At 59.4% G+C, this 57671-nt stretch carries 51 protein-coding genes (2 of these 51 cut by a window edge); 31 read left to right on the top strand and 20 right to left on the bottom strand.

The genetic code is table 11. The features are described 5' to 3' along the window. From acnA to ACI2KB_RS07755, 5 genes are all read left to right on the top strand, one after another. Positions 1 to 1342: the end of an aconitate hydratase AcnA gene (acnA, locus tag ACI2KB_RS07775; RefSeq protein WP_404633091.1), read on the top strand. Its footprint begins 1400 nt before the window's first position; only the last 1342 of its 2742 coding nucleotides appear in the window; its start codon lies beyond the left edge, outside the window; the stop codon is at positions 1340 to 1342. A gap of 437 nt (positions 1343 to 1779) precedes the next feature. Further along, positions 1780 to 2571: a CPBP family intramembrane glutamic endopeptidase gene (locus tag ACI2KB_RS07770; protein ID WP_404633089.1), complete on the top strand. Its 792-nt coding sequence runs from the start codon at positions 1780 to 1782 to the stop codon at positions 2569 to 2571. Positions 2572 to 2675: 104 nt separating this feature from the next. Next, positions 2676 to 4241: a methyl-accepting chemotaxis protein gene (locus tag ACI2KB_RS07765; RefSeq protein WP_404633087.1), complete on the top strand. Its 1566-nt coding sequence runs from the start codon at positions 2676 to 2678 to the stop codon at positions 4239 to 4241. A 275-nt stretch (positions 4242 to 4516) separates the two neighbouring features. After that, positions 4517 to 5185, top strand: coding sequence for a hypothetical protein (locus tag ACI2KB_RS07760; RefSeq protein WP_404633085.1), 669 nt, complete (start codon positions 4517 to 4519; stop codon positions 5183 to 5185). A gap of 415 nt (positions 5186 to 5600) precedes the next feature. After that, positions 5601 to 6254 (top strand): hypothetical protein, encoded by a 654-nt coding sequence (locus tag ACI2KB_RS07755; RefSeq protein ID WP_404633083.1) that lies wholly within the window; start codon positions 5601 to 5603, stop codon positions 6252 to 6254. A 122-nt stretch (positions 6255 to 6376) separates the two neighbouring features. On the opposite strand, the gene ACI2KB_RS07750 is transcribed toward ACI2KB_RS07755, so the two are convergent. Further along, complete coding sequence (locus ACI2KB_RS07750; protein ID WP_404633081.1) at positions 6377 to 8362, bottom strand: autotransporter outer membrane beta-barrel domain-containing protein; 1986 nt, start codon at positions 8360 to 8362, stop codon at positions 6377 to 6379. Positions 8363 to 8998: 636 nt separating this feature from the next. Here ACI2KB_RS07750 and ACI2KB_RS07745 point away from each other — a divergent pair. The 4 genes from ACI2KB_RS07745 (at position 8999) to ACI2KB_RS07730 (ending at position 16218) form a co-directional block, all read left to right on the top strand. Next, positions 8999 to 10849 carry a hypothetical protein gene (locus ACI2KB_RS07745; RefSeq protein WP_404633079.1) on the top strand — a complete coding sequence of 617 codons (1851 nt, stop codon included), beginning with the start codon at positions 8999 to 9001 and terminating at the stop codon, positions 10847 to 10849. 208 nt (positions 10850 to 11057) lie between these two features. Next, positions 11058 to 12911 carry a hypothetical protein gene (locus ACI2KB_RS07740; protein WP_404633077.1) on the top strand — a complete coding sequence of 618 codons (1854 nt, stop codon included), beginning with the start codon at positions 11058 to 11060 and terminating at the stop codon, positions 12909 to 12911. A 64-nt stretch (positions 12912 to 12975) separates the two neighbouring features. After that, positions 12976 to 15588, top strand: a complete 2613-nt coding sequence (locus tag ACI2KB_RS07735) for an Ig-like domain-containing protein (protein WP_404633075.1) — start codon at positions 12976 to 12978, stop codon at positions 15586 to 15588. 114 nt (positions 15589 to 15702) lie between these two features. Continuing rightward, entirely contained in the window at positions 15703 to 16218 is a 516-nt protein-coding gene (locus tag ACI2KB_RS07730) for a hypothetical protein (RefSeq protein ID WP_404633073.1), read from the top strand. Here the strand turns inward: ACI2KB_RS07730 and ACI2KB_RS07725 are convergent. Beyond that, a complete protein-coding gene (locus ACI2KB_RS07725; protein WP_404633071.1) occupies positions 16174 to 16863 on the bottom strand; it encodes an alpha/beta family hydrolase in 690 nt (229 codons plus the stop codon). The two genes, ACI2KB_RS07730 and ACI2KB_RS07725, sit on opposite strands and share 45 nt — an antisense overlap. A gap of 1036 nt (positions 16864 to 17899) precedes the next feature. On the opposite strand from ACI2KB_RS07725, the gene ccoN reads away from it, so the two are divergent. The 11 genes from ccoN (at position 17900) to ACI2KB_RS07670 (ending at position 28898) form a co-directional block, all read left to right on the top strand. Next, the gene (ccoN, locus tag ACI2KB_RS07720; protein WP_404633069.1) at positions 17900 to 19342 is read left to right on the top strand and encodes a cytochrome-c oxidase, cbb3-type subunit I; all 1443 of its coding nucleotides are present in this window, start codon (positions 17900 to 17902) and stop codon (positions 19340 to 19342) included. Further along, positions 19342 to 19953 (top strand): cytochrome-c oxidase, cbb3-type subunit II, encoded by a 612-nt coding sequence (gene ccoO, locus ACI2KB_RS07715; protein WP_404633067.1) that lies wholly within the window; start codon positions 19342 to 19344, stop codon positions 19951 to 19953. Before ccoN ends, ccoO begins: the two co-directional genes overlap by 1 nt. Before the next feature lie 5 nt (positions 19954 to 19958). Next, a complete protein-coding gene (locus tag ACI2KB_RS07710; protein WP_404633065.1) occupies positions 19959 to 20150 on the top strand; it encodes a cbb3-type cytochrome oxidase subunit 3 in 192 nt (63 codons plus the stop codon). Next, complete coding sequence (gene ccoP / locus ACI2KB_RS07705; RefSeq protein WP_404633063.1) at positions 20147 to 21127, top strand: cytochrome-c oxidase, cbb3-type subunit III; 981 nt, start codon at positions 20147 to 20149, stop codon at positions 21125 to 21127. Before ACI2KB_RS07710 ends, ccoP begins: the two co-directional genes overlap by 4 nt. Before the next feature lie 308 nt (positions 21128 to 21435). Further along, positions 21436 to 22848, top strand: a complete 1413-nt coding sequence (ccoG, locus tag ACI2KB_RS07700; RefSeq protein ID WP_404633061.1) for a cytochrome c oxidase accessory protein CcoG — start codon at positions 21436 to 21438, stop codon at positions 22846 to 22848. 12 nt (positions 22849 to 22860) lie between these two features. Then, the gene (locus ACI2KB_RS07695) at positions 22861 to 23400 is read left to right on the top strand and encodes a FixH family protein (protein ID WP_404633059.1); all 540 of its coding nucleotides are present in this window, start codon (positions 22861 to 22863) and stop codon (positions 23398 to 23400) included. Between the two features lie 138 nt (positions 23401 to 23538). Continuing rightward, positions 23539 to 26001, top strand: a complete 2463-nt coding sequence (locus ACI2KB_RS07690) for a heavy metal translocating P-type ATPase (protein ID WP_404633057.1) — start codon at positions 23539 to 23541, stop codon at positions 25999 to 26001. Next, positions 25980 to 26189 carry a cbb3-type cytochrome oxidase assembly protein CcoS gene (gene ccoS / locus ACI2KB_RS07685; RefSeq protein WP_404633055.1) on the top strand — a complete coding sequence of 70 codons (210 nt, stop codon included), beginning with the start codon at positions 25980 to 25982 and terminating at the stop codon, positions 26187 to 26189. The genes ACI2KB_RS07690 and ccoS overlap by 22 nt, the downstream gene beginning before the upstream one ends. 84 nt (positions 26190 to 26273) lie before the next feature. After that, a complete protein-coding gene (locus tag ACI2KB_RS07680; protein WP_404633053.1) occupies positions 26274 to 26957 on the top strand; it encodes a sulfite exporter TauE/SafE family protein in 684 nt (227 codons plus the stop codon). A 118-nt stretch (positions 26958 to 27075) separates the two neighbouring features. Further along, the gene (locus ACI2KB_RS07675) at positions 27076 to 27834 is read left to right on the top strand and encodes a lysophospholipid acyltransferase family protein (protein WP_404633051.1); all 759 of its coding nucleotides are present in this window, start codon (positions 27076 to 27078) and stop codon (positions 27832 to 27834) included. 92 nt (positions 27835 to 27926) lie between these two features. After that, a complete protein-coding gene (locus ACI2KB_RS07670) occupies positions 27927 to 28898 on the top strand; it encodes a magnesium and cobalt transport protein CorA (protein WP_404633049.1) in 972 nt (323 codons plus the stop codon). Positions 28899 to 29079: 181 nt separating this feature from the next. On the opposite strand, the gene ACI2KB_RS07665 is transcribed toward ACI2KB_RS07670, so the two are convergent. From ACI2KB_RS07665 to ACI2KB_RS07655, 3 genes are all read right to left on the bottom strand, one after another. Beyond that, positions 29080 to 29802, bottom strand: coding sequence for an amidotransferase (locus ACI2KB_RS07665; RefSeq protein WP_404633047.1), 723 nt, complete (start codon positions 29800 to 29802; stop codon positions 29080 to 29082). Between the two features lie 162 nt (positions 29803 to 29964). Beyond that, positions 29965 to 32106 (bottom strand): 3-hydroxyacyl-CoA dehydrogenase NAD-binding domain-containing protein, encoded by a 2142-nt coding sequence (locus ACI2KB_RS07660; protein ID WP_404633045.1) that lies wholly within the window; start codon positions 32104 to 32106, stop codon positions 29965 to 29967. Positions 32107 to 32200: 94 nt separating this feature from the next. Next, positions 32201 to 33412 (bottom strand): acetyl-CoA C-acetyltransferase, encoded by a 1212-nt coding sequence (locus ACI2KB_RS07655; protein ID WP_404633043.1) that lies wholly within the window; start codon positions 33410 to 33412, stop codon positions 32201 to 32203. Between the two features lie 633 nt (positions 33413 to 34045). Here ACI2KB_RS07655 and ACI2KB_RS07650 point away from each other — a divergent pair. Then, positions 34046 to 34417, top strand: a complete 372-nt coding sequence (locus ACI2KB_RS07650) for a rhodanese-like domain-containing protein (protein WP_404633041.1) — start codon at positions 34046 to 34048, stop codon at positions 34415 to 34417. Between the two features lie 23 nt (positions 34418 to 34440). Further along, positions 34441 to 35238 (top strand): c-type cytochrome, encoded by a 798-nt coding sequence (locus ACI2KB_RS07645; protein ID WP_404633552.1) that lies wholly within the window; start codon positions 34441 to 34443, stop codon positions 35236 to 35238. Between the two features lie 155 nt (positions 35239 to 35393). Here the strand turns inward: ACI2KB_RS07645 and ACI2KB_RS07640 are convergent, their stop codons facing one another. From ACI2KB_RS07640 to ACI2KB_RS07620, 5 genes are all read right to left on the bottom strand, one after another. Next, positions 35394 to 36221 (bottom strand): transglutaminase N-terminal domain-containing protein, encoded by an 828-nt coding sequence (locus ACI2KB_RS07640; RefSeq protein WP_404633039.1) that lies wholly within the window; start codon positions 36219 to 36221, stop codon positions 35394 to 35396. After that, the gene (locus tag ACI2KB_RS07635; protein ID WP_404633037.1) at positions 36218 to 37177 is read right to left on the bottom strand and encodes an alpha-E domain-containing protein; all 960 of its coding nucleotides are present in this window, start codon (positions 37175 to 37177) and stop codon (positions 36218 to 36220) included. The genes ACI2KB_RS07640 and ACI2KB_RS07635 overlap by 4 nt, the downstream gene beginning before the upstream one ends. Positions 37178 to 37189: 12 nt before the next feature. Beyond that, positions 37190 to 38599 (bottom strand): circularly permuted type 2 ATP-grasp protein, encoded by a 1410-nt coding sequence (locus ACI2KB_RS07630; protein WP_404633035.1) that lies wholly within the window; start codon positions 38597 to 38599, stop codon positions 37190 to 37192. A gap of 499 nt (positions 38600 to 39098) precedes the next feature. Continuing rightward, positions 39099 to 39437: a ribonuclease E inhibitor RraB gene (locus ACI2KB_RS07625; RefSeq protein ID WP_404633033.1), complete on the bottom strand. Its 339-nt coding sequence runs from the start codon at positions 39435 to 39437 to the stop codon at positions 39099 to 39101. A gap of 249 nt (positions 39438 to 39686) precedes the next feature. Continuing rightward, positions 39687 to 39923, bottom strand: coding sequence for a hypothetical protein (locus ACI2KB_RS07620; protein WP_404633031.1), 237 nt, complete (start codon positions 39921 to 39923; stop codon positions 39687 to 39689). 248 nt (positions 39924 to 40171) lie between these two features. On the opposite strand from ACI2KB_RS07620, the gene ACI2KB_RS07615 reads away from it, so the two are divergent. Then, on the top strand, positions 40172 to 41467 hold the full coding sequence (locus tag ACI2KB_RS07615; RefSeq protein WP_404633029.1) for an OprD family porin: 1296 nt from the start codon (positions 40172 to 40174) through the stop codon (positions 41465 to 41467). A gap of 217 nt (positions 41468 to 41684) precedes the next feature. Here the strand turns inward: ACI2KB_RS07615 and ACI2KB_RS07610 are convergent, their stop codons facing one another. The 4 genes from ACI2KB_RS07610 to ACI2KB_RS07595 all read right to left on the bottom strand — a co-directional run bounded on the left by ACI2KB_RS07610 (position 41685) and on the right by ACI2KB_RS07595 (position 45626). Then, the gene (locus tag ACI2KB_RS07610; RefSeq protein ID WP_404633027.1) at positions 41685 to 43757 is read right to left on the bottom strand and encodes an LTA synthase family protein; all 2073 of its coding nucleotides are present in this window, start codon (positions 43755 to 43757) and stop codon (positions 41685 to 41687) included. Positions 43758 to 44078: 321 nt separating this feature from the next. Further along, the gene (locus ACI2KB_RS07605) at positions 44079 to 44270 is read right to left on the bottom strand and encodes a PLD nuclease N-terminal domain-containing protein (protein WP_404633025.1); all 192 of its coding nucleotides are present in this window, start codon (positions 44268 to 44270) and stop codon (positions 44079 to 44081) included. Between the two features lie 210 nt (positions 44271 to 44480). After that, positions 44481 to 45008: a hypothetical protein gene (locus ACI2KB_RS07600; protein ID WP_404633023.1), complete on the bottom strand. Its 528-nt coding sequence runs from the start codon at positions 45006 to 45008 to the stop codon at positions 44481 to 44483. An 81-nt stretch (positions 45009 to 45089) separates the two neighbouring features. Beyond that, positions 45090 to 45626, bottom strand: a complete 537-nt coding sequence (locus ACI2KB_RS07595; RefSeq protein WP_404633021.1) for an ankyrin repeat domain-containing protein — start codon at positions 45624 to 45626, stop codon at positions 45090 to 45092. Positions 45627 to 46079: 453 nt separating this feature from the next. On the opposite strand from ACI2KB_RS07595, the gene ACI2KB_RS07590 reads away from it, so the two are divergent. Beyond that, positions 46080 to 46358 (top strand): DUF3509 domain-containing protein, encoded by a 279-nt coding sequence (locus ACI2KB_RS07590; RefSeq protein WP_404633019.1) that lies wholly within the window; start codon positions 46080 to 46082, stop codon positions 46356 to 46358. 124 nt (positions 46359 to 46482) lie between these two features. Here the strand turns inward: ACI2KB_RS07590 and ACI2KB_RS07585 are convergent, their stop codons facing one another. The 4 genes from ACI2KB_RS07585 to aroC form a co-directional block, all read right to left on the bottom strand. Beyond that, a complete protein-coding gene (locus tag ACI2KB_RS07585) occupies positions 46483 to 47199 on the bottom strand; it encodes a LuxR C-terminal-related transcriptional regulator (RefSeq protein ID WP_404633017.1) in 717 nt (238 codons plus the stop codon). A 353-nt stretch (positions 47200 to 47552) separates the two neighbouring features. After that, positions 47553 to 48083, bottom strand: a complete 531-nt coding sequence (locus ACI2KB_RS07580) for an acireductone dioxygenase (RefSeq protein WP_404633015.1) — start codon at positions 48081 to 48083, stop codon at positions 47553 to 47555. 103 nt (positions 48084 to 48186) lie between these two features. Then, positions 48187 to 49332: an MFS transporter gene (locus tag ACI2KB_RS07575; RefSeq protein WP_404633013.1), complete on the bottom strand. Its 1146-nt coding sequence runs from the start codon at positions 49330 to 49332 to the stop codon at positions 48187 to 48189. 37 nt (positions 49333 to 49369) lie between these two features. Next, complete coding sequence (gene aroC, locus ACI2KB_RS07570) at positions 49370 to 50461, bottom strand: chorismate synthase (RefSeq protein WP_404633011.1); 1092 nt, start codon at positions 50459 to 50461, stop codon at positions 49370 to 49372. Between the two features lie 129 nt (positions 50462 to 50590). On the opposite strand from aroC, the gene ACI2KB_RS07565 reads away from it, so the two are divergent. Together ACI2KB_RS07565 and ACI2KB_RS07560 are read left to right on the top strand one after the other, a co-directional pair. Continuing rightward, positions 50591 to 51586, top strand: coding sequence for an alpha/beta hydrolase (locus ACI2KB_RS07565; protein WP_404633009.1), 996 nt, complete (start codon positions 50591 to 50593; stop codon positions 51584 to 51586). A gap of 277 nt (positions 51587 to 51863) precedes the next feature. Beyond that, a complete protein-coding gene (locus ACI2KB_RS07560) occupies positions 51864 to 52664 on the top strand; it encodes a hypothetical protein (RefSeq protein WP_404633007.1) in 801 nt (266 codons plus the stop codon). 169 nt (positions 52665 to 52833) lie between these two features. On the opposite strand, the gene prmB is transcribed toward ACI2KB_RS07560, so the two are convergent. Next, positions 52834 to 53742: a 50S ribosomal protein L3 N(5)-glutamine methyltransferase gene (gene prmB / locus ACI2KB_RS07555; protein ID WP_404633005.1), complete on the bottom strand. Its 909-nt coding sequence runs from the start codon at positions 53740 to 53742 to the stop codon at positions 52834 to 52836. Between the two features lie 257 nt (positions 53743 to 53999). Between prmB and ACI2KB_RS07550 the strand changes: the two genes are divergently transcribed. The 3 genes from ACI2KB_RS07550 to ACI2KB_RS07540 all read left to right on the top strand — a co-directional run bounded on the left by ACI2KB_RS07550 (position 54000) and on the right by ACI2KB_RS07540 (position 55834). Further along, complete coding sequence (locus ACI2KB_RS07550; RefSeq protein ID WP_404633003.1) at positions 54000 to 54623, top strand: cysteine hydrolase family protein; 624 nt, start codon at positions 54000 to 54002, stop codon at positions 54621 to 54623. A 235-nt stretch (positions 54624 to 54858) separates the two neighbouring features. Beyond that, positions 54859 to 55179, top strand: coding sequence for a hypothetical protein (locus tag ACI2KB_RS07545; protein WP_404633001.1), 321 nt, complete (start codon positions 54859 to 54861; stop codon positions 55177 to 55179). 94 nt (positions 55180 to 55273) lie between these two features. After that, the gene (locus ACI2KB_RS07540; RefSeq protein ID WP_404632999.1) at positions 55274 to 55834 is read left to right on the top strand and encodes a Smr/MutS family protein; all 561 of its coding nucleotides are present in this window, start codon (positions 55274 to 55276) and stop codon (positions 55832 to 55834) included. Between the two features lie 296 nt (positions 55835 to 56130). Here ACI2KB_RS07540 and ACI2KB_RS07535 read toward each other — a convergent pair whose 3' ends face one another. Then, positions 56131 to 56319: a hypothetical protein gene (locus tag ACI2KB_RS07535; protein WP_404632997.1), complete on the bottom strand. Its 189-nt coding sequence runs from the start codon at positions 56317 to 56319 to the stop codon at positions 56131 to 56133. A gap of 627 nt (positions 56320 to 56946) precedes the next feature. Here ACI2KB_RS07535 and folE point away from each other — a divergent pair. Beyond that, positions 56947 to 57492 (top strand): GTP cyclohydrolase I FolE, encoded by a 546-nt coding sequence (folE, locus tag ACI2KB_RS07530; RefSeq protein ID WP_166594933.1) that lies wholly within the window; start codon positions 56947 to 56949, stop codon positions 57490 to 57492. A 53-nt stretch (positions 57493 to 57545) separates the two neighbouring features. Next, positions 57546 to 57671, top strand: partial view of a glutathione S-transferase N-terminal domain-containing protein gene (locus ACI2KB_RS07525; protein ID WP_404632995.1) — the beginning only. 246 nt of this gene lie beyond the right edge of the window; 126 of the gene's 372 nt are visible here — the first part of the coding sequence; its start codon is at positions 57546 to 57548; its stop codon lies beyond the right edge, outside the window.

The following is a 57671-nucleotide window of genomic DNA, read 5'->3' as shown; positions in this document are numbered from 1 at the left end:
CCTGCTGGCGAAGAAAGCCGTGGAAAAAGGCCTGCAACGCAAACCGTGGGTGAAGAGCTCGCTGGCCCCCGGCTCCAAAGTCGTCACCGACTACTATAAGGCGGCGGGACTGACCGAATACCTCGACACGCTCGGCTTCGATCTGGTGGGTTACGGCTGCACGACATGCATCGGTAACTCAGGCCCGCTGCGCGACCCCATCGAAAAGGCCATTCAGCAATCGGACCTGACCGTCGCCTCGGTGCTCTCAGGCAACCGCAACTTCGAAGGCCGGGTGCACCCGCTGGTGAAAACCAACTGGCTGGCCTCCCCTCCTCTGGTCGTGGCTTACGCACTGGCGGGAAGCGTGCGCGTCGATCTGAGCCGCGAGCCGCTGGGTGAAGGCAAGGATGGCCAGCCGGTTTACCTGCGTGACATCTGGCCAACGCAGCAGGAAATCGCCGAGGCCGTATTGAAAGTCAGCACCGGCATGTTCCATAAGGAGTACGCCGAAGTCTTTGCCGGAGACGAGCAATGGCAGGCAATTGAAGTGCCGCAGGCTGCCACCTACGTCTGGCAGGAAGATTCGACCTACATTCAGCACCCGCCGTTCTTCGACGATGTGGCAGGCCCGCTGCCGGTGATCGCCGATGTACAGAAGGCGCGTGTACTGGCGATTCTGGGGGATTCGGTGACCACTGACCACATTTCCCCGGCGGGCAACATCAAAGCAGACAGCCCCGCAGGCCGTTACCTGCGAAGCAAAGGCGTGGAGCCGAAGGATTTCAACTCCTATGGCTCACGGCGCGGCAACCACGAAGTCATGATGCGCGGCACCTTCGCCAATATTCGTATTCGTAACGAAATGCTGGGCAATGAAGAAGGCGGCTACACACTGCACGTCCCAAGTGACGAAAAATTGCCGATCTACGATGCGGCCATGCGCTATCAACAGGAAGGCACGCCGCTGGTGATCATCGCCGGGCAGGAATATGGCACAGGTTCCAGCCGTGACTGGGCGGCAAAAGGCACCAACCTACTGGGCGTCAAAGCCGTCATCGCCGAGAGCTTCGAGCGGATTCACCGCTCCAATCTGGTGGGCATGGGTGTGTTGCCGTTGCAGTTCAAGAATGGCCAGAGCCGCAAGACACTGGCGCTGACGGGCAAGGAAGTGCTGAACATCACCGGCCTGACCGGCGCAACCTTGCAACCGGGCATGAACCTGACCTTGCAGATCACCCGGGAAAACGGCCAGCAGGAAAACGTCGAGGTGTTGTGCCGAATCGATACCCTCAATGAAGTGGAATACTTCAAGGCCGGGGGGATTCTGCATTACGTGCTGCGGCAGTTGATTGCTTCGTGAGGTGACGCCAACGCCCCCCCGTGGGAAATACCGTTCCATCACCTGTGCCACCGCATCGCGAATGAATTCGCCCCAACAAGGGACCTGCCCGGCCCAAATGCCGGGGCCTGCACGGTTTCCTGTAGGAGTGCAGCTTGCTCGCGATCGGCTGCGCAGCAGTCGTAAAACCGGTGTGCACAGTCTGTCTGGCATACCGGTTGGTTGAGTTTACTGTCGCCTCGCGGCAGATCGTCAACAGGCTGGACTCCTACGCACTTCGGGCAGAATCTTGGCTCCAGCGCATCGAGAACTTCGCGCCGCCATGCTTCAGAAATTCCCTACACCAGTCTGCGAAATCCCAACGCCATCTTCGGAACACTTTCATCCCGATCCGACATGCGCATCCGTTTAATCGACGTTAAAATCGCCGACTTCTTCCGACATACAGGGACGACATCATGTCGGCGTTACGCTGGGCCACCTTGGCACTGCTCGCATTCGGTTACTGCATCGCACTGTCATACGGGCAATTGAGCCTTCCGGTGGTGATCACCTTCGGCCTGTTGATCATGGCCGGCATCTGCGTCAGCCACTTCCGACACCGAGCGATACACGTTCTGGGTCATGCACTGTTTATCGCCTTGGGGGTCGGGCTCGCCAGCCACTGGTTGCCGGGTTTTTTTAGTGCCCGAGCCATCAGTGCCGTGCGCTTCACCCCTGAAGCAGCACCGTTTTCAATGTACCTGAACCTCGACAAGCCGCTGATCGGCGTCTGGATCGTGCTGGCGTGTCCCTGGGTATTCACCGCCGTGGCGCTGCGCCGATCACTGCTCACCGCCAGCCTGACCCTTCCCTCGACCACGGCGGTGTGCCTTGCTACAGCGGTCACCCTCGGCCTGGTGGGCTGGGCGCCGAAATGGCCTGAGCAAACCGGAATCTGGGCGCTCAACAATCTGCTACTGGTCGCGCTGACCGAAGAACTGCTGTTTCGCGGCTACCTGCAAGGCGGGCTCACACGCCTGCTCCAGCGCGTGCCCCATCACCAGACGCTCGCCCTGTTCATCGCTTCGTTTCTGTTCGGTCTGGCCCATCTCGGCGGGGGGTGGCAGTGGATGGCGTTGGCAGGCCTGGCGGGTATCGGCTATGGCATCGCCTGGCGCTTCGGTGGACTCCCGGCCGCCGTAGCGACCCACTTCGGACTCAATTTCGTGCATTTCAGCCTGTTCACTTACCCGATGTTCGACCGCTGAGCATTGATCTGCGGCAAAGCGTCCCATGATCCAGTTCACAAAATGCTTAATTTTGCGGCCAGCGCGCCGATACCCCCTCAAAGCCTTCCCGGATTGAACAGCTTATGCGTAATAACCAGCCCATCACCCAACGCGAACGGACCTTCCCGGCGCAGCAACGGTTGATCTCGACCACCGATGCGCGCGGCGTGATCACCTACTGCAACGACGCCTTTGTCGAAATCAGTGGTTTCTCCCACGATGAACTCCTCAAGGCGCCCCATAACACCGTGCGCCACCCGGATGTTCCGTCCGCCGTGTTCGAACACATGTGGAGCACGCTCAAGCAGGGCTTGCCGTGGATGGGCATCGTCAAGAACCGTTGCAAGAACGGCGATCATTACTGGGTCAACGCCTACGTCACGCCGATCTTCGACAAACAGCAGGTCGTCGGTTTCGAATCGGTGCGGATCAAACCCACCGCTGAACAGGTCCGTCGCGCCGAAGCGCTGTATCAGCGCCTGAACAGCGGCAAGTCCGCCGTGCCGAACCGCGACAAATGGCTGCCGGTGCTGCAGGACTGGCTACCGTTCATCCTCGTCAGCCAGTTGAGTTTCCTGATCGGCGTGTGGCTGAACTCCTACTGGGGCTTTGCGCTGGCGGCGGCCTTGTCCGTGCCGCTGGGCTTGCTCGGCCTGAGCTGGCAGCAGCGGGGCATCAAACGCCTGCTGCGCCTGGCCGAACAGACCACGTCCGATCCGCTGATCGCCCAAATGTACACCGACAGCCGTGGCGCCCAGGCGCGTCTGGAAATGTCGATTCTCAGCCAGGAAGCGCGCCTGAAAACCTGCCTCACCCGTCTGCAGGACACCGCCGAACATCTGAATGCACAAGCGCAGCAGTCCGACAGCCTGGCACAAGCCAGCTCCAGCGGCCTGGAACGCCAGCGGGTGGAAACCGAGCAGGTCGCCACCGCCATCAACCAGATGGCCTCGACCACACAGGAAGTCGCCAGCCACGTGCAACGCACTGCCGATGCCACGCAACAGGCCAACGAACTGACCCGCCGTGGCCGTGACATCGCCAGCGAAACCCGTGAAGCCATTCAGCGCCTGTCCGCCTCGGTGGGTGAAACCGGCCTGACCGTCACCCAACTGGCCAAGGACAGCGATGAGATTGGCGGCGTGGTGGACGTGATCAAAGGCATCGCCGACCAGACCAACCTGCTGGCCCTCAACGCCGCCATCGAGGCCGCTCGCGCAGGCGAGATGGGCCGTGGTTTTGCCGTCGTGGCCGACGAAGTGCGCCAACTGGCACAGCGCACCACCGAATCCACCGGGCAGATTCACTCGCTCATCGCCAAACTGCAAAGCACCGCCAACAACGCCGTGCAGACCATGGAAACCGGCCGCCGTCAGGCCGAGGAAGGCGTTGAACAAGTCATGGAAGCCGACAAGGCATTGGTGGGCATCAGCGATGCGGTGGCCAACATTACCGACATGACCACACAAATCGCCGCCGCCACCGAAGAGCAAAGCTCGGTCGCCGAGGAGGTCAGCCGCAACATCAGCACCATCGCCCAACTGGCCGACCAGACATCCGACGAAGCCCGCCGCTCTGCCAGCCTCAGCGCCGAACTCACCAACACGGCCCACAGCCAGTACTCGCTGGTGGAACGGTTTAATCGCTGACGCACACTATTCACCCAAAAGCCCCGACCGGAAACTGTCGGGGTTTTTTATTACCGAAAAAAGTAGGACGTTTCTGAAGTTTATTATATTCGGTATTTTTTAGCCGTTTTATGCGGAGTGTCGGATTGACAGGAGAGCGCAATCACTATTAGTTGAGTCTCAGACAGCGATAAATAAATAACACCACGCAGGTGTTTTCGTTGATCTAATCAACTGATCACTCGGACACAGATGCTTTCACCCGATGTGAAGGACTGTGTCTCATGGAGAAATGTATGAATGATATGAATATCAAGCTCCCCGTTCCGTTGGCGCGTCCGGTGGTTCCAGTGGCCTATTCAGACGGACTGTTGAGGGTAACTGATCTGCAATCGCCTATTTCAGTGGAGGTGGAAGTCTGGCCTGCCGCAGAGACCGGATACACTGTCCGTCTGGACCTGGACGGTGTTTCCGTTACTGACGAACGCGTTATTACTGATAATGACAAGCCGGGGGACATCCTGACACTGAACCTGATGAGTGAACATTTGCGCGATGAGGGTACGTACCGCCTGGAATACCGAACCTACAGCCCTAATACCCTCGTAGAAGACTTCTCTCCTCCGATTTCACTCAAGGTCGACCGCACCCCACCCGGCGCCAGCCTCCTCGCTCCGATGATCTTCCCGGACGCCACTTTTGGCAATTACCTCCTGGGCGTGCTTCCAGGCTACGCAGGCATGGAGGCTGGCGACACGATCCAGACCCGCTGCAACGGCGTCCCCGGCCCGCGTCATGTCGTCCAGCCGAACGAACTGACCGTGCAGCCCATCGAGATCATCTTTGATCGCGCGGCGCTGCAAGACCTCGGCACCGACAACGTCTCCATGTCCTACACCGTGACCGACCGTGCCGGCAATGAGTCGATGCAATCTGTGTCACTGGTAATGTCATTGGCATTGTGATCGTCCGACACGCCATTCAATTGAATGTCTGAACCACAGTCTCCCATGCACATGCATGGGAGACTGATCCAAACTTTGTAAATATCGAATTATTTGCTGTTGATTTTCAGCGCTTATTTCCTTTTTTCCTACATTCATTTGGTATCGCTCTTTATTGAAATATTTTTTTCATCGCCAACACGGAACAATCCTCAAGGAAAAACACCCCAAAACACTCGAACGCCATAAATTCTCGAAAACATCAAGTGCAATAGTTCCCTCCTAATCGTCACACATACCTTTGCAAGCGTCATGATTGACAGCCAGGATTTTCAAATCAACCATATGCAACTTGAACGGCCATTCCTACAACTTGGTCTGCCACCGCTCAACTCGCTTTAAACATTACCGCCCCCATTATGACCCAGGAGCTTCCATGGAAGACGAAAAGGACATCCCGCCATCCGCTCATCCGCAGAAAAACAAGTCGGAAAGCCCTCCGGAATCAACGGAAAATAAAGTAATGGATAATAGTCATGAACAGGACGATTCAGACCAGAAGGAATGGTCTGTTCCGCATTATGAGGAATTCCAAGCCGGTCGCACCACGTGCTCGACGCGCGAGCAGATTCCCGCCGAATACTCGCCCGGTCTGAGCAACATTCTGGACATCGCCGCGCATCTGGACGAAGAGCTCAAGGCCGCGAACCCGACGCTGGCTGCGCCCTATCTCGACGGGCATGAATCCGGCGTTCTGACCCAGGAGGAACTCATCGCCGGGGTTTACGTCAACGTGCCCCGCTCTGCCAGGATCTGGACGGGGGATTATTTGAAAATGCGCTGGGGGTCCAATTGTTTCTGCACGGTCCTCACTGTGCCTGAAGAGCGTGACGGGCCGCGCCTGACCCAGTATGTCTGCCTGGACCGTCTGGCCAAGTACGAGACGGGCAAAATCGCGGTGCGCTATGAAGTGGTACGCCGCGCTCGTCTGGTGGGCGTCTCCGAGACCCTGATCATCATGGTGCGCGGCAGTAAAACCCGGCCCAAATGGTCCAACCGCGGGCGAGCCATTCGTCGACGTCGGCTGTAACCGTAAAACGGACACTGTCCGATCGTGATACCGGTTTTCTGATCGGGTGGAATGACAGGCAGTGAAAAGCCCCGGCCAACTTACTTGGCCAGGGCTTTTCAACACAGCGTCAGATCACACGATCAGAACGCCAGACGAACACCCAGGTTCGCACCCCACGGCTGCTCGACGTGCTCGCCTTTCATGTAATCGAAGTCGGCATGCACCTGCAGGCGCTCGGACAGCGACACTGACAGACCCGCCCCGAGTTCTGCCCGGGAGCCGAACACATCACTGTCAAAACGCTGGCCGTTGACACTGACATCGTTGCCACGGGAAAACTCATGGGCCGCCGCCACACGCACATAGGGCTGAACCACGCCACCGTCCTTGAGCGCGAACTGCCGCCCCAGGGTCGCGCCGACCTTGCCCAGCACCGACTGCGTCTGGTTGCTCTTCGCCTTCAGGCCGTTGTCCAGCGTGTAGCTGTTGCCATCGACCCACACACTCGACACCTGCGCGAACGGCTCCACGAAATAGTCATCCGGCAGCTTGATATGCTTGCCGAATTCCACCGACCCGCCGACGGCCTTGTTGCTGTAGTCGCCCTTGGCCTTGGCGCCATCACTCATCGCCACCTTCGACTGATTGTGAAACTGGTTCACTTTCAACACGCCATCCAGGTAATACCCGTCGTCCGACAGCCAGGTGCCATAGGCGCCCAGATAGTAGCTGTCCACCTCACCCGAGGAGCCGCGCCCCATGTCCAGATCAGACGTGCTGTAACCGCCCATCACCCCCACCAGCAGATGCCCGTCACTGACCGGCACCGGCGCATCGGCACCGAACGACAACCCGCGCTGCTTCTGCTGATAACTCACCCCCGAGTCCAGCGAGGCGTTGAAGCGGCTGCCATAACTGCGCATCCAGCCACCGCCCTCCTCACGCCCCCGGACCTCGCCCATGCGACTGCGCAAGGTGGTCAACTCACTGTTCCAGATCGTCGGCCCCACATTGAACAGCGCAAGCGCACTCTGGGTGGAGGGGCTGATGGTCTTACCAGCGCCGACGATGAACCAGTCGGTGCCTTGTTGTTCCAGCGCGTAGGAATAGGCGCCGAGGTCGACGCGGTTGTTGTACCCCGCGAGTTCGAACACTGCGTTGCCGCCTTCGGTGTGAATCAGACGAAGCGCATCGAACTCTGCCGGAACCACCTCGACACCGGTATTAGCCACGTTCACATGGTGAAAGCCCGAAGCCTGGCCCGTGACGTTCAGCAGGTCACCGGTAGCGTTGTCCAGATTGATGCGCATGTCGAACACACCCCGCCCGGACAGCTCGCCCACGGTCAGGGTGTTGAACCCTTCCCCTCGGAAACTCACCCGACCGGCCCCGAGTTGCAAGGTCGGCAGGCTGTTGTCACCCAACATGCGCCAGCGCGCATCGGAATTGATGACCAGGCTCTTGAGGTTCTGCACGTTGCCGGTCAGCCGCGCGTCGTTTTGCAGCACCACGTCGAGGCTGGCGCCCGCATCGGCGAGCAGATTGCCCTTGAGGCGGCTGTCGTCGACGATCAGCTTGAGTTCGCCGGTGTCATGGACCTCGACCAGATTGCCGTTGCCCGCGAGCAACTCGGCGTTGTTTTGCAGGGTGATGGTGGCTTTGGGAGTAAGCTTTTCGCCGTACCTCACCACAATGGCGGGACCGGAGTGGCCTTCAACGAGAGAGTCGTCGATCACGATGTCGCTGGGGCCGGCCAGAGGACCGCCACCCGCCTGGAGTCCTCCGGATATCACCTCCATTCCGATCTGCTCACCTTCAACGACAGAGTTTTTCTCAACACGCACGGTTGCGGAAGCGGCCTGCAAACCAATGCCAGAGCCAGTCGCTCCGACCGAACCAATAACATGGCTTCCACTGAGCACCGCATCGCTAACACGCACCCTCATCCCATAATCCAGCCCTATGACCAGGCTGTCCCGCACTTTGGCGACGCTTTGCACACCACCAGAGTTGGACACATTGATTCCCGGCTTTATAGCGCTCGCGACCGTCGCACCCTGCACCTCCAGTCGCCCTCCTTGGATATCGACCGCTGCCTCCCCTGCCAAACGATCAGCCTCTTGCATGACGGTTCCGCCCAAGACATGAAGACTTCCCCCCTGCATGGTCATTCTCACACTGTTAACCACCGCTTCAGACAGCAGGTTCAAATTCGCGCTAGCGCCCCGCAGCACATAGTCAAATCCGGTCGACTCATCCACAGTCGCTTCACCCTCCACGATGACTGGATTCGGGCCGAGTCGCGCCGATGCCAAGTGCTCCTCTGCGACCCCGTGACCTGCCACCGACAGCCCGCACACTACGCCAACGATTGGCCAATGGATGCCTGTTCCACATTGTTTTCTACCGCGCTTTCTCACACTCAACACCCTCCCGAAAATGAGCGGGCAGGATGGCGATCCGCGATCGATCTATCGGAGGCAAATGGATGCGGGGCAGGCTATCGGGCACTCAAATCCGCGCCATCCATGTCCTACAGACCTTTCTTCGGCCTACAAAACTCATCAGGTGATCCGAAACAAATGTAGGACGTTTCTTAACATTAAAAACCCTATAGAAAACTGCCTACGAACCCTATAAATATGCGTTACCGGTTGCTGACTTCCGTACCTAACGGCATCCGGCACAGGTCACCTCAAGCAGCATCTGAGGACACATGTGCACTGCAAAAACTGAAATTCTCAAACAATAAAGAAACGACCATGACAAAGATCACAACCAACGAAGAAGTACCTTCAAGACAAAAACGCGGTCTGCCCGAAGCGTCCATTCCGCAAGCGGACCCCATAGATGGATTGTTGACTCGTGAAAAACTGGACCATCCTGTTACTTTGCACTTTTCCGCATGGGGAGAAATAGCGCCTGGACACTCGTATCAGTTAACTTGGCATGGCGTACGGGTCGGAGAGGAAACATATATAACCATTGAAAAGCCAGGCACCTCTCTATCCCTGGACATTCCAGCCAAACTCTTAAATGAAGATGGAAACTACCGAATAGGTTATGCCGCCATCAATGGTCTGGGAGGCCAAGTCGCTTTTTCCCACGAAGTACCACTTATCGTAGATCGCACGCCACCCGGTGGAGACCTGCTCGCCCCACTCATTATCAATCCCTCCCAATTACCCCTGACGGAAGACTCGCTATCTTCCGCAAACAATGTCCTGACCGCTCTGCTCCCGGCCTACTTCGACGCCAAATGGGGCGATGTCGTGCGCACCTATTGGGGCGACCAGCCAGGGCCGGAACGCACCCTTTCCGCCGAAGAAGTGGGCAGCAGCGGCATCACGTTTACCTTCGAACGCAGCTTTCTTGAGCAGTTGAAAGACGGCGACATTCCAGTGACGTACACCGTCACCGACCGCGCCGGTAACGTGTCGAAAGTCTCCGAACCGGCGCTGCTGCGGCTGCAACTGCGTAACTATCCGCAAGATCTGCTGGCCCCCATCATCCCGAAGGCGTCGGACGGGATGATCGACCACGACGATGCGCGCCATGGGGTGGAGGTGCAGATTCCCCATTACGGCAATGCGCAAGCCGGTGATGTCATCGTGCTGAGTTGGGGCGGACTGGCCTTGCCCGGTCAGGTGCTGAGCGAAGCGGCCACGCAACAGGACATTTTGCTGACCATTCACGTCTCGTTCGCCACCCTGCTCGCTGCCGGTGACGGTGCCGCGACCATCGTGTACGAGGTGCATCGTGAAGGCGAATCCCGGGCCGTGTCCCCGGCCCGGGTCGTCAATGTGTTCGTCGCCCTGCCCGGCCCACAGGATCCGGCGCCTGCGACCTGGGTCAACGAGCAATTGGCGGCGCCGCAGGTTCGCGGCAAGAGCGAGTTCAGCCAGACGCTGAATCAGCTCAACGAAAACGACTACCTGCTCAACGCCGACGTGATCATTCCATGGCAAAGCGGTTTCAAGGCCTGCGATCACATCCATCTGTATTGGGGGTCATGGCCGACAGCGGTGCTGCGCACCCTCGATCAGAACGATATCGATGCAGCGGCCGATCTGGTGATCTGTGTGCCCAACACGATCATCGCCGCCGAAGGTGTCGGCCGCAGCATTCCCGTGCATTACACGGTGACACGCCATGACAACCCCAATACCTCACACTCCCCAACTCAACGGGTTCAAGTGGTGAGCAAGGCATTATTGCCCGGCGGTGAATGCGGATTACAGGGTGCACTCTTCGTGGATGCCGATACCACCCAGACATTGCGCTCGGCTGTTATTAACGAAGGGACGTCACTCAAGATAAGGCCCTACCGAAACATGCGAGCAGGTGACCGTATTCAGTTGGTATTAAACGGATTCGATGCGCGTGTCGATGGGCACCCCATCGAAACGGCCACATTAAACACTTGGTTAACACTGGATGAGCCACAATTGATCGGCGACATTGTATTTACCATTCCCAAGACACTGTTTATGGATATGTCAGTCGGGCGTGCGGAAGCCAAATACTGTGTCAAGAATGATTATGGCGTTGCCTGGTCATTAGAGTCTGATGTTTATATTGACCTGCGCACCACCCCTTCACCTTGCCGTTAAAAAACGCAAAACGCTATAAATAAATATTGACACCCACACCAAACCACGATTACTTGAATTTTATCTCTTACAGACATGTTCCGTTTTGCACAGAGATTAACGTAATGCAGTAACCCGCTCGGCAACTTCTGTCGTCGGATTTTATTGAAACGAATCGGCAGTCATTTTCAGACAAGGATCCCGGCTGCCTTTTAAATGGAGAATAACCATGTGTAACTCACAACAACCCCCTTTGATTACCCGCCACGCCATTCGGGCATTGCCTCAGCCAAATGTGGCCCTGGCAGACCCTGTCGATGGCTTGCTGACCCTTGAAGATCTGCAACAACCCGTGATCATGGACTTCGTGGTCTGGGCGGAGGCCGTGACCGGCCACTCCTATCAATTGACCTGGAATGGGGAGCGCGTCGGTGAGGAAAAAACCATCACCACTGAACAACCCGGTGATGCCCTGACCCTCGATATTCCCGCCACGCTGCTGGCCAATGACGGTCTGTACAACGCAGGTTACGCGGCAATCAACAAAGTCGGCGGCCAAGTCGCCTTTTCGCCGGAAATCCCGTTGATCGTCGACCGTACCGCCCCCGGTGGCAGCCTGTTGGCGGCCATGGTATTTCCCCGTGAAACCCAGGACGGTGTGCTCAACTCGGATGAGCTGACCGCGCTGGGCGATGTACTCACCACGGAAGTGCCGGGCTACACCGGCATGGCCTGGGGCGACCGCATTCGTACTTACTGGGGTAACGTGGCCGGTCCGGAGCACACGGTCACCGCCTCGGAAGTCAACGATGACAAAGTGATGATCGACTTCACCCGCGCGTTTCTGGAGAGCCTGGGCGATGTCGAGGAACCGACGTTCTATGTGGTCACCGACCGCGCAGGTAACGTGTCGATCAATTCACTGGCCAAAACCTTCAAGCTTTTCCTGCAAGAAATCCCGCACGACTACCCGGCACCGTTGTGCCACCAGGCCGATGACGGCGTCGTGGACGATACTGATGCCCGCGCCACGGTCGCCGTCGACATTCCAAAGTACCCGAATGCTCAGGAAGGCGACCGAATCACCCTGTTTTGGGGCGCCAACCCGCTGCCGGAAACCACTGTGCAACCCGGGGACGATAATCAGGACCCGATGTTCGCGTTCAACGTCCCTTATGCGCACATTGCGCTCTCGGGGGATGGGGACGCCGATCTTCGTTACGAAGTTCGCCGCAACGGGATTTTGGTCGGCACGTCGCAGTCACTGACGGTCAACGTCAACCTGACCTTGCCAGGCCCTCAAGACCCGGATCCGGAGACGCCTGAAAACGAGGCGCTGGATTTGCCGATCATCCGTGGCACCAGCGACAACCCGAACAACGAAGACAACGTCATCGACGAAGACGACTTCCTGCTTGAAGCCAACGCGATCATCGGCTGGAAAGACGAATTCGCGATCAGCGACAAGATCAGCCTGTACTGGGGTTCTCAAGCGACACCTGTGACTTACACCTTGCGCTCTTCCGATGTGGGTCGCGATCTGCCGCTGACCATCCCGAATGCGCTGATGGCAGCAGAAGGTACGGGTGATGCAATCCGCGTGTATTACACCGTCACCCATGCCGGGAACCCGAACACGTCGCGCTCTGCCGCTCAGGCAGTCGTCGTACGCTCTCAAGGCGACTTGCCAGGCGGCCCTGACGGGCTGAAAGGGCCGGTGTTCACCAACGCCAACGAAAACAATGCGATCAGCCCGGTGAACAGCCCTGACGGGACGCCAATTTTCATCGCACCGTATATCAACGCCGACAAATACCCCCGCGTGAGCGTGGTGTTCCATGGCTACAACCGCGCCAACGGAGACACCCCCGTGCCCGGCGCCAGCGTTGAACTCACGCACGTGCTGGATGAGTTCGAGCAGGTACAAGGCTACAACTTCCGGGTTTCCGCCCATCAACTGAGCCTGATTTGCGAAGGGCGCGGCGAGGCCTTTTACCGGGTGCAGGGGCCGGACGGCCTGATGGTCAATTCCCCTGTCACCCAAGTGATCATCACCATGGCCATTCCCGGTCAAGGCTGCTGATCAGCACCACCTGGCGAGCCTGCGGGCTCGCCTTCCAACAAACAGAGAATGGACAACTCACCTTATGAACATTGCAACCCACGCCCTGCTGCCCGCACCTGCCATGCAGAATCTGCACGACCCCAGCGGTATCGGTTACGCCGATACGCTGGATCCCCATGTTGCCTTGTCCGTCAGGGTCGGACCGTACCTTGAAATCGCTGAGGGCGATCTGATCGACCTTCATTGCGACGACGAATTAGCGTTCACCTATACGGTGAAGCGGGAAGACTTGACCCCAGGTACATTCAACTTTGTCGTGCTGCCACTGGACCAAAAGTTCATCAAGACACCGCAAATCACGCTCTGGTATGAAATCACCAAACCGATCGGCGGGCAGAAAAACCAGTCAGCCCCGACCACGGTGCCCGTGAAACTGACCCTGCCTGGTGGCACCGACACCAACCCAGCGACCCCATGGGAAAACGAACGCCTGGCCCTCCCGATCGTCATGCCGGAAGGGGTCATCACCTCACCGGAGGGCGTCACCGTGACGATCGCTGCCTACATGAACATGTTCTTAGGCGACAAGATCACCTTGTCCTGGCATGGCGAACTCATTCGTAGTGAGATCAGCGATCAACAACAGGTTGGCCAGCCGCTGATTATTCCGATCAGCAAAGACATCATCGAGCGGGCAGGTGACTCGGACATGCTGGAAGTCCGCTATGAAGTCCGCGACGTTGTGAACAATTGGTCGCGGTGGTCCCTGCCGACCTACGTCGAAGTGGAAGCAGGAAATTCGACACTGCCAGCGCCGGTTACCCCGCAAGCACCTGGCATGGAACTGGATCTTGATCATCTGGCGGGCGCGGATGTACAGGTGCTGGTCATTGCCCATCCTGACATTCAGCGCGGAGACGAATTGACGCTGTTGATGGAGCGCAGCACCGCCGAAGGCCTCCCACTGGCCCCCTACACATCCAGCAAAACCGTCAGCGATCAAAGCAGCTTTCACGAGTTTCAAGTTCCCAATCTTCAGTTCCAGCCTTTGACTCAAGGTCGGGCGCGACTGAAGTATCGAGTCACTAAACCATCAGGCAATACCCTGAGTTCCAAAAGCCTGCCACTGAAAATCGTTGGCCAGACCATGGAGCTTCCGCTGCCCCGTGTACCGGTTGCCGAACAGAACGACGGTGTGCTCGATCCAACCTCTCGCAACGTTCGCGCCGAGGTACCGCCCTACTATTTCATGTCCGAAGGCAACGATGTGCACCTCTATTGGATGGGCAAAACCGCCAGCGGCGCCAATGTCATGTACGACGAACTTAAATCCGTGGCACGCGGCGATGTGGGGAGCACAATCGACTTCGTCATTCCGGACGATAAGGTCAGTGTGCTGGCTGGAGGCTCGGTGGAGGTGTATTACACGGTCAACACATTTGGACGGGCGTTCTTCACCTCTCTTTCGCTGCTCGTCCCGGTCAGCCACGATCAGATCACGCCCCTCCCCCTCCCCACCCTGAAAGAAGCCCAAAACGGCATCCTCGACCCGGCCAACGCCACGCAAGGCGCCACGGTGGTGATCGATGCCACGGCGCATCTGCGCGAAGGCGAGAAAGTAGTGGTGCGCTGGAATGGACCGAAAGGCGCTGACACGAAGGAACTTGTGGTGAGCGCGAGTCAGGCGGAGCAGTCGGTTTCGCTGGTGTTCGCCAGTGCGCTGGTGTCGGTCAACGATGGACAGACCGTCGAGGTGTCGTACAGAGTCACGCGGCGCAGCGGCGTGGTGCAGGATTCTGACACGGTGACGGTGAAGATTCTGAGTGCGGCGCTGGACCTGCCTGCGCCGACGGTGGATACCGTCGGGCCGGACGGGGTGCTGCGGCCTTCGCTGATCACCGGTCCGGAGGCGATCGCCCGTGCGAGCTATCGCGGTATGGTGCCGACGGATGTGGTAAGAGTGCGCTGGGTGGGTAAGACCACATTCAATGGCCCAGCCCAGACGGTCGGTGACAGCACGCACCTGAAGTTCAGCATTCCAAAATCCTACATCGTGGACGCCGAGGGCGGTACGGCGAAGGTGTCGTATCTGGTCAGTCGCAACGGAGCTGAAACGGAGTCTCATCGTCTGGACCTGACAGTCCGCGAGGAGATGAAACTGGACACCTCGCCCGTAGCCCTGGCGGGCAAGGTGTACCTGATTCCGGGCAAGCCTGATGTGCTTCCGACGTTTCCAAACGGTACGACGGTCAAGCGCACCCCGAGCGGGGGCCGCCCGCCCTATACCTACACCAGCAGCAACCCGGCGGTGGCGGTGGTGGATAAGGACGGGTTGACGTCTGTTCGCGGCAACGGCTCGACCACCATCACGGTCACCGATGCGTCGGGCGAGAACAAGGGCTACACCGTGGCAGTCAGCGGGGTCATCCATTGCGTGGGCGTGGGCTCTGGCAACCTGGCACAGGTTTCGGCAGCCGCAGCACAAGCCAACAGCCGCGTACCGACCATTCACGAGTTGATCGAAATCTACAACACCTACGGCAATCGCTGGCCAATGGGCAATGGCAATTACTGGTCATCCACTGTGGCCAAGAACGTGTTTGGCGCCAAGTGGTATTACGTGAAGAACCTCAACACCGGCAAAGACTTCATGTTGCTGCACCACAACGCCAGCCTGGGCGTCGCGATTCGTTGAAACAAGCCTCTCTGTCTGTCAGCACCTGACTGATACACCTGTCGAAGACGCTGCACACCGCTACCGTCTTCGACCGGCGTGGACCCGTCTGAACCTTGATAAAGAAGAAAAACGATGGAAAAGCCAACCTCCCCCTCGCCCTTGACCCTGTGCCACTCTGCCTTGCCGGATCGTTTTCAGGCGCTGGTCAACGGCAAACCCTTCCTGCCCCAGACAGTGGACGCGCTGTCGTGTTTGCAAACGGAGCTTGAAGGGGCGCGTAACCGCAAGATCTGGAAAATTCATGCCGTGGGTAAAGTCGCCTACCGGCGTACGGTGTTCGGTCTGTTTCTCGACCCGTCGCTGGAACCGGGGACTTACGACCTGGTGCGGGATGATCGCCTGACGGTGATCTATCACCTCACGCCCAAGCAGTCCGCGCAGGTCTATCACTCGCAAGACTTCCAGGAAGGTTCGCTGACCCTGCTTGAATGCAACGGCGCAAAAGGCCGATTGCGGGGTTCGTTCGAGTTCGCGATTCCGGCTGTGGGGTTCGCAGTGTCGTGTGGCGAATTCGACGTCCTGTGTCGCCCTGAAAAACCGGCTTCAACTTGCCAGAAATCGGGTGATACGCTCGGCCGACTCTTGTAGACAGGCAGCGTAGCTCAGGCCCGCCGACTTCAATGGCTTGAGGTCATGGTTGGCGGTGGGCAACCAGTGAATGTCGATTGGCGAGGACAGCGTGTAACCCTCGACCGCCTCGCGATTGCCCAGTGCATCGCGCTCGCCCTGAATGATCAACGTGGGGGTTCGAAGATCGGTCAGGTGGACAACGCGAGGCTTTTCCGGTTTGCCCACGGCGTAGAACGGGTAACCCAGGCAGATCAGCCCATCGACGCTCAACTCGTCGGCGATCAGGCTGGCCATGCGCCCCCCCATGGACTTGCCGCCGATGGCCAGACGGCCCTCGATGATGGGTCGCACCGCTGCGTAGACGTCGCGCCAGCATTCGAGCAGTTGTGGCTGAGGGTTTGGAGGGCGTTTGCCTCCGCCCGTACGGCGCTGAGCCATGTACGGGAATTCAAACCGCAGCACACCCACGCCCATTGCGGCGATGCGTTGGGCGATGTCGTTCATGAACTCGCTGTCCATGGGTGCTCCAGCGCCGTGGGCAAGAATCAATGTACTGGGCCAAGCCTGCCCGACAGACGCCGGGGCGTTCCATAACCAGCCGTGGGTGCGTGCCAGTTGTGCAATGGAATCAGCGTCAATGCTCTGGGTTTTGTCGTTGCCCATGGGTGCCTCGTTCTGGACTGAATGGCCGCCATTATGCCGGGGTCGGTTTTTTTGTGGGAACTGACAAAGGGTGTGTCAGTTGGCACGTTGCCGTCTGCAGTATCCCCTTCGCCAGCAAGCCGGCTCCCACAGAATCGGCGCCGGTCCTGAGTTCATGGCCCGAGACAGATCAGTGTGGGAGCCGGCTTGCTGGCGAAAGCGGTGGATCAGTGATGAATGGGTGACTGGTGGGCAGCCGGTCCCGGCAGCGCTGCGACGACCGAACATGAAGACACTCCGTCGAGACAGCCCCGGTTCAGCTTGGGCTATCTACCCTGCCATAACACTTCGGCCATCAAACACCAACGCCATGAGCGCCCCAACCCGCACACAACCGGGCGGTTTCATCGTTGGTCTGCTTTTTTGTCCGGTGCGGGTCGATCAACCGCGACGATCACCTGCCATATCTGCCAGCTCGGGCCAACTATTTGGGCAGTTAAAAAGTGCAATTGTCGACGGATTTTGTATACAACCTCGATGTGAAAATGCTCTGCCGACGAGCAAGGAATGCGGGCAGAGAAACGTTTCAGTGGCCATCGAAGGTGGGTGAACGCCGCGTCCTGCAACGGGACGCGGCAGCCGCACACATGACGTGACGAAGTGTCGCAGATCTCTGAATTACGGCTTCCATCCAAGATGAAACGCGTCTAAGCTAAGCCACACAGTGGTCCGGCAATAGCTGGCCACAGGCTCAGTGACAGGATTGTGCACGACCCCGTCAGCCCTCTTGCAGACCGACAGCGCAGCCCTGTCGTCACCCGCAGGGTTGTATCCAATTTCTCGAACTCACGCGCGCTGCCTCACCGACCTGTTCCCCCGTACCTTTCGGCCCACTTGGGCAGACGGCCTCGGCGCGCCTTCGCGCAGGCTTCTGCCGGAATTCGCAGCACTCGACCGTTGACCCCGATCCACGCTCAGGCGCGCCAAAAGGTCTACGCTTTATTCGATGTTGCGGCCGTTACCACTCTAATAAAATTCCAAACCGTGGAACCTGATAATGAGCACAGCAATCAGTCCGACTGCTTATAACTATAAGGTGGTCCGCCAGTTCGCCATCATGACGGTGGTCTGGGGGATTCTCGGCATGGGGCTCGGCGTTTTCATCGCCTCGCAGCTCGTCTGGCCCGACCTGAATTTCGGTCTCCCGTGGACCACCTTCGGACGCCTGCGTCCCCTGCACACCAATCTTGTGATCTTCGCCTTCGGGGGCTGCGCCCTGTTCGGCACCTCCTATTACGTGGTTCAGCGCACCTGCCAGACGCGGCTTATTTCCGATGGCATGGCGGCCTTTCATTTCTGGGGCTGGCAAGCGGTGATCATCGGCGCCATCGTCACCCTGCCGATGGGCTACACCACCACCAAGGAATACGCCGAACTGGAATGGCCGATCGCGATTCTGCTGGCCATCGTCTGGATCACTTACGCGGCGGTGTTCTTCGGCACCATCGTCAAGCGCAAGACCAAGCACATCTACGTCGGCAACTGGTTCTACGGCGCCTTCATCGTGGTCACCGCGATGCTGCACATCGTCAACCACATGTCGCTGCCGGTGAGCCTGTTCAAGTCCTACTCGGCCTACTCGGGCGCCACGGACGCGATGATTCAGTGGTGGTACGGGCACAACGCCGTAGGCTTTTTCCTGACCACGGGCTTTCTTGGAATGATGTATTACTTCGTGCCGAAACAGGCCGAGCGCCCGATTTACTCTTATCGTCTTTCCATCGTGCACTTCTGGGCGCTGATCACCCTTTATATCTGGGCAGGCCCGCACCATTTGCACTACACCGCCCTGCCCGATTGGGCACAATCGCTGGGCATGGTGATGTCGATCATCCTGCTGGCGCCGAGCTGGGGCGGCATGATCAACGGCATGATGACCCTTTCCGGCGCCTGGCATAAATTGCGTACCGACCCGATTCTGCGCTTCCTGGTGGTGTCACTGGCCTTCTACGGCATGTCCACCTTCGAAGGGCCGATGATGGCGATCAAGACCGTCAACTCGCTCTCGCACTACACCGACTGGACCATCGGCCATGTTCACGCAGGTGCCTTGGGCTGGGTGGCGATGATTTCCATCGGCGCGGTGTACCACATGATCCCGCGCCTGTATGGCCGCCCACAGATGCACAGCATCGGCCTGATCAACGCGCACTTCTGGCTGGCGACCATCGGCACCGTGCTGTACATCGCCTCGATGTGGGTCAACGGCATCACCCAGGGCCTGATGTGGCGCGCGATCAACGACGACGGCACGCTCACCTACTCCTTCGTCGAAGCGCTGCAAGCCAGCCATCCGGGCTACATCGTGCGCGCCTTGGGCGGTGCTTTCTTCGCCAGCGGCATGCTGTTCATGGCCTATAACGTGTTCCGCACCGTGCGTGCCGCGAATGCTGAAGAAGCGGAAGAAGCCGCCCAGATCGCTGTCGTGGGAGCGCACTGATGATCAAGCACGAAATGCTCGAAAAGAACATCGGCCTGCTGTCGATCTTCATGGTGATTGCCGTGGCCGTGGGTGGCCTGACCCAAATCGTTCCGCTGTTCTTTCAGGATGTCACCACCCAGCCCATCGAAGGCATGAAGCCGCGTTCAGCGCTGGAAGTCGAAGGTCGTGATGTGTTCATCGCCAACGGCTGCGTGGGCTGCCATTCGCAGATGATCCGGCCGTTCCGCGCTGAAACCGAACGCTACGGCCACTATTCGGTGGCGGGCGAAAGCGTCTGGGATCACCCCTTCCTGTGGGGCTCCAAGCGTACAGGGCCGGACCTGGCTCGCGTTGGCGGCCGCTACTCCGATGACTGGCACCGCGCGCACCTGTACAACCCGCGCAACGTGGTGCCGGAGTCGATCATGCCCGCCTACCCGTTCCTGGTGGAAAACAAGCTCGACGGCAAGCTGACCGGTCGAAAACTGGAAGTCCTGCGCAGCCTTGGCGTGCCGTACACCGACGCCGATATCGCCGGGGCGGCAGACGCCGTCAAGGGCAAGACTGAAATGGACGCGCTCGTGGCCTACTTGCAGGGCCTGGGCACCCTCATCAAAAGCAAACGGTGATCGCCATGGATATCGGAATGATTCGAGGCCTGGGCACCGTCGTGGTGATGGTGGCCTTCATCGGTCTGGCGCTGTGGGTGTTCAGTCCCAAACGCAAAGCCGAATTCGACGACGCGACCCTGCTGCCCTTTGCCGATGACCCCGAGGCCATCAAGCACCTTGAGCAAGCGCACGCTTCCAGGAGCCCTGAAGAATGAGTATGTTTTGGAGCCTGTACGTCACCGTACTGTCGTTGGGCACGATCTTCTGCCTGACCTGGCTGCTGCTGGCGACCCGCAAGGGCCAGCGCGCCGACACCACCGACGAAACCGTCGGCCACTCCTTCGACGGCATAGAGGAGTACGACAACCCGCTGCCCAAGTGGTGGTTCATGCTGTTCATTGGCACCATCATCTTCGCGCTCGGTTATCTGGCGCTGTACCCCGGCCTGGGCAACTGGAGCGGTTTATTGCCAGGTTATCAGTACGCCGACAACGATAAGCAGATCGCCTTCTCCGACGGCAAGACCGGTTGGACCGGCGTGCATGAATGGGAGAAGGAGATGGCCCGTTCCGACGCGCGCTTCGGCCCGATCTTCGCCAAGTTCGCGGCGATGCCCATCGAAGACGTCGCCAAAGACCCGCAAGCCCTGAAAATGGGGGGGCGCCTGTTTGCCTCCAACTGCTCGGTCTGCCACGGCTCCGACGCCAAGGGCGCCTATGGCTTTCCTAACCTGACCGACGAAGACTGGCGCTGGGGTGGCGATCCGCAGACCATCAAAACCACCATCATGGGCGGTCGCCATGCAGTGATGCCTGCTTGGGGTGAAGTGGTCGGCGATCAGGGCGTGCGGGATGTTGCCGCCTACGTGCTGACCCAACTGGACGGCCGCAAACTGCCTGCTGACGCCAAGGCTGACCCGATTGCCGGGCAAAAGATCTTCGCCACCAACTGCGTCGCCTGCCACGGCCCTGAAGGTAAAGGTATGGCGGCTTTGGGCGCACCGAACCTGACCCACCCTGCAGCGTTCATCTATGGATCGAGTTTTGCGCAGTTGCAGCAGACCATCCGTTATGGCCGTCAGGGCCAGATGCCTGCGCAGGAAGTGACGCAAGGCAATGACAAGGTGCATTTGCTGGCGGCGTATGTGTATAGCCTTTCGCATGGTGAGAAGGCGGCGGGTGGACAACAATAGGCTGCACACAGCCATTGTGGGAGCCGCATTGGTGGCGAAAGCGGTGCGTCTGTAACGAGTGAGTTGGCGGATCCGACGCCTTCGCCACCAAGGCGGCTCCCACAAGATTGTCCCTTACCGCAACCGGATCGCAAGAATGTAGGGCGCCACCCCGGCACGTCTTGAAGGCCAGAATCAAAAGCCAGGCTGCGCGCTTACCCAAAATCACAGGGGTATGATGAGCAGCAAACAGCAAACGACCCCGCCCGGCACGCACTGACCGGGGCAATTTTCCCCCTGCCGAGGGGCGCTTTGATGAGCACACGCCGATGAGCAACCAGATTCCGGTCCACAACGTGACGCCGCCCTCGAAAGACGGCGATACCGTTGACCTCTACGCCGCTCGGGAGAAGATCTACACCCGCGCCTTCACCGGCGTGTTCCGTAATTTGCGCATTGGCGGCGGAATCGTGTTGTTTCTGCTGTATTTCGGCACCGTCTGGCTGAATTGGGGCGGGCATCAGGCGGTCTGGTGGAACCTCCCCGAGCGCAAGTTCTACATCTTCGGCGCCACGTTCTGGCCTCAGGATTTCATCCTGCTGTCGGGCATTCTGATCGTCGCGGCTTTCGGGCTGTTCTTCATCACGGTGTTCGCCGGGCGCGTGTGGTGCGGCTACACCTGCCCGCAGAGTGTCTGGACCTGGATTTTCATGTGGTGCGAAAAGGTCACCGAGGGCGACCGCAACCAGCGGATCAAACTGGACAAGGCGCCCATGAGCGCCAACAAGCTGGCCCGCAAGTCCGCCAAACACGGCCTTTGGCTGCTGATAGGTCTGGTGACAGGGCTGACCTTCGTCGGCTACTTCTCGCCCATCCGCGAACTGACCGTTGATTTCTTCACCGGCCAGGCCGATGGCTGGGCCTATTTCTGGGTCGGCTTTTTTACGCTCGCCACCTACGGCAATGCCGGCTGGCTGCGGGAACAGGTGTGCATTTACATGTGCCCTTACGCACGTTTTCAGAGCGTGATGTTCGACAAGGACACGCTGATCGTTTCCTATGACCCCCGTCGTGGCGAGAAGCGTGGCACACGGAAAAAGGATCTGGACTACAAGGCACAGGGCCTTGGCGACTGCATCGATTGCACCCTGTGCGTTCAGGTCTGCCCCACCGGCATCGACATCCGCGACGGCCTGCAAATCGAGTGCATCGGCTGCGCGGCGTGCATCGACGCCTGCGACACGATCATGGACAAGATGAACTACCCGCGCGGCCTGATCAGTTACACCACCGAACACAATCTCTCCGGGCAGGTGACGCATAAATTCCGCCCTCGCTTGATCGGCTATGCCGTGGTGTTGCTGGTGATGATCGGTGTGCTGACTACCGCGTTTTTCATGCGCTCACTGGTGGGTTTCGACGTCAGCAAGGACCGGGTGCTGTACCGCGAAAACGCCGAGGGCCGGATCGAAAACGTCTACAGCCTGAAGGTGATGAACAAGGATCAGAAAGACCACACCTATGTGCTCGACGCCACGGGCCTGCCAGACCTGAAACTGCAAGGGCGCAAAGAAATCCGCGTCGCGGCGGGCGAGATTTTTACCCTGCCGGTGGAGCTGTCGGTCGCACCCGAGCAACTGCCATCGAGCACCAATGAAATCCGCTTCATCCTCAAGGACGCCGAGAACAGCGACACCGAAGTGCAAGCCAAAAGCCGTTTCATCGGCCCACAAGTTCGTTGAGAGACGCCAGACATGACCGCAGCCACCCTCACAGCCCCTTGGTACAGACACCGCTGGCCCTGGATCATCATCGGCATTCTCGCCTGTTCGGTGACGTTGACCCTGTCGATGGTGACGATTGCCGTCAACCACCCGGACAACCTGGTCAGCGACAACTATTACGAAGCCGGCAAAGGCATCAACCGCTCGCTGGACCGCGAACTGCTGGCCCAAACCCTGAAGCTGCGCGCCACTGTGACGCTGGATGACGTGACCGGTGAGGCTGATCTGCGCCTGACCGGTGACAGCCAGCCGGAAACACTGGTCATGAACCTGATTTCACCGACACAACCGGAAAAGGACCGCAAAATCGTCCTGGCCCGCGTGCCTGTGCAACCGGGGAGGTATGTCGGGCAATTGGCGGATAAAGTGGAAGGCCGTCGTTTCGTCGAACTGCTGGGCGTGGAAAACAGCCAGACCTGGCGCTTGTTCGAAGAAGAAACGATCAGCCGCGACAAGGATCTGGTGCTGGGCGACGAGCCGATTCAGGGTGCAGCAGAGTTGAAGAAGTGAACATGGCTATCCTGATGATCGTTCCCACGCTCCGCGTGGGAATGCACCACTTGACGCTCTGCGTCTGCTGTCTGGACGCGGAGCGCCCATGGACGCATTCCCACGCGGAGCGTGGGAACGATTGGTGGAAGCCTTGACGTGAACCTGCCTGTTCCCTGCTTTCACTGCGCCTTGCCCGTCCCGCGTGGCGGGCGTTTCAGCGCTGTCGTGCTCGGCGAACCCCGCGCCTTCTGCTGCCCCGGCTGTCAGGCGGTGGCGCAGGCCATCGTCGCGGGCGGGCTGGAAAGCTATTACAGCCACCGGAGTCAAGCCTCGACCAATCCACAGACGCTGCCCACACAACTGGCCGACGAGCAGGCGCTGTACGATCGCCCTGATGTTCAGGCGCCGTTCGTGCAGCATGACGCCAGCCTCGCCGACACCACGTTGCTGATCGAAGGCATCACCTGCGCAGCCTGCGGCTGGTTGATCGAACGCCACCTGCGCACCCTGCCCGCTGTCGCTGAAGCGCGCTTGAATGTGTCGACCCATCGCCTGCACCTGCGCTGGGACGATCGTGAGTTGCCGCTGAGCCAAGTGCTCAACGAGGTGCGCAGCATCGGCTACGTCGCGCATCCCTATCAGCCGGATCAGGCCACCGAGCAACTGGCTCAGGACAACCGCCGCAGCTTGCGCCAATTGGGTGTCGCCGGGCTGCTGTGGTTTCAGGCGATGATGGCAACCATGGCCACCTGGCCGGAATTCAACATTGACCTCAGCCCAGAGATGCACACTATCCTGCGCTGGGTGGCGATGTTTCTGACAACACCCATCGTGTTTTACAGCTGCGCGCCGTTCTTCAAGGGCGCTCTGCGGGATCTGTGCACTCGCCATCTGACGATGGATGTCTCGGTTTCGCTGGCCATCGGTATGGCTTATCTGGCGGGGATCTGGACCGCGATCACCGGTATCGGCGAGCTGTATTTCGACGCGGTGGGCATGTTCGCGCTGTTTTTGCTGGCCGGGCGCTATCTGGAACGCCGCGCCCGTGAGCGAACGGCGGCCGCTACCGCGCAACTGGTCAATCTGCTGCCCCCCTCCTGCCTGCGGATCAATGACGACGGCCAGAGCGAACGCATCCTGCTCAGCGAACTGCGCCTCAATGACCGGGTGCTGGTGCAACCCGGTGCCGTGCTGCCTGCCGATGGTCGTGTGGTGTCAGGTCAATCCAGCGTCGACGAGTCGCTGCTCACCGGCGAATACCTGCCGCAACCTCGCGTCCCGGGCGATGCCGTGACTGCCGGGACCTTGAACGTCGAAAGCCCGCTTACCGTGCAAGTGCTGGCACTGGGCAGCGACACTCGTTTGTCTGCCATCGTCCGTCTGCTCGACCGCGCGCAATCGGAAAAACCGCTTGTGGCGCAGATGGCGGATCGGGCGGCCCAGTGGTTTCTGCTGATTTCACTGCTCAGCGCACTTGGCATTGGCCTGCTGTGGTGGCAACTGGATCCGCAGCGGGCGTTCTGGATCGTGTTGGCCATGCTGGTCGCCACCTGCCCCTGCGCGCTGTCACTGGCTACGCCCACCGCCTTGACGACCGCGACCGGCACACTGCACGGCCTCGGCCTGTTGCTGACCCGAGGGCATGTGCTCGAAGGGCTGAATCAGATCGATACCGTGATCGTCGACAAGACCGGGACCCTGACAGAAGGCCGTTTGACGCTCAAGGCCGTTCACCGCTTGGGCCGTTTGACCAGCGACGATTGCCTGAACCTGGCCGCTGCGCTGGAAAGCCACTCCGAACACCCGATTGCCCGCGCGTTCGGGGTGTCGGCGTTGAACGTCGAGCAGGTCATCAATGAGCCGGGTTTGGGGCTGGAAGGCCTTATCGATGCGCGGCGGGTACGGATTGGCGACCCCGTGTTCGTCGCTTCACTCAGCCATGGTTCACCACCGAAGGCGCCCGACGAACCGGGGCAATGGCTGCTGTTGGGGGATGATCAGGAAGTCCTCGCGTGGCTGGTGCTGGACGACCGTGTACGCAACGACGCAGCGGCGCTGATCAATGCGTGCAAGGCCCTTGGCTGGAAAACTCTGCTGTTGTCGGGGGACAGCTCACCGATGGTCGCCAGCATCGCCGCCCAACTGAAGATCGAGGAAGCCCGAGGCAGCCTGCGTCCGGACGACAAGCTGCAGATTCTCCACCAGCTCAGATCAGAGGGCCGCAAGGTGTTGATGATCGGCGACGGGGTGAACGATGTCCCCGTAATGGCCGCCGCAGACATCGCCGTGGCCATGGGTTCGGCCACCGATCTGGCCAAGACCAGTGCCGATGCGGTGTTACTGTCCAACCGCTTGCAGGCGCTGGTTCAAGCGTTTGCCATTGCCCGACGCACACGCCGTATCATCATCCAGAACCTGCTTTGGGCCGGGCTGTACAATGGCGTCATGTTGCCCTTCGCCGCGCTGGGCTGGATCACGCCCCTGTGGGCGGCGGCGGGCATGTCGCTCAGTTCGCTGGTCGTGGTGCTCAACGCCCTGCGCCTGATGCGTGCTCCGAGCACTGAAATATTGCCTGATCCATCGACCCCGGAGGCCCGATGCCTGCGCTCTACATCATGATCCCGGTGGCGCTGTTGATCGTCGCGGTGGCGATCTACGTGTTTTTCTGGGCTGTGGACAGCGGCCAGTACGACGACATGGACGGCCCGGCGCACAGCATTCTGTTTGATGATCAGGACCCCGGTCATAAGGCGGGTGTGGATGAGGCGTCAGGAAAAGAAGTTCCAAGTGAGAAGAAGATCGGGTGAATTGTTCAGAAGTTGCGGTGCATCTAACGACGCTTGCCCGCGATGGCGTCACAGCAGACAACATTTATTTCAATGACTGCCCCCATGCCTGACCTCCTCCCCCAACTCCTCTGCGCCCTCATTCTCGGCCTGCTCGGCGGCGGGCACTGCCTGGGCATGTGCGGCGGGTTGATGGGCGCGTTGACCCTGGCCATTCCCAAGGAACAACGCAGCCGACGCTATCGCCTGCTATTGGCCTACAACCTTGGGCGCATTTTCAGCTACGCCTGTGCTGGTTTACTTATCGGTCTGGCAGGCTGGGCGGTCGCCAACAGCCCCGCTGCAATGGCGTTGCGGGTGATCGCCGCTTTACTGCTGATCTGCATGGGCTTGTACCTGGCCGGTTGGTGGAGCGGGCTGACGCGCATCGAAGGTCTGGGTCGCTGGTTGTGGCGTTACATCCAGCCACTGGCCAACCGCATGCTGCCCGTGTCGAGCCTGCCCCGCGCCTTGTTACTCGGCGCATTGTGGGGTTGGTTGCCGTGCGGGCTGGTGTACAGCACCTTGCTGTGGTCGGCCAGTCAGGGGAGTGCTGTTCACAGTGCGTTGCTGATGCTGGCGTTTGGTGTCGGCACCTGGCCGGTCCTGCTCGCGACCGGTCTGGCCGCTGAACGCACGACCGCCCTGCTCCGGCGACGAGGCGTGAGGGTCGCAGGCGGGGTGCTGGTGATGCTGTTCGGCATCTGGACGCTACCTGGGCCGCATCAGCATTGGCTGATGGGGCATTAAATCGTCCTACCGCTTCGAAACATCTCTTAAAACTCGCGATCACCACCGGTCTGTATGGCAATTGCCGATTCAAGTGCACATCCGTACACTGCGCAACCTTTTGTTACCGGTGGTCCCCATGCTGTTCGTCCTGCGTATGTCGCTGATGGCGGTGCACTTCATCCTTGCAGGTGCCCTGGGCTTGGCGCTTGGCATCTGCCGTCCGTTCAACCCCGACAACAGCCGCCTGTGCGCGCGCCTTTATGCGTTGCCTGCGATGTGGATTCTGCGCCTGCGCCTGAAAGCCGAGATGGGTGCGCAGTTCGACCGCTCCCGCCCATGCGTGATCGTCGCCAACCACCAGTCCAACTATGACCTGTTCGTGCTCGGCAACATCGTGCCGCCACGCACAGTCTGCATCGGCAAGAAAAGCCTCAAGTGGGTGCCGTTATTCGGCCAATTGTTCTGGCTGGCAGGCAACGTGCTGATCGACCGTGGCAACCCGCTGCGCGCGCGTCTTTCGATCCGCCAGACCACCGAAACCCTGCAACACAAGGACACCTCGATCTGGGTCTTCCCGGAGGGTACGCGCAATCAGGGCAAGGGCCTGCTGCCGTTCAAGCGCGGCGCCTTCCAGATGGCAGTCGATGCGGGCGTGCCGATCGTCCCCGTCTGCGTCAGCACGTATGTGCGTGACATGCAATTGAACCAGTGGGACAGCGGCCAGGTGATGATTCGCGCCTTGCCCGCCCTCTCCACTGTCGGCCTGACCAGCGATGACATTCCCGAGTTGATCGCTCGCTGCCACAGCCAGATGCAGACGTGCATCGAGCAGATGGACCGGCAATTGCGTGCACCTGAAAGCGAAGACCAAACCGCCGCTGAACGAATGGCATAAAACCCTCGAACTCGTTGAAATCCGCTGACTCTGATGGGGAACGTAGCGCTAAGCTGCAGAGACGTTCCACCTAAAAGAAGAAGCGAACCATCATGGGCCGAGTTGTCGCTGCTGCCGTTTACAGTGCCGGAAAGAAAGTCACCAACATCACCCTCGACGAAGGGGCTGCCTGGGCTGCCAAGCCCGGGCATTTCGTCTGGATAGGCCTGGAGCAACCCAACGCGCAGGAACTGGCCTCCCTGCAAAAGCAGTTCTGTCTGCACGAACTGGCCATTGAAGATGCGCTGGAGGTGCACAGTCGTCCGAAGCTGGAAACCTTTGGCGATGCGTTGTTCATCGTCACCTACGCGCCAATCCGAGAGAACGGCAAGCTGATCTTCATCGAGACGCACATCTTCGCTGGCAAGGGCTACATCATTACCTCGCGCAACGGCGATTCGAAATCTTACGGGTTAGTGCGCCAACGTTGCGAAGCGCGACCACTGCTGCTGGAGCATGGCGAAGACTTCGTGCTGTACGCGCTGCTGGATTTCGTCACTGAGAACTATCAGCCGGTCACCGAGGCCATTCATTGCGAACTTGAAGAGCTGGAGCACAGCGTACTGAGTACGGAACTCAACGAGGCCGATATTCATCGCATCCACGCGCTGCGCCGCGATCTGCTGCGACTGCGACGCTATGTGGCGCCGATGGTGGAGATAGGCGAAGAGTTGCAGAAGCTGAGCTTCCCCTTCATCGACAAGAACATGCGCCCCTATTTCCGCGATGTAGAGATCCACGTAAAGCGGCAGATGGAAGACTTGGCCAACCTGAGGGACATCGCCAGCCAGACCATCGAAATCGGCCTGCTGCTGGAGTCTTCACGTCAAAGCCTGACCCAACGCAAATTCGCGGCATGGGCGGCGATTCTGGCGTTTCCCACGGCGATTGCCGGGATTTACGGGATGAACTTCCAGAACATGCCGGAACTGAGCTGGCACTACGGTTATTTCATCGTGTTGGGGGTAATTCTGGGCGGGTGCGGGATCTTGTTCGCGAGCTTCAAGCGGTCGGGGTGGTTGTAGCAATAGCCAATTCACCGCACAGGAATCTGACACTCTGCAATTCCCTGTGGCAGCCGGCTTGCTGGCGAATACGGCGTATCAGTCAACATTCAAGGGACTGAACGGACGCTTTCGCCACCAACGCGGCTCCCACAGGAGAAATGCATTTGCGCTCAAGAATGCTTTCAATCAGTCAATGACATCAGGCAGTGGCTGGCTTATTCGCCACAAACCGCATCATCCACTCCGCTACCGTCGTGCCGTGGTGCTCTTCTGCAAGGCTGGCAATACCCTTGCTGTACACCTGCTCACCCAAGGCTTCCTGTCGAATGTCGAGCAACGTGCGCGAGTAGTCGTGGATGAACTCGGGATGGCCCTGGAAACACAGCACCTGATCATTGATGTGGTACGCCGCGAACTGGCAGAAATCGCTGGAAGCAATGACCGTCGCGCCTTCCGGCAGTGCGGTGACCTGATCCTGGTGACTGATCAACAGCGTCAGCTTGTCCATCGCCGGGGTCATCCACGGCTGGGCCGGGGCCAGGTCGTAGTGATGAATACCGACACCCCAGCCCTGGGTCGCGCGTTCAGTCTTGCCGCCCAGCAGCAGGGCCAGCAACTGATGGCCGAAGCACACGCCCAACAGCTTGTCGCCGCGTTTGTAGCGCTCCAGCAGGTAGGTTTTGAGGGTTTGAATCCACGGGTCAGAACCGAACGAATCCGCCTTGGAACCGGTGACCAGATAGGCATCGAAACGCTCGTCATCCGCCGGGTAGTTGCCTTGCATCACGTTGTAGACGACGAACTCGGCCGGGATCGGCTGGCGGGCGAACAGCGACTCGAACATGCGGCCATAGCCGGTGTATTGATCGACCAGTTCCGGGCGAAGAACGTCGGTTTCCAGAATACAGATGCGTAACGACATAAAAATACCTGAAGCGACAAGGCGAAAATGCACACGCCCAAGCCTGCCTTGAAGCCCGAATCAAGGCAAGCACCGTTTGTGTCATGGGAGTGTCATTGGCTGAACCGGCGCTGTCGGAATCCGCTACCGATAGCCCTGCGTCCTCCTGTGGGAGTGCACGCGTCAGAACACCTTGCCGTTCAGGGCTTTCTCCAGCAACAACGCCGGAGGCGCGAAACGCTCGCCATATTGCTCGGCAAGATGCTGCGCGCGGGCGATGAACGCTTTGAGGCCATATTGATTGATGAATTGTAACGCCCCGCCCGTCCACGCCGGGAAGCCAATGCCGAACATCGAGCCGATGTTGGCGTCGGTGGTCGAGCACAACACGCCCTCTTCCACACAACGCACGGTCTCGATGGCCTGAATGAACAGCAGCCGGTCGCGAATGTCCTGCCCGGCAATCTGCACTTCGGGCCTCTCGAAGCGCGCTTTCAGCTCCGGCCAAAGGCGTTTGCGCGCACCGTCCGGGTAATCGTAGAAGCCGCCGCCCGCTGCCTTGCCCGCCCGTTTGCATTCATTGAGCAACACGTCGATGACCCGCGTGGCCGGATGCTCAGGGACCGTTACGCCCTGAACTTCCAGGTCGTTGCGCGCCTGCTGGCGAATATGGCTCATCAGGCTCAGCGACACTTCATCCGACACCGCCAACGGCCCGACGGGCATGCCAGCCTTGCGCGCTTCGGTCTCGATCATCGCTGCAGAAATGCCTTCGCCGAGCATGGCGATGCCTTCATTGGTGAACGTGGCGAACACCCGCGAGGTGAAGAATCCCCGGGCGTCGTTGACCACAATCGGCGTCTTGTTGATCTGCTGCACAAAGTCGAAGGCACGAGCGAGGGTCATGTCGTTGGTCCGCTCACCTCTGATGATTTCCACCAGCCGCATCTTGTCCACCGGGCTGAAGAAATGCATGCCGATGAAGCGCTCCTGCCGACTGACCGCTGTCGCCAGGCCGGTGATCGGCAAGGTCGAGGTGTTCGAGGCGATCACCGCATAAGGCACCACCACCTGTTCGGCCGCAGCGCTGACCTGCCCTTTCAGTTCGCGGTCTTCGAACACCGCTTCGATGATCAGGTCACACCCTTCCAGATCACTGTCCCGCCCTGTGGTCTTGATCCGGGCCAGAATGGCATCACGCTGCTCGGGTTTCATTCGCCCCTTGTCGACCTGCTTGGCGAGCAGCCTGACCGAGTAATCCTTGCCCTTCTGCGCGGCGGCGAGGTTGATGTCCTTGAGCACCACATCGACCCCGGCCAGCGCGGTGACGTACGCGATACCGCCGCCCATCATCCCGGCACCGAGAATGCCGACCTTGCGCATGTGATAGACCGGCGGCGCCTTGGGCCTCGCCCCTCCGGCGTTGAGTTCATTGAGCTGGAACCAGGTGCCGATCATGTTCTTGGCGATCTGGCCCGTGGTCAATTCGGTGAAATAACGGGCCTCGATTTTCTCGGCGGTGTGGAAATCCACCTGTGCGCCCTCCACGGCGGCAGCGAGGATTTTTTCCGGTGCGGGATAGCAGCCTTGGGTCTTGCTGCGCAGAATCGCCGGGGCAATCGCCAGCATTTGCGCGACTTTCGGGTGTGCAGGCGAGCCGCCGGGCATCTTAAAACCCGGCTGATCCCAGGGCTTACTCGGTGCGGGATTGGCCAGAATCCACTCACGGGCCTTGTTCAGCAGATCATCAGCGTCAGCGGCAATCTGGTCGATCAGCCCTGCCTTGAACGCCTGCTGCGCACTCAGCGCTCGGCCCTCCATCAACAACGGCAAGGCCTTTTCCAGCCCCAGCATGCGCACCAGCCGCACCGTCCCGCCACCACCAGGCAGCAAACCCAGCGTGACTTCGGGCAAACCCAGGCGCACGTGTTTCTCGTCGAGGGCGATACGCTGATGGCAGGCCAGGCACAGCTCCCAACCACCGCCCAACGCCGCGCCATTGATCGCCGCGACCACGGGTTTGCCGAAGGTTTCCAGTGCACGCAGTTGGGCCTTGAGGCCCATGGTCATCTGGTAAAACCATTCGGCTCGCGAGGGCTCGACCTTGATCAGCTCGTTCAGATCGCCACCGGAAAAGAAGGTCTTCTTGGCCGAACGAATGATCACACCGACGATGCGCTCTTTATCAGCCTGCAAGCGCACCAGCGTCTCATCCATTGCCAAGCGGTAGGTTTCATTCATGGTGTTGGCCCGCTGGCCGGGCATGTCCAGCGTCAGCGTGACGATCTGATCGGAACCGATTTCGTACTGGATGGCGTCAATCATGCGGTCGTTCTTCCTGAAGCTGTTTTATATAAACATCATGCAAAACCGCGTCTGCCCGAAGGGCGTAGGAGCGTGGCTTGCCCTTCGGGCAGACTCAATAGCCCGCGCGCTCAATGATGGTCGCAATGCCCATGCCACCGCCCACACACAACGTCGCAAGGCCATAGCGCAACTGCCGCGCCTCCAGTTCATCGAGCAAAGTGCCGAGGATGATGCAGCCTGTCGCCCCCAGCGGATGCCCCAAGGCAATCGAGCCGCCATTGACGTTGACCTTTTGCGGGTCGACGCCCATGTCCTTGATGAACTTGAGCACCACCGAGGCAAAGGCTTCGTTGACTTCGAACAGGTCGATGTCTCCGATCGTCAATCCCGCCCGGGCCAGGGCCTTGCGCGTAGCCGGCCCTGGGCCGGTGAGCATGATGGTGGGATCGGTGCTCGTCACCGCAGTGGCGACAATACGCGCCCTGGGCTGCAAGCCCAGCTCTCGACCCTTCTGTTCGGAGCCCAGCAACATCAACGCGGCGCCGTCAACGATTCCCGAGCTGTTACCGGGCGTATGAACGTGGTCGATGGACTCGACATGGCTGTACACCCGCAACGCCGTGGCGTCGTAACCCATCTGGCCGATCACCTCGAAGCTGGGCTTGAGCCTGGCCAGCCCCTCCAGCGTGGAATCGGCACGAATGAACTCATCGTGATCGAGCAGCAACAGACCGTTCTGGTCCCGCACCGGCACCAGCGAGCGCTTGAACGCGCCACTGTCTCGAGCGATGGCGGCCTTTTGTTGGGAGTTCAAAGCGAATCGGTCGACATCCTCGCGGCTAAAACCCTCAAGGGTCGCGATCAGATCGGCGCCGATGCCTTGCGGCGTGAAGTGGGTGTGCAGGTTGGTCTGCGGATCGAGTACCCAAGCCCCTCCATCACTGCCCATCGGCACGCGCGACATCGACTCCACGCCGCCGACCACGACCAAATCCTCGAAGCCGGAGCGCACCTTCATGGCCCCCAGATTCACCGCCTCAAGGCCTGATGCGCAAAAGCGATTGATCTGCACCCCCGCCACACTGATTGCCCAATCGGCCACCAACGCGGCGGTTTTGGCGATATCGGCGCCCTGATCGCCAACCGGCGTCACGCAGCCCAGCACGATGTCGTCCACCTGCGTGGTATCCAGACGGTTGCGCGATTGCAGTTCACGCAACAGCCCCGCCAACAGCTCCACCGGTTTGACGCTGTACAGCGCACCATCCGCCTTGCCCCTGCCCCGTGGCGTACGCAGCGCGTCGAAAATGAAAGCGTCGGTCATTCTGCCCCTCACTGGACTGCCATTTCTTTGTCTGCTGACACGCTAACGGTCACACAGAGATGTTCAATGATCGAAGTGCTCAGCTCACTTGACTGTGATGAAGGTTAGCTCGTTGTGGGAAGTTTCGGACTCGGACGAACGGTAGTGAGCTATCGGAAAGCGACCTTTTCACCTCAAGGTGTCTAGGACAGGAATATTGCGTGCTAGCCAATGGCCTTATCACCATTTTTCCTAACTAGATCGAATTATTCATACCAAACCGATCTAAGCAGCGTCGCACGCGGGCTCTAAGGTTAAGTCTGTAGCAGTGGCGCCATAAAAATGATGCAAACAGCGCCGCGTCACCGGTTAATTGATTGGGGGCACCTGCTCTCCGGATTTCACCTAGGCCAGCTGCCGCTTCCCTTTTCAGGGATGCAGGTGGGCTTTTGTCGCTCAGGAATAACAAAAAAAGGCATACGCCATGTTCAAGCATTCGAAAGTACGTCAGGCAGGGCTGATTGTTTTTGCCACCACACTGTTGTTGATTTTGCCGAACCTGTCCCGATTGTTCGGTTGATCTTTTTCTCTTTGGCCTTGCCACAGAGCGCATTTGTGCCACCCTTTTTCTCATCGGAAAAGAGGGATGCACACATGCGTCAGTGGCTGGCAGTTTTCGCACTGGGTTTAAGCGTGGCCGCACAGGCGGGGCCGGTCGAACAGGCCCAGGCGGTGGCGGCCATTCGGGATGGCAAACTGGCGATCGATGTGCGCAGTCAGAGCGATTACGAAGCGGGCACCATCCTCAATGCCGTGCGCGTCGATGACCGGCGCCTGGTTCCACAGATGAAGCAAGTCATGACCGACCGCAACCTGGTGCTGGTGGTCTTCAGCGCAACGGAGGCCAGGGCCAGCAAGGCGCAGGACATGCTGATAAAAGCCGGTTACACCAGTATCATCAACGGCGGCGCCTACGACGAACTGCACAACGCGCTGTACGACGTCACCGACGATCCTGCGGAGTAACCCTCATCTTGCGTTCAATTCTGATGCTGGCTGGCGTCCTGCTGGCCCTGCCCGTTCATGCTGCACAACTGACCCTCGATCTGGGCACCGCCAAAGGCACCCGCACGTGGGACACCGAGCAACTGCTCAAACATCCGCAGGCCCGGGATATCGATATTCCCCAGGACGTGTCCTATAAGCGCGCGATGCATTATCGCGCCGTGCCCTTAGCGGCGTTGCTGGAGGGGGTGACGAACGACGCCCACCTTCAGGCCATCGCCACGGACGGGTTCGCAGCAGAAATGCCCGCCGCCCCGCTGCTGCAAAAAACCGGCTCACAGGCCTGGCTGGCGATTGAAGACCCCGCGCATCCGTGGCCGGGGCTGAGCCAGGACAAACCGAGCGCCGGGCCGTTCTATCTGGTATGGACCGATCCTGCGGCCAGCAACATCAGCCCGGAACAATGGCCTTACGCGGTGGGTAAGATTCGCCTGTTGGCGTCGGTGGCCGAACGCTTCCCCGCGCTGCTGCCTGACCCGAAACTGGCGGCTGAAGACCCCGTGAACAAGGGCTTTGCGCTGTTTCAGAAGAATTGCTTCGCCTGCCATCGCCTGAATGGCGCGGGGGATTCACAACTGGGGCCGGACCTGAACATTCCCCATAACCCCACCGAGTATTTCGCCGGGGATTATCTGAAGCTGTACATCCGCAACCCGCAAAACCTGCGTCAATGGCCCCAGGCCAAGATGCCTGCGATCACGCCGGAGGTGTTATCGGATGAGGAACTGGGGCAGGTGGTGAGTTATTTGAAGCACATGGCGGGGCGTAAGGTCAGCCAATAATTCAATCGTCGACGCCAATCTCCTGTGGGAGCGAATTCATTCGCGATGCGGGCGTACATCCGACACAAATGCGTCGTATGCACTGACCTCTCGCGAATGAATTCGCTCCCACAGGTTATGATGGCAGGGCAGGCATCAACAGCGACATCCGACCTTCAAGACTGACGCTGCACCTGCATTTGCACCACCGGCTTGGCCACCGGCGCAGACGGCGACACCACCACCTTGGCATGCATCTGCTCGCAACCACCACCACGGCGCATGCCGCGCACCGGGCAGGCGTCCAGGTAATCCAGCCCCACCGCCAGCTTCAGATGACGCTCGGGGATGGCCAGTTGGTTGGTCACATCGAAGCTGTACCAGGCGTCATCGATCCAGGCCTCGGCCCACGCATGACTGGCCAGGTGGTCGCTGCTGTCGCTGTACAGATAACCCGACACATAACGCGCCGGAACGCCCAGGCTGCGCGCGCAGGCGAGAAATGCGTGGGTGTGGTCCTGACAAACGCCTGCCCCATTGGCAAACGCCTGCGCCGCGCTGGTGTCGACGGCTGTCGCACCTGGCGTGTAAACGATGTGCTGATTCAGCGCCTGCATCAGATCGATCAGTGCGTTGCGGTCGGTGTGCTTTTTCGTTTCCTTGGCCGCGAATGCACGAATGGCTTCGTCCGCTTCGGTCAGGCGAGTGAAACGCAAAAACGGCAGTGACGACTGGCTCTCATGCTCGGCTTCACGCTTCTCGTCGATTTCAACTTGCCCGCGTGCACCGATGACAATGGCCTCGTGGGGTTCATCCATGGTCAACACGTGCAGGATGTTGCCGAACGGATCGACTTGCGCTCGCACCGGCCGCGGCAATGCCAGTTGCCAACTGAGCACTTGCTGGCGCTCGCTGTCATGTGGGGTCAGACGCAAATACTGGATGCTGGCGCGGACCTGATCGTCGTAGTGATAAGTGGTCTCGTGGCTAATGGACAGTCTCATGCTGCCTCCAGATAAGAAGTGTGGATAACGTTTCCCAGTTGGGCCAGCAGCGGAATGAATTCGTTCAACCATTCATGCAGGCCTTCGTCAAGGATTTCGTCGATGCCGGTGTACCGCAGGCGGGCATCGAGTTCGGCGGCCAAGCGTTGGGCCGGACGCCCGTTGGCGCCCGGTAGAGTGGACAAAATCATGTCCAGCTCTTCAAGGCAGGCGCGCAACGAACGCGGAATATCCGCGCGCAACAACAGCAGCTCTGCCACCTGACGCGCACCTGGCGCGTCGCGGTAGACCTCGGTGTACGCCTCGAACGACGACAGCGCACGCAACAAGGCACTCCACTGGTAGTAGCCCGCCGCCGAACTGTCCGCCGCTGCGTTGGCAGACGGCCCGCGCAGTTCGAGCATTTCATAACGGGCATCGAGCATGCGCAGGGTGTTGTCAGCGCGCTCGATGAACGTGCCCAAACGAATGAAACGGAACGCATCGTTACGCATGATCGTGCCGTACGTGGCGCCACGGAACAGGTGCGAACGCTCTTTGACCCACTCGCAGAAACGGCTCATGCCGTAGCGGCTCAAGCCCTGCTCGGCGATCCCGCGAATTTCCAGGTAGGTCGAGTTGATGTTTTCCCACATGTCCGCAGTAATGCGCCCACGTACCGCGTGGGCACTGGCCCGCGCCGCCGCGAGGCAACTGAAAATGCTGCCCTGATTGGTGGCATCCAGCGCGAAGAAATGCAGCAGACGCTCGGCATGCAGATCACCGAAACGCTCGCGGTAATCGTCCAGGGTGCCGGTGATCAGCAGCGGCATGGCCAGTTCATTGAGGCCATCGCCGCGCCCGTCCTGGGGCATCAATGACAACGAGTAGCTGACGTCGAGCATCCGTGCGAGGTTTTCCGCCCGCTCCAGGTACCGCGACATCCAATATAAATCCGAGGCAGTTCTACTTAGCATTGGCAGGCTTCCTTAATCCTCGACCACCCAGGTGTCCTTGGTTCCGCCACCCTGCGACGAGTTCACCACCAGCGAGCCTTCGCGCAAGGCGACTCGGGTCAGGCCACCGGGTACAACGCGGGTTTCACGGCCAGACAACACGAATGGGCGCAGGTCGATATGTCGCGGGGCGATGCCGTTCTCGACGAAGGTCGGACAGGTCGACAGGGACAAGGTAGGTTGAGCGATGTACGCGTGGGGTTTGGCGATCAGCCGCGCCCGAAACGCTTCGATTTCCGCTGCGGTGGCGGCAGGACCGACCAACATCCCGTAACCGCCGGAACCCTGGGTTTCCTTGACCACCAGATCGCCCAGATTGGCCAGCACGTGGGACAGTTCTTCAGGCTTGCGGCATTGCCAGGTCGGCACGTTTTTCAGGATCGGCTCTTCGTCGAGGTAGAAACGGATCATGTCGGTGACGAACGGGTAGATCGATTTGTCGTCGGCGACGCCCGTGCCAATGGCGTTGGCCAGCACCACGTTGCCCGAACGATAGGCCGACAACAGGCCCGGCACGCCCAACATCGACTCAGGGTTGAACGCCAGAGGATCGAGGAAGGCGTCATCGAGGCGGCGATAAATTACGTCCACCGCTTTCGGGCCATCCGTGGTGCGCATGAACACGCGGTCGTCGCGCACGAACAGGTCGGCGCCTTCCACCAACTCAACGCCCATCTCCCGCGCCAGGAAGGCGTGTTCGAAGAACGCGCTGTTGAAACGCCCCGGTGTCAGCACCACCACACTGGGGTTATCCAGCGGGCTTGAGCTTTTCAGGGTGTCGAGCAACAGGTTCGGGTAGTGGTCGATAGGGGCAATGCGCTGTGCGGCGAACAGCTCCGGGAACAGGCGCATCATCATCTTGCGGTCTTCGAGCATGTAGCTCACGCCGCTGGGGGTGCGCAGGTTGTCTTCGAGAACGTAATAAGTCCCGTCGCCATCGCGCACCAGATCGACCCCTGAGATGTGGGCGTACAGATCGCGGTGCAGGTTCAGGCCCTGCATTGCCAACTGATACTGCTCGTTGGCCAGCACCTGCTCGGCAGGGATGATCCCGGCCTTGATGATGCGTTGATCGTGGTAGAGGTCGGCGAGGAACATGTTCAGCGCTTTGACCCGCTGAATGCAGCCGCGCTCGACCACACGCCACTCACTGGCGGGGATGCTGCGAGGAATCGTATCGAAGGGGATCAGACGCTCGGTCCCCTGCTCGTCACCGTACAACGTGAACGTAATCCCGGCGCGATGAAACAAAAGATCGGCCTCACGCCGACGCTGAGCCAGTAACTCAGGTGGCGCTTCGCCCAGCCAGCGGGCGAATTCCCGATAATGTGGCCGGACAGCGCCGCCCACATCGTACATCTCATCATAAAAGGTGCGGATCATGCCGTACTCCTTGTCACCATGGACCCATGGACCTTCGCAAGGCCCGTGCCAGCGGCATAAACGCTTTTAAATCAATGAGTTGAATAAAACAGCAGACGCCTTCGCACCATTCCTGTGCAAGAAGCGCCCTCACCCATTCCCCTACGCTTCATGGAGAAGCGTCCCGCCACCGAGAATTCTATTACCAGCATAGCCAGAGTTGATTTCCCGACTTGAGTTTGTTTACGGATAATCGCGCCATCAACGCAGACAACCTCGCTCCAGACTGCACGAGCGATGTTTTTGTGTTCCCGGATTGTTCAACGAAATTCCCTTTACGCCGCTCGTACCCGAGCGGCTTTTTTTTGCCCCGATTTGGCTGCCGGAAATGCTGGGAGTTCCCGGTTCTTTCTCGTCTTGGGCATCTGTAGCAGCACGGCTTGCCGACGGTGGCGATCTTCAGGACGCTGCCGTCGGCAAGCCGTGCTGCTAGAGAGCGTTTTGCGGGCACGCCAGTCGATCAATGAAACCGCCTGACCTCCTGTTTCACGCCCCAACCCTCGACCTCTCCATCCAGGCCGAAAATCGCGCTCTGCAAGTCCTGTTCGAAATCACCGATGCCATCATAAGTCGCGTACATCACTTTGCTCACTTGCAGGTGCCACGCACCGTCCTCACGGGCGTTGATCTGAGTATTGAGGGATTCGCCACGAAACTTTTCCGCAGCCTGACGCGCCCGCTCTTCATCCGGGAAGACGGCATAGAACTCGATGGGGTAGATGCGTGCGAAGTCGAAACCGCTTTCTTTCATGCGGCGCAGTACGTGACTGCTGATGTCTTCTTGATAGGTCGTGCTCATGAAACGTCCTCCTATACAACGATAGATAGAGTTTCAACGATCCCGAAACGCCTCATGTGGAAGCGCCAAGCGGCAGATCATCCGCCACCCGGGACTCAAGCATGTCGCTGACAAGGCCGATGCTGCTGTTACAAAAAGAACATCAGTACACGAGCTGGCTCGGGTAGATGCTCCACCGGCCTTGTTTGCAGATTACGCCCATTATCAACGCGTTGCCAATCGGCAACGCGTGGTTATTTCACAGGTTTTTCAGTGGGCCTCGACGATGGAAATGATCTGCACCGCATTCTGCTCCTTGAGTGTCCTGACGGTCGGATCCTGAGTTCGCCCTTCCAGATCGTTCAGGTCGAGTTCGTGAGTGACCGGGAACAGACGCGGGCGCAATCGCTGAGCCGCCTCTTCTTCACTGGGACGCTGCTCGGATTCAAGATCAAGGCTCTGCTGCACGCCGTCCTTATCGAGAAACGCAATAGTCCAGACTTTCATCGATGTCTCCTCAGTCGGAGCCGGAAACCGGCCTAATGATCTTGACCCTGCCCTGCCAGCGGCGTTCCACCGGTATGAGTCGCACACTGACGTGACTGCCCACATGGGAACAACATCGTAAAAACGTGTCTGGAACGAGGCTTGCGCACCCGAAACCTATACAAAGGTGGGATACCCCCTGCACGTCTGACTGCCGATACTGCGCGCCCTCGACGCCTCTCCCTGCGGCGCTCTCTCTGGAGTCCTACATGCTTACCCGCCCTACCCGGCAGCGCGCGCTGCTCGGCCTTGGAACACTGTCCCTGTGCGCAGGCCTGATGCCCGTCGCCCAAGCCGAAGGCTTTCTGGAAGACAGCAAAGCCAACCTCGAATCACGCACGATGTACTTCAACCGCGATTTTCGCGACGGCAGCAGTTCCAACCCTCAGGGCGCCTCGAAACGCGAAGAAGCGGCGCAGGGCTTCATCCTCAATTTCCAGTCGGGTTATACGCAAGGCCCGGTAGGGTTCGGCATCGACGCACTGGTGATGGCCGGTTTCCAACTGGATTCCAGCCCCGACCGCAGCGGCACTGGCCTACTGCCTTCCAGCGGCAGCGACCCACGCGGCTCGAAGGGCCAGTACGCCAAAGCGGGCGCAGCGGCCAAGGTCCGCGTCTCGAAAACCGTGTTCAAGTACGGCGCGATGATGCCTGACGTGCCTCTGCTGAAGTACAACGACGGACGCCTGCTGCCCACGATGTTCAACGGCGGCATGCTGACCTCCGAAGACCTGTCCGGCTTCAAACTGATGGCTTCGCGGCTCGATCACTACACCGCCCGTGATTCCACCGACTCGCAGGACATCCGCCTGAACAGCAAGAACAAGCGCTATACCAGCGACATCACCGGCAACCATTTCGACATGTACGGCGTCGACTACACGATCGCGCCGGGCCTCGTCGGCCAGTACCACTACGCGGCGCTGGAAAACGTCTATCACCAGCACTACCTCGGCTTACTCGCCACTCAGAAAATCGGACCGGGCACCGGGTCTGCCGATGTGCACTTCATCAAGAGCCACGACGACGGCTCGGCGCGCGCGGGCGAAATCGACAACCAGGCATTCAGCGCCCTGCTCGCCTACGCACTGTCAGGGCACAAAGTGACCATTGGCTGGCAGACCATGATCGGCGACACCTCGATGCCGTATCTGGACGGCACCAACCCGAACCTCGTGAACTACATCCAGGTCAACGACTTTGCCGCAGCGCAGGAACGGTCGTGGCAGTTGCGTTATGACTACGACTTCAAGGCCATCGGCCTCAGTGGCCTGAGCGTCATGACCCGTTACGTCAACGGCGATAACATCAAGGTGGCGGGCAGCGACGGCGAAGGCAAGGAATGGGAGCGCGACAGCGAGGTCAAGTACGTGGTGCAGAGCGGGACCTTCAAGGACCTGAGCGTTCGCCTGCGCAACGCGACCTTCCGTAGCAACTACGAGAAGTTTGCCCGGGATGTGGACGAGACGCGGTTGATTCTGAGCTACAACTTTTCGGTGCTCTGACACGCTCAAATATTGAGGCTGGAACACAATCCCTGTGGGAGCCGGCTTGCCGGCGAGTACGTCGGATCAGCAAAATCTTCATTGACTGACACGCCGCCTTCGCCAGCAAGCCGGCTCCCACAGCAGACCGAAGTGCTGCAGCCGCCATTCACAGATCGAACGGCAACGACCACCAACAAAAACGCCCCGATATCGGGGCGTTTTTGTTGAGGCGGGTTTATTGCGGCTTGGCGTCCTTCACCCCTGCCGTGTTGTCCAGCAGGCTCTTGGTCGCAGTCTGCAGGAAGCTGTCGAGCTTTTTGCGCAGCTCGGCCACATCCGGAGCGTTTGGCTCCAGCTCGGCGTGAGGCTTGGTGCCCAGTTCGTAGTGGTAGATTTTCGGCTCCATTTCCTTCGGTTCGATCAGGATGCGGTTGCCGGTCACGATGGCCACCGTCTGCTCGCTGCCCGACGGCTTGATCACGCCGAAGCCCAGATCGCCCGCAGGCAGGTTCAGCAAGTCACGGCCCCAGCATTGGTGCACGGTGTCGCCACCCAGGCGGCCCATGATGGTCGGCACGATGTCGATCTGAGTACCGACGATGCTGCTGCGCTTGCCGAACTTGTCTTGCAGGCCAGGCGCGATCATCAACATCGGCACGTTGAAGCGACCCAGGTCCATTTCGGTGATCTGCTCGTTGTTGCCAAAGCCGTGGTCGCCGACGATGACGAACAGGGTGTCCTTGTAATAAGGCTCTTTCTTGGCCTTCTCGAAGAACTGGCCCAGCGCCCAGTCGGAGTAACGCATGGCCGTCAGGTGCTCATCCAGCGTGCCATGCCCGGTCACGCGCTCAACCGGCAGGTCGGCAGGCAGCGCGTAAGGCGTGTGGTTGGAGAGGGTTTGCAGCAGCGCATAGAACGGCTTGCCCTTGGCTTCGCGGTCTTTCAGTTCCTGAGCGCCACGGTCGAACATGTCCTGGTCGGATACGCCCCACGTCGGGTCGGAAAACACCGGATTGACGAAGTCGTTACGGCCGATGAAGTTGGTCATGCCCTGGTTGCTGAAGAACCCGGACTGGTTGTCCCAGGCGAAGTCGCCGTTGTAGACGTACACGTCGTCATACTTGCGCGCGCTCAGCAGTTGCGGCAGGCCGGACAGCTTGTGGCTGCCTTCCGGGGTTTGCATCAGGTATTCGAAACCCGGCAGGTTCGGGAAGCACGCCATGGTGGCGAACATGCCCTGGTGCGTGTGGGTGCCGTTGGAGAAGAAGTGGTCGAACAGCAGGCCTTCTTCAGACAGTTTGTCGAAGTACGGCGTGATGTTGGATTCATCGCCCAACGCGCCCACCGAGTGACCGGCGAAGCTTTCCATCAGGATGACGACGACGTTCTTGATCGGCAGCGTGTTGCTGGCAGGCGGGGTGAACTCGCGACGGATGGCCGCCTTGTCCGGATCGACCAGCTTGTCATTGGCGGTCAGCAGCATGTCGCGCACGGTTTGCTGCGCCTCTGGCTGCGGCAGTGTGGCCTTCCAGATGTTATCGCGGTCTTCGGACATGCGGCTCTTGGCAGCAGCGAGCAGGGTCAGCGTGCCGTTCAGGCCCAGGGTGTTGGCGAAATTGGATTCGGTGGTGTAGGCATCCCCCCAGCGCAGTGGCGGGCCTTGACGCAACGTACCGCGCGCGGCGACTACAGCGATCAACAGGCAGACCACAAATACGCCGACGCGGGTGTACCACGGGGCAACAGCACGGTTGCTGGAGCTGCCGATGTTGAAACCACCCCGTGGACGGGTCGCACGGTCAATGCCTTTGAAGACCAGACTCAACAGCCAGGTCAGCAACGCCCACGCCAACAGGTAGCGCACTACCGGGTAGCCGTACCAAATCATGCTCAGTACGGTTTTCGGGTCTTCCTTCACGTACTGGAACACCAGCCCGTTCAGGCGCTGATGGAACTCGCGGTAGAAGTCCATTTCCATCAGGCCGAAGAACGTGGTCAGGCTCGCGACCAGCGTCAACCAGAAACGGAAGAAGCCGCGTGCCGCCATCAGCCGGGCACTGAACAGCGCCAGCAACAGCGGAATCAGGATGTAGACCACCAGACGCAGGTCGAAACGCAGACCGTTGCCAAATGCCTCGATGAATGTCGAGGCAGGCGTGGCGCCGATGCCTTCACGGTTGTAAACCAGCAGCGCCACGCGCAGCAGGGTGTACAGCACCATCAACGCCAGGCCACTCAATAATGTGTAAGCCAGGTGCGATTTGACGGTAGGTTGCGGCGCGCGCGCCGGGGCGTCCGGTTTGGCCATGAGTCTTGGGATCCGTTGGATTCAGGTTTATGTGTGTTAAAGCCGGTGCAGTCCGTGGCATTGAAATGCAGCACACGACTGCGGGGGGGCAAATAGTACGTGATCGCCCGGTGTTTACCACCAATGCGCTGCATTCTTCATGGGCACGCACGGGATAAATTCAGGATTCGTTCAGCCAGCGAACGGCAAGCGGCGGGAATTTTCTCGAAAAAGCAGTGAAAATTCCGTTGTTTGAGTAGAGCTCTAATATTTTCTTACAAAGAACGCCTGACCCACCGAAGCGAATCAGGCGTTGATGTTCCAGCCGTTTCCGGTGCGACGCTAGACCCGCACATCTCCCCGCGGACCGGCAATCGCCCAGATGATCAGGCCAAGCACGGGCAACAGTGCGATCAGCAAGACCCAGAGGATCTTCATGCCGGTTTCTGCACCGCTCTTCAACACATTGAGGATGGCCCAGATGTCGAGGGCCAGAATGATCAATCCAACCAGACCATTGAAGGTGGAACCCATGGTGACGCTCCTTATTGAAAGCTTGCCCAGTTAGGAGTGGTGCCGTTGAATGAGGGTTCCGTGAGGCGGGCGGGATATTTGCGGGAGGTGAATATCGCCCCTGATATTCAATACCGCACAAAACGGTAGCAGCATGGCTTGCCTGCGGTGGCGTCCGTAAAACCGCCGCCGCCGGCAAGCCGGGCTGCTACAGAACGATGTACTCAGCCGTTACACCTCTTGGGCTTTGAGCGCCTCCAGGGCAGGCTCGATCAGAATACCCAGTTCAACGCCCAACTCCATGACCCGCGACTGGTCGTTGCCGTACACCAGCACCGTCTGCAATTCGTCATCCAGCGGTTCGCTCAGGTTCATCAGCACGTACCCGCCCATCTCCTTGTTCATGCTGCTCAACTGGATCTGAATGCGGTTCAGCGCGGTCAGCGGCTCGGTTTTGGCCAACTGTTTGGGCTTGATATTGAAGGCCACCTGAGGGCCAAACGACGCCGTGATCTCGGTGAACAGGTCCATGTAGTTGTCGGCCTGGAACATCACGGTTTCCGGCAGGCTGCCCACCACTACCCACTCCCCCAGCGGAATCGGGAAGGTGTCGTCGTAATTGACATCGGGGTTGGCGGCCAGGAAAGCGTCAGGATCGGCGTAAGCCTGCTCGGCTTCGTCGGCAATCTTTTCGATTTCCTCGTCGCTCATGCAGCCGGAGCTGATCTTGCTGATGAATTCGAGGAGAGAAGCTTTCATGGCATGGGTACTCGGGCGCGAAAAAACAGGCGCGAAGGATAGCGGGAAATCCTTCGCAGCTCTATTCCTGAGGTCGGCGCATCAAACGCTTAAGCGGGCCAATTGCTCAGCCGTTTCGGTGGCGCCCATGGTTTGTGCGGCCATCAACGGGCTCACACCCTTGGCATCCTTTACATTGGGATTGGCGCCTTGGGCGATCAGGTAGTCGACAATCGCCGTCCGGTTGAACATGGCCGCCATCATCAAGGCCGTTCGGCCATCGGCCGAAGCCCCTTCAACGTCTGCTCCGCCTTCGACCAGAATCCGTACCACGTCCAGATCGCCTTTGAAGGCTGCCCCGGCGATCGGGCTTTGACCATTGGCATTGCGAATTTCCGGATCTGCCTTGTGCTTGAGCAGCACTTTCACAGCGTCCTGGTGGCCGTGATAGGCAGCCAGCATCAACAGCGTGTCGCCTTTGTGGTTACGCAGATTGGGGGTCAAGCCGCTTTCAAGCAAGCGGTCCAGCATATTCGCATCACCGGCACGGGCGCGGTCAAACACCTGTTCGGCAAATTCCAGCGCTTCTTCGTCCGACATGCGTGTGGGGCTATCCGGTTTGTTGGGGGTGTCAGACATTTCATCTCTCCTGAGGCGCACCCGGCAGGGTGCGCTTAGCCAATACTGCATTGTGCTGCACACACCCTCTGATCTGCGCAGCGACGATAAAGTTTGCGCACAATCTCACCTTTCTCACCCGCCAAGCCAGCAAAGGATTTCGATGAAGGTGATAGCCACACCGCCTATCGACATCGTGAACAAATCGCTGAAACAACGTGAAATGAACGCCGGGTATCGCTGTCTCAGATATCAGCAACCCCTTCCACTCCCCCTCCATCTCCCCCCACGAACTCTCCCGGCTCCTGCAAAATGCAGGACGCCGATTAGCCTTTCATGCAAATTGCACGAACGTAAAAAAGTAAATTCCACATAAGCAATTGATTTATAACAAATTTATTTTTAACCCATACTGGCACAGTCACTGCACTAGTCCTACCAAGCCTGTTAACACGAGCAATGGAGCCGCTAGACATGACTTTCATCCAAGAGAAATTCGCTTCCGTATTTTCCGATTACCAAGTCACCACTCAGGCTCGTCCGGATGGCGGCGTGCTGTTGACTCTGCGCAACAGTGAGGGCAAGCACATGCGCCGCTCGATTTCATACGCGCAGCTTCATACGCCTGTGCAGATGGAATGGGTGATCAGCGCCATTCGTCGTGATCTGGCGGCTCAGGCCAGCGAACTGCCTGCCATTTCGATGCTGCAAAGTCAGCACCGCTTTGACTTGCCAACTTATCACACGCGATAAGCGCTATTCGTTGCAGCACCTGAAGCATCCCTTTATGAAGACCGCGATAGCTGACCTGCCATCGCGGTTTTTTTGCGCATTCCATCAGCCGACGGGTGTCGCGCTGACCTTATCTGCCTATCCGTTATCGGATGATGCCACGGCACAGCGCTTCACCTACCGCCTGCGCGCGATTGGTGACGCCCAGCTTGGCATAGATGCTTTTGAAATGATGTTTGACCGTTGCCTCCGAAACTTCCTTGATCAGCGCAATTTCCCACGCCGTTTTACCCTCTCGCGCCCATTTGAGAATTTCCATCTCCTTGGCGGTCAATGCTCGAGTCTGGAACTCACGCCCTTTCCCGGCCACATGCAGCATGGGCACCAGGCTGGTCACCAGATAGCGATCGTTGTGCGTCAGCGGACGCTGCAACCCATTGAGCGAACACACCGTCACCACCCCGCGATTCGCCCGGTTTTCGCTGCTGTAACCATAAGACAGTGCAGGTAGCAGCCCGCAGTCCTGAACGGCGGCCAAATAGGCCGACGACGGAGGATAGTCGTGAAACGCATCCTCCCAGTCCAGAAATCCCATCTTGTGGCGATAACAGCGAATCACCGGGTCCTCGATCATCAACCGTCCCTGGGCGTACAACTCCTTCCAGTAATTGTCGACGTTGGACGTGATGCAACTGAGCAATGACCCTTCCCGGTACTGATACAACATGGCCCGCTCGCAGCGACATTCCTGTCTGAGCCAGTCCAGCGCATTCTCGATCGCGGCGTTGCCGTCCTGGTCCGTGATGCTGCTCACCATCTGTTCGATCAACGGGCTCAGCGTCCCTGTCTGTACGTTTTTCATCTTCCCCTCCATTTAAAAAACGTCATGTGCCGTCCCTGAGTGCTCTTTAGAGTTGTTGATAAATTTCGGCATCCAAAAAACACGAAGTCCTGCACAAAAACGCAGGAACGAGCGTGCGTTTAGAAGCCGTCAGGGTCCGACAGCGCAAGGGTTACACAGTCCGAGGGGGTTAAACACAACGGCGAAAACAAACAGTCATGCCTGACTTACAAACAGGCCACTTCCCACAAAACAACCAAAACGTGCTTACATTTTTGCCTTTTTTGAAACAAAAACGGCCAATGCAAAAGGCATTGGCCGTTCGGAAATTCTTGCGACTGAAAGCGTCTGCTCGCTGTCGCAACAATGAGCAGTCAGTCGTCGAGTCCGGGAAACTCATCGGCGATAGCATCCCCTGTCGGGACACCCTGGCGCCCTGCTCCATCTCTGAACAGACGAATGGCGATCAGACGCGGATGGTCACCTAGGTCAAACCATTGGCGCGTTCCGGCCGGAATGGCGATCAGGTCATTTTTCTCGCACAACACGGCGTACACGAAGTCACCAACGCGCAGCGACAACAGCCCCCGCCCGGCGACGAAGAAGCGCAGTTCGTCGGTGTGATGATGATGCTCGCGACGTGGTTCACCACTCGGGACAGGCCCGTCGACACTGATCACCTCGACCGCGTCAAGGCCATGCTCGGTCATCAATTGATCGATCTGCACACGACATGCGTCCAGCACCTCCTCCTCACTGGCGCCCGCCTTGAGCGCTAATGTCGATGGCAGGCGGCTAAAGGCAATTCCCTGCTCGGCGAGCGTCGAGGCGATGTCTTCCTGGTGAGTCAGGACCTTGTTGGGCAACTCGGGAGAAGACACGTGATAGACAGAGAGAATGCTCATTGCGGGGTTCCTCGGTTCAGTCGACGTCGGCCGGAGTGTGCTGGGCCGGACGCGGGGTCAGACAGGCTAATCAATGAAAGACTCGGTGGGCATAACGCACTCATCATCGCTCCTTTTGCATCCGTGCGACGGCCAACAACGCGGCGATCAACGCGGCCAGGCTGGCGATGGCAAAGGTCCAGCCCGCACCCAGCGCGTTCCACGCGTAACCGGAATACAACGCGCCCATGGCACCTCCCGTGCCGGACAAGGCGGCGTACAACGCCTGGCCCTGCCCTTGTTGGCGAGGGCCAAAACTGCGTTGCAGGAAATGAATGGCTGCTGCGTGAAAACTGCCGAAGGTGGCCGCGTGCAGTAATTGGACGAACATCAGTACCGCCAGATGGTCCGCGAAACGGCCCAGCAGTAACCAACGCAATGCCGCAAGCGAGAAACTGGCGATCAGCACATGGCGCACGCTGAAGCGTTGCAGAATGCGGCTCATGCCCAGAAACATCAGCACTTCGGCAACGACGCCCACGGCCCAGAGCAAGCCGATGATGCCGCGACTGTAGCCCAGATGCTCCAGATGCAGCGTGAGAAAAGTGTAATACGGGCCATGGCTCAACTGCATCAAGGCCACGCAGATATAGAAGGCCAGCACACCGGGGCTGAATAACTGCTTGAGGAACCCTTCGCCTGCCGCACGCTGGCTGCTTGCCACGGGTTGCGCGTTGGGCACCCACCAACTGCTGGCAACGATCCCGCCCATGATCAACAACAACGCCTGCGGGTAAAGATCCAGACTGATCCACTCAAACAGACGCCCCAGGCCCACGACCGTCAGAATGAAACCAATCGATCCCCATAGCCGAATCTGGCTGTAGCGCGCAGTCTGCCCTTGCAGATGCGCCAGGGTGATCACTTCGAACTGCGGCAACACGGCGTGCCAGAAAAAGGCATGCAGCGCCATGACCATTGCCAGCCAGGCGTAGGACTTGTCGACGAGGATCAGGGAAAAACAGCCCAGCGTGCAGATCGCGCCAAGGCGCACGATGGCCAGTCGCCGCCCGGTGTAGTCCCCCAGCCAGCCCCAAATGTTTGGCGCCACGCAGCGCATCAGCATCGGGATGGCCACCAGTTCACCAATGCGCGCACTGGGGAAGCCCAGATGATCGAAATACAACGCCAGAAACGGCGCGGTCGACCCAAGCAAGGCGAAATAGAAGAGATAGAAACTGGACAGCCGCCAGTAAGGAAGCGCCGCCACGGTCAAAGACCTGTGGCGGCCGCGCCGGGGTCCGGCATTACAGCTGACCCAGAACCGGAGTGCTAACGCGCACGTCGTGGTTTTGTCCGCGATGACGCAGCAGGTGATCGAGCAAGACGATGGCCATCATCGCCTCGGCGATCGGCGTGGCACGAATGCCGACGCAGGGGTCGTGACGGCCTTTGGTGATCATCTCCAGTGCATTGCCGTTGACGTCGATCGAACGGCCCGGAACGGTGATGCTGGACGTCGGTTTCAGCGCCAGGTGCGCAACGATCGGCTGGCCCGATGAAATGCCACCCAGAATGCCGCCCGCGTTATTGGACAGGAAACCTTCCGGGGTCAACTCGTCACGGTGCTCGGTGCCGCGCTGGGCAATGCTGTCGAAACCGGCGCCGATTTCGATGCCTTTCACCGCGTTGATGCTCATCAGGGCGTGAGCCAGTTCGGCGTCCAGACGGTCAAAAATCGGCTCACCCAGCCCCGGCATAACGCCTTCGGCGACGACGGTGATTTTCGCACCGACCGAATCCTGATCACGGCGCAACTGGTCCATGTAGGCTTCCAGCTCGGGCACTTTGTCGGGGTCCGGACTGAAAAAGGCGTTCTGCTCCACCGACTCCCAGGTCTTGAACGGAATTTCGATAGGACCCAGCTGGCTCATGTAACCGCGTACGGTGATGCCCTGAGTCAGCAGGTATTTCTTGGCGATGGCCCCCGCCGCCACGCGCATCGCGGTTTCCCGCGCCGAACTGCGGCCACCGCCACGGTAGTCGCGCACACCGTATTTGTGGTGATAGGTGTAGTCGGCATGGGCCGGGCGGAACAGGTCCTTGATCTGCGAGTAATCCTTGGACTTCTGGTCAGTGTTGCGAATCAGCAGGCCAATGGAGGTGCCCGTGGTCTTGCCCTCGAACACGCCGGACAGGATCTCCACCTCATCGGCTTCCTGGCGCTGAGTGGTGTGGCGGCTAGTGCCAGGCTTGCGGCGATCCAGATCACGCTGCAGGTCTTCCAGCGACAACTCGACACCTGGCGGGCAGCCGTCAACGATGGCGACCAGCGCCGGACCATGGCTTTCGCCAGCGGTGGTGACCGAGAACAGCTTGCCGAAGGTATTGCCGGACATGCGGGAGGCTCCGAAAAAACGACCAAAAACACGAGGGCGCCAGTATACGCAGGCTGAACGCGCAGTTCACCCTCGAACCTTACGCAATTAGTCGCGTCCAATTGACACTTTCTTGACGATGGCCTTGCGATGCTACCCGGTATGTCCCTGATTCGCGGCTTGCTGCCGCTGCGAGTAATCGCTTTGACCCTCACCCTTTTATCGTCCATTGCCCACGCGGGCACGCCGGTCGTCTTGCAACGTCCCATCTCGCTGGAGACGGACACGGGCGAGCTGTTTGGCACGTTGTTGCTGCCCAAGTCCACCACACCCGTGCCGGTGGTGCTGATCATCGCAGGTTCCGGCCCGACCGATCGTGACGGCAACAACACCGATGGCGGGCGCAACGACAGCATGAAACGCCTGGCGCTGATCCTGGCCCGGCACAACATCGCCAGCGTGCGTTACGACAAGCGCGGGGTGGCCGCCAGCCGTCCTGCCACACCTGACGAACGCGACCTTAGCATCGAGAAATACGTCGACGACGCTGTGGCCTGGGCCGAGAAGCTGAAAACCGATCCACGTCTGGGACAATTGATCCTCATGGGCCACAGCGAAGGCGCACTGGTTGCGACGTTGGCCGCTGAACGTGCCGGGGCCACTGCATTGATCTCCGTCGCAGGCACTGGACGCCCGGTGGATCAGGTGGTGCGCGAGCAACTGCAATACCGGCTGCCGCCGCCCCTGCTGGCGCGCAGCGAGGAATTGATCGAGGAAATCAAGGCCGGCAAGACCGATGACAACGTTCCTGAACCTTTGCAGGTGGTGTTTCGCCCCAGCGTACAGCCGTACCTGATTTCGCTGTTCCGGCAGAACCCTGCGCAAGCGTTCAGCCAATTGAAGATCCCGACCCTGATCATTCAGGGCCGCAACGACATGCAAGTTGGTGTGGGCGATGCCGAGTTGCTGCACAAGGCCAAACCGGACTCGCAACTGGCGATCATCGACGGCATGAATCACGTGCTGCGTATCGTGCCGATGGACATGAAACGTCAACTCGCCTCCTATAAAGACCCACAACTGCCGCTGGCCAGTGAGCTGTCCGATCGGATTCTGAAGTTCATCGGGTCAGTGCCTGCTGCCTGACGGCATCGCCCAAAAAATTGCGACCTAAATAGATATTTCAGGCAGGACTCGGTTCTCCTGTGGGAGCGAATTCATTCGCGAGAGGGTGGTGCATCAGACGAGTATCTGGACGATGTACCACCGCATCGTCGGATCGCCGACCGGAATGATTTCTCTCCCACAGGGGACGGTACCCTTCCCGACCTGAAGAGGTTTCCCTTCAGCTTCACCAAAAACGGCCGATATCGGGATGCTGGCATCGTGTTTGCCGGGCCATGTCGACAACAGGATCGCCGTAATGACAGAAGCTACCATGCAGGCCGAAGTGGCCGCCCCGACGGAAGGAAAAGAAGGTGACGTCGCCACTCCGGTGCTCTGGGAGGACGTTCAGGCCGAGCATTTTACGATGCTGCGTCTGGCGCCCCTGCCCACCGACCGCGCCACTGGCGGGCGCCCTCTGCGCTTTGTCGAATTCGGTCGCGCCGAACGCCATAACCGGGAGTTCAGCCTGCTGCGTATGAGTTATCACCTGCCCAGCCAGAAAACCCGAAAGGAACAGAACCATCTGGACATCTGGGTCGACCACGCCAGCCGCGCCGTGCGCGTTGGCCCGGAATCCGGCTTGCAGATCGAACCGTGGAACCGGGGTCTGGGACGTTTCATGCTGGCCCAGGGGATTCACTGGGCGCAAAAACGCTGGTCCGAGTACCGCATCGAAGGCACCGCATTGGCGAACAAGGATGCGCTGAACGAAGACACCCGCCTGCGCCGCGACCACTTCCTCAAAACCCAGGGTTTCGAGGTGGTCTATGCCGATGCGCAACACCTCAAAGGCAGCGTCAAGGACGCCAAGGTCGGCAATCTGAACAACACGTGGAACACCGACAAGGTGCAGATCGTCGAAATCCTCGACGCCGCGCAGATGTTGCAGCAGGCGGAACAGAAGATTCTCGAACAGGAAGTGGCGATCAAAAAGGCCGAAGACAAGGTCAACAAGTACCGCCGCGATGACAGCGGACTGCGCTTTACCATTGCCTGCCTGGTGACCTTTGCGGTGTTTCAGGCGGGGCTGTTGATCTGGATTGCGACGCATCGCTAATGTCCGTTCGCCGCACACCTTGTGGGAGATTCTACTTTGCCCGGTCAAACGCCTTCGTCGGAACCGCACTAGGGCGGCTCCCACAGGGGTCGCGCCGAACCGAATCTCGTTATCGGCGCTGAATATGTGGAGCCGGCTTGCTGGCCTCCAAAAAGGTAAGTGATGTGCCTTATACGCGAGAAACAAACATCGCCTGATGCGCCCGGCACTGCTCGGCCGTCAGCATGAATACCCCATGTCCGCCGCGCTGGAATTCAAGCCAGGCGAAATCCACTTCCGGGTACAACGCCTCAACGTGGATCTGGCTGTTGCCCACCTCAACGATCAACAAGCCCTTGTCGGTCAGGTGATCCGCTGCCTGCGCAAGCATCCGGCGAACCAGATTCAAACCATCGTCGCCGCAGGCCAGCGCCAGTTCAGGCTCGTGCTGGTACTCGTCGGGCATGTCGGCGAAATCTTCGGCGTCGACATACGGCGGGTTGGACACGATCAGGTCGAAACGCTGCCCCGGCAGGCCGTCGAAACCATCGCCCTGAACGGTGTACACGCGCTCCTCCAGGCCATGGCGCTCGATGTTCTGATTGGCCACTTCCAGCGCCTCGAACGACAGATCGGCCAGTGCCACCTCTGCCTCGGGAAACACGTCAGCGCACGCAATGCCGATGCAGCCGGAGCCGGTACACAGGTCGAGGATGCGCGCAGGCTCGTTGCCCAGCCACGGCTCGAAGCGGTTTTCGATCAACTCGCCAATCGGTGAACGCGGAATCAACACGCGCTCGTCGACGATGAACGACATGCCGCAGAACCACGCCTCGCCCAGCAGATAGGCGGTTGGCACACGCTCGTCAATGCGGCGTTTGATCAGGCGTTGCAGGTTGACCAGTTCGTCGTCTTCCAGATTGCAATCCAGGTAGCTGTCGGAAATTTCCCAAGGCAGATGCAACGCACCCAGCACCAGTTGGCGGGCCTCGTCCCAGGCATTGTCGGTGCCGTGACCGTAAAACAGGTCTTCCCCGTGAAAGCGACTGACGGCCCAACGGATATGATCGCGCAGGGTGCGCAGGCGGGAAGTGATCACAGCAGACTCCTTGAAAAAACGACGGGCGATTCTATCAGCCCTCCTCGCAACAAACGATGCCTGAGTCCGAGGCAAATCGCGCCGGGTGAAACTTTCCACAGCCTTTTGCCCGTTTTGCAGGCAATATGACGGCAAAACCGCGACCTGCTCGACGGCTTGACGCCCGGCGAAAAAAGCGATGCCTGTGAGCATTGAGATTCACAGAATCGCTCTGCCAGTGGACAATGTGGCAAAAGCCCCACTCGAAGGAGCCCCAGATGTCTGTTTCAAACACCGGTCCAAAGACCATGTTTCAACTCAGTGGCCGTGAATACGCAGCCGCCACCTTGAGCAATGCCACGCTGATCATCATCGACGCCCAGAAGGAATACCTCAGCGGCCCACTGGCCCTGACCGGGGTTCAGGACGCAATCGACAACATCGTCAAACTGGTCGACGCGGCCCGCGTGGCCAAGTCGCCGATCATTCACGTGCGTCACCTCGGTACTGTCGGCGGCATGTTCGACCCTCAGGGCGAGCGCGGAAAATTCGTTCCGGAACTGCTCCCTCAAGGCGACGAATACGTCATCGAAAAACGCCTGCCGAATGCACTGAACGGCACCCTCGCCAGCGACGATCGCAAGACCCTGCACAAACTGCTCGAAGACCTGGGCCGTCTGGACCTGGTGGTCTGTGGTTTCATGAGCCATTCCAGCGTCAGCACCACCGTGCGCGCGACCAAGGATTACGGTTTCCGCTGCACCCTGGTCCAAGACGCCTGCGCAACCCGCGACCTGCCCACCCCGACCGGCGTGATCAAGGCCGAACTCGTGCAACAGGCCGAGATGGCAATCATGAACGACAACTTTGCCAAACTCGCGTTGACCAAAGACCTGATCTGACTGGCCTCTTCATCAGGAACTGGCCCCGTGAGCCGCAGCGCCCTGCCCCGCCTCGGATATCATTTTTCGGCAGTTCCTGAAGAAAAAGCGTACAACTACAGTCATCGGGTTATGTGATCCCTCTCACATAACCGCCCATCCGTTAAACGCCCGTGTTTGCCTTCGAGCGCTGGCCCGGCGGGAACCACCCCGACATACGCTGGTCAGAGCGCCGATACCCATAGAGGAAGTCGGAATGAAGATATCCGATGGTTTCGATGCCCGCCGCCTGCGTCCCAAGGGCCAGAGTAACTGGCGGATGCGCATTGGCGCTGCCATCTCGGCGATTTTCGCCACGGCCGGTGTGCTGCTGGCCATGGCAGGCGTTGCCAGCCTGATCGGCCACCCGCCCGCATTGGGCGATTTGAACGCCAGCCCCGCCGGGGCCGTCGTCACGGTCGTTATCGGTTTGTTTCTGTTGTACATCGGTGTCTGGCTGTGGCGCCGCAGCCGTCGGCACCGTCGTCGCGCCGGCGAACTGAGCATGTCCGCACACCTGATGAAAAAGCACGACTGACCCTTCCCCGCGTCTTGCATGGCCGCTCGATCGTTTTTAGTCGCGCCGATTCGGGCGTGACTTGGTTAAACTGGCGCCCTTCGCGGAGACCGACATGCAAGACGACGACTTTTCCCTGTTCAGAAACGAGATCCGTGGCGTCAAGCCGATCAAGACTGAACACGCCGATGTAGGCAAACCCAAAATCGACCGTAAGAACCTGGCCAGGCTGCGTCAGGCAGCGACTGTGCGGTCGGATGCCACAATCACCGTGGATGGCCTTTCCGATCAATTCGTGATCGACGTCGGCCCTGAAGACAATCTGTACTGGGCCCGCGATGGGGTGCAGGAAGGCCAGATGCGCAAGCTCAAGCTGGGTCAGATCAGCTTCGAAGGCAGCCTCGATTTACACGGCATGAGCGTAGAGCTGGCGCGGGAGACCATGTGGGAGTTTCTGGCCGAGGCGACGAAACTGGAAGTCCGCTGCGTGCGCATCACCCACGGGAAGGCGGTGCGTCTGGACGGCAAGCGGCCGATGATCAAAAGCCACGTCAACACCTGGCTGCGTCAGCATCAACAGGTTCTTGGCTTCACCTCGTGCATCGCCAAACATGGCGGCGCAGGGGCGGTATACGTGATGCTCAAGCGGACGATGATGGAGGGGCGAGACGAGTAGCTTGCAGACTTGCCCCCCTTGTGGACCCAACGTGGCCGCTCATACGCCATTTGCGGGAGACTCTGTGGTGGCTGGGCAACCTTTCGCCACCAAGGCGGCTCCCACAGAATCGGCGTCGATCACAAATCTGCGGCTCGACACGTACCATTGTGGGAGCCGGCTTTCTGGCGAAAGCGGTAGGTCAGTTACAGATGAGGTGACTGAGGCATCGCATTCGCCAGCAAGCCAGCCTCCACAAGTCCTGAGTCGCTCGCCCTATCAAAGGTAGCGCTCAGGACCGCGTAACGAATCCGGAATCAACGCGGACCCGGACCACCACCGCCTGGCCCACCGCCACCACCAGGGCCACCCCCTTCATAGTGACCGCCACCACCGCCGTGGCCGCCGCCATGACCACCCCAGCCCGGCCCCCAGAACGGCCAGCAACCGGACATGGCCGACATCACCGCGACCACCATCACGACCTTTGCAATACGACTCAACATTTCGCTCACTCTCTCGAAAACGGGTTTAACGACAGGCGCTCATCACCTGTACATACCCCTTGCAAATTCTGACAGCACAGGCCGCTGAAACCGCGTCTGCACTTGGTAGCCACCCGGTATCGGAATTGATACGTGCGCGATCGAAAACGAAAGGGCCGCGACGAGGATTCCCTCCAGTCGCGGCCCTTTTCCTTCAGCCGTCGAACCCGGTCCCGGGTCGACTCAGCCGTGCTCAGCGATGGTAGTAACCCGGTCCTGGGCCACCGTCGAAATACCGATGGTCATGCCATCCGCCGCCACGATGTCCCCATCCGGGACCAAAGAAACATCCCGAAACCGACGACGTCAGGGCGATCACCAGTGCGATTTTCGCGATTCGGCTCAACATAATTTCACTCTCTTCATCCGGGCATCTGTCACCCATTTACTCAGACACCGAATGGACACATTTCGACATATGGGTTCGGTAAAGGTTAGGTAAAGGTCACCTGACACAGGCCTGGGCGGCGACGTGCCGCAGGTTTGTCGGTCGTGTGCCTTACCGCTCGCTGCCCAGCTACGCTACTATGTGCGCCTTTGCAGGCCACAACCCCTGCGTTTTTTTGAACCCACACGGAACACAACCCTGTGACACTGGAACAGAATTACACGGCGATCCTTGGTCAACTTGGCGAAGACGTCTCCCGCGAGGGCCTGCTCGATACCCCCAAACGCGCGGCCAAAGCCATGCAGTACCTCTGCCGTGGCTACCAGCAGACGCTGGAAGAAGTCACCAACGGCGCGCTGTTCAGCTCCGACAACAGCGAGATGGTGCTGGTCAAGGACATCGAGCTGTACTCGCTGTGCGAACACCACCTGCTGCCGTTCATCGGCAAGGCCCATGTGGCCTACATCCCGAGCGGCAAGGTCCTGGGCCTGTCGAAAGTCGCGCGCATCGTCGACATGTTCGCCCGTCGTCTGCAGATTCAGGAAAACCTGAGCCGTCAGATCGCTGAAGCCGTGCAGCAAGTCACTGGCGCGCTGGGCGTGGCAGTGGTCATCGAAGCCAAGCACATGTGCATGATGATGCGCGGCGTCGAGAAGCAGAATTCCTCGATGATCACCTCGGTGATGCTGGGCGAATTCCGCGAAAACGCGGCCACCCGTACCGAGTTCCTCAGCCTGATCAAGTGATCCGGGCGTCCTGAAGCGCCGCAACCTTGCGTTGCGGCTGCGAGGTTTGAAACATGTTGATGAAGGCATTGCGGGTCGGCCTTGGCCAGTTGGTCATTCTGGTCGACTTTCTGACCCGTCCCAGCAAGAAAAAGCGCTCTCCGGAAGTCCAGGCTGCCGTCGAAGCGTCAGCCAAAGAC

This window comes from Pseudomonas sp. NPDC088444 (assembly GCF_044900175.1).
Classification (GTDB): Bacteria; Pseudomonadota; Gammaproteobacteria; order Pseudomonadales; family Pseudomonadaceae; genus Aquipseudomonas.
Note: the sequence above shows the minus strand (reverse complement) of the source record. Positions and strands in the feature narration are given on the sequence as shown.

Bases quoted from the DNA above. Each gene is read 5' to 3' on its own strand.
- ACI2KB_RS07565 (WP_404633009.1), top strand. From the start codon at position 50,591: ATGCTACCCGGTATGTCCCTGATTCGCGGCTTGCTGCCGCTGCGAGTA.
- ACI2KB_RS07595 (WP_404633021.1), bottom strand. From the start codon at position 45,626: ATGTCTGACACCCCCAACAAACCGGATAGCCCCACACGCATGTCGGAC.
- ccoO (WP_404633067.1), top strand. From the start codon at position 19,342: ATGATCAAGCACGAAATGCTCGAAAAGAACATCGGCCTGCTGTCGATC.
- ACI2KB_RS07725 (WP_404633071.1), bottom strand. From the start codon at position 16,863: ATGGGCAACGACAAAACCCAGAGCATTGACGCTGATTCCATTGCACAA.
- ACI2KB_RS07665 (WP_404633047.1), bottom strand. From the start codon at position 29,802: ATGTCGTTACGCATCTGTATTCTGGAAACCGACGTTCTTCGCCCGGAA.
- ACI2KB_RS07650 (WP_404633041.1), top strand. From the start codon at position 34,046: ATGCGTCAGTGGCTGGCAGTTTTCGCACTGGGTTTAAGCGTGGCCGCA.
- ACI2KB_RS07680 (WP_404633053.1), top strand. From the start codon at position 26,274: ATGCCTGACCTCCTCCCCCAACTCCTCTGCGCCCTCATTCTCGGCCTG.
- ACI2KB_RS07540 (WP_404632999.1), top strand. From the start codon at position 55,274: ATGCAAGACGACGACTTTTCCCTGTTCAGAAACGAGATCCGTGGCGTC.
- ACI2KB_RS07630 (WP_404633035.1), bottom strand. From the start codon at position 38,599: ATGATCCGCACCTTTTATGATGAGATGTACGATGTGGGCGGCGCTGTC.
- ACI2KB_RS07585 (WP_404633017.1), bottom strand. From the start codon at position 47,199: ATGAAAAACGTACAGACAGGGACGCTGAGCCCGTTGATCGAACAGATG.
- aroC (WP_404633011.1), bottom strand. From the start codon at position 50,461: ATGTCCGGCAATACCTTCGGCAAGCTGTTCTCGGTCACCACCGCTGGC.
- ACI2KB_RS07580 (WP_404633015.1), bottom strand. From the start codon at position 48,083: ATGAGCATTCTCTCTGTCTATCACGTGTCTTCTCCCGAGTTGCCCAAC.
- ACI2KB_RS07550 (WP_404633003.1), top strand. From the start codon at position 54,000: ATGTCTGTTTCAAACACCGGTCCAAAGACCATGTTTCAACTCAGTGGC.
- ACI2KB_RS07695 (WP_404633059.1), top strand. From the start codon at position 22,861: ATGACCGCAGCCACCCTCACAGCCCCTTGGTACAGACACCGCTGGCCC.
- ACI2KB_RS07660 (WP_404633045.1), bottom strand. From the start codon at position 32,106: ATGATTGACGCCATCCAGTACGAAATCGGTTCCGATCAGATCGTCACG.
- ACI2KB_RS07625 (WP_404633033.1), bottom strand. From the start codon at position 39,437: ATGAGCACGACCTATCAAGAAGACATCAGCAGTCACGTACTGCGCCGC.
- ACI2KB_RS07645 (WP_404633552.1), top strand. From the start codon at position 34,441: ATGCTGGCTGGCGTCCTGCTGGCCCTGCCCGTTCATGCTGCACAACTG.
- ACI2KB_RS07745 (WP_404633079.1), top strand. From the start codon at position 8,999: ATGACAAAGATCACAACCAACGAAGAAGTACCTTCAAGACAAAAACGC.
- ACI2KB_RS07750 (WP_404633081.1), bottom strand. From the start codon at position 8,362: ATGCAAGAGGCTGATCGTTTGGCAGGGGAGGCAGCGGTCGATATCCAA.
- ACI2KB_RS07655 (WP_404633043.1), bottom strand. From the start codon at position 33,412: ATGACCGACGCTTTCATTTTCGACGCGCTGCGTACGCCACGGGGCAGG.
- ACI2KB_RS07600 (WP_404633023.1), bottom strand. From the start codon at position 45,008: ATGAAAGCTTCTCTCCTCGAATTCATCAGCAAGATCAGCTCCGGCTGC.
- ACI2KB_RS07760 (WP_404633085.1), top strand. From the start codon at position 4,517: ATGAATGATATGAATATCAAGCTCCCCGTTCCGTTGGCGCGTCCGGTG.
- ACI2KB_RS07740 (WP_404633077.1), top strand. From the start codon at position 11,058: ATGTGTAACTCACAACAACCCCCTTTGATTACCCGCCACGCCATTCGG.
- ACI2KB_RS07735 (WP_404633075.1), top strand. From the start codon at position 12,976: ATGAACATTGCAACCCACGCCCTGCTGCCCGCACCTGCCATGCAGAAT.
- ACI2KB_RS07675 (WP_404633051.1), top strand. From the start codon at position 27,076: ATGCTGTTCGTCCTGCGTATGTCGCTGATGGCGGTGCACTTCATCCTT.
- ACI2KB_RS07765 (WP_404633087.1), top strand. From the start codon at position 2,676: ATGCGTAATAACCAGCCCATCACCCAACGCGAACGGACCTTCCCGGCG.
- ACI2KB_RS07605 (WP_404633025.1), bottom strand. From the start codon at position 44,270: ATGGGTTCCACCTTCAATGGTCTGGTTGGATTGATCATTCTGGCCCTC.
- ACI2KB_RS07560 (WP_404633007.1), top strand. From the start codon at position 51,864: ATGACAGAAGCTACCATGCAGGCCGAAGTGGCCGCCCCGACGGAAGGA.
- ACI2KB_RS07730 (WP_404633073.1), top strand. From the start codon at position 15,703: ATGGAAAAGCCAACCTCCCCCTCGCCCTTGACCCTGTGCCACTCTGCC.
- ccoG (WP_404633061.1), top strand. From the start codon at position 21,436: ATGAGCAACCAGATTCCGGTCCACAACGTGACGCCGCCCTCGAAAGAC.
- ACI2KB_RS07710 (WP_404633065.1), top strand. From the start codon at position 19,959: ATGGATATCGGAATGATTCGAGGCCTGGGCACCGTCGTGGTGATGGTG.
- ccoP (WP_404633063.1), top strand. From the start codon at position 20,147: ATGAGTATGTTTTGGAGCCTGTACGTCACCGTACTGTCGTTGGGCACG.
- ACI2KB_RS07615 (WP_404633029.1), top strand. From the start codon at position 40,172: ATGCTTACCCGCCCTACCCGGCAGCGCGCGCTGCTCGGCCTTGGAACA.
- ACI2KB_RS07640 (WP_404633039.1), bottom strand. From the start codon at position 36,221: ATGAGACTGTCCATTAGCCACGAGACCACTTATCACTACGACGATCAG.
- ACI2KB_RS07545 (WP_404633001.1), top strand. From the start codon at position 54,859: ATGAAGATATCCGATGGTTTCGATGCCCGCCGCCTGCGTCCCAAGGGC.
- ACI2KB_RS07620 (WP_404633031.1), bottom strand. From the start codon at position 39,923: ATGAAAGTCTGGACTATTGCGTTTCTCGATAAGGACGGCGTGCAGCAG.
- ACI2KB_RS07635 (WP_404633037.1), bottom strand. From the start codon at position 37,177: ATGCTAAGTAGAACTGCCTCGGATTTATATTGGATGTCGCGGTACCTG.
- ACI2KB_RS07670 (WP_404633049.1), top strand. From the start codon at position 27,927: ATGGGCCGAGTTGTCGCTGCTGCCGTTTACAGTGCCGGAAAGAAAGTC.
- ccoS (WP_404633055.1), top strand. From the start codon at position 25,980: ATGCCTGCGCTCTACATCATGATCCCGGTGGCGCTGTTGATCGTCGCG.
- ACI2KB_RS07590 (WP_404633019.1), top strand. From the start codon at position 46,080: ATGACTTTCATCCAAGAGAAATTCGCTTCCGTATTTTCCGATTACCAA.
- ccoN (WP_404633069.1), top strand. From the start codon at position 17,900: ATGAGCACAGCAATCAGTCCGACTGCTTATAACTATAAGGTGGTCCGC.
- ACI2KB_RS07770 (WP_404633089.1), top strand. From the start codon at position 1,780: ATGTCGGCGTTACGCTGGGCCACCTTGGCACTGCTCGCATTCGGTTAC.
- ACI2KB_RS07755 (WP_404633083.1), top strand. From the start codon at position 5,601: ATGGAAGACGAAAAGGACATCCCGCCATCCGCTCATCCGCAGAAAAAC.
- ACI2KB_RS07535 (WP_404632997.1), bottom strand. From the start codon at position 56,319: ATGTTGAGTCGTATTGCAAAGGTCGTGATGGTGGTCGCGGTGATGTCG.
- ACI2KB_RS07610 (WP_404633027.1), bottom strand. From the start codon at position 43,757: ATGGCCAAACCGGACGCCCCGGCGCGCGCGCCGCAACCTACCGTCAAA.